We start from the raw sequence: 56,747 nt of genomic DNA on the forward strand, positions 1-56,747 counted from the left end.
TACGGAGGCCGCCCTGACGTGCTCTCCAGCCGCCTCCTCCTGGAAGCGGACTGCTGCTGCGTCCTGCTTGGCCTTCACCCCGGCGCTGATCTCCGCGAGCCGGTCGGCGAGCACACCGGCGAGGCCGTCGCGAAGCTCCTCGAGGTTGGTGTTCGCTATCTCCAACCGCCGATCCGAGATCGTCACTTCGACTGTCGGGTAGCCCGCCTTCGCGAGGCGATCACGCGTCTCGCTCCCCAGAATCGCCGTGATCTCGCCTCGTTCGGGTCGGCGGGTGAAGACTGCCTCTACGGTGTAGCGCTCCGGGGCTGCTTCGGTCATCAGCGCAGGAGGCAACGAACCCACCAGCACCGATCCCAGGCCCAGCGTGGGGACATCTGCGTCGCTCGTTCGTGTCTGCGTTTCCATATCACGACCGTACGCTTCTATTCTGAACGCCTCACAGGTTCGCGCAATTCATGCATGTCATCGAGGAATCCAGGCCCGTCGGCTGCTCCTGCGCTGTATTCTCGGTCGATCTCTCGAAGGACTGGACCCTGTGACTCGCAGAGCGGCGCTTCAGAGACAACGCACGCTCGAGCACATGCTCGTGAATTAGCCTGACTGTATGGCTGGGGTACCTGGACTCGAACCAAGAACAACTGAACCAGAATCAGCCGTGTTGCCAATTACACCATACCCCAAGGGCGAAACCGGAGCCTCGCACCGAGAGTCAAGCTTACCTGAGGCGCTCGCAGATGGCGAATCGACACGATCCACCCGGGCGTGGCGAGTCTCCGCCGTCAGACGGCGACCACCTGCCCGGACTGCGCCGGCCGGATCCACGGGTCCAGATCGAAGCCCTGGTCGCGCGCGGTGTCGAAAAACGACCGCTCCACGGCATCCTCGACCTGCGGTTCGCGGGAGAGCAGCCACAGATGCTTCCGGTCAGGCGTGCCGACAAGCGCGTGCCGGTACTCGTCGTCCACCCGCAGCACCCAGTAGTCCGCCTTGGTGAACGGGATCCATCGCAGCGCCTCGGGCAGGAACGTCACCTGCAGGCGGCCCGGATGCTCAGCATCGGGCACCGCCTGCCCCAGAGCCCGCGTGGGCTTGCCGTCCTCATCGCGGCAGCGGTTGTCCACGGTCACCGTCCCGTCTTCGGCCATCGTGTACTCCGCGGTCACATCGGTGGCGCGGTCGTCCTCGAAGCGCAGCGGCAGCCGGCCGACCTCGAACCACAGGCCCAGATACCGCCGCAGCTCAAGTGCGGGCACGGAACGCACGTCATCCGTCATGATGCTCCTCCTCTGCTCCCCCGTCACACTACGGATCGGATGCCGGCGACAGAACGGGGTTGCGCCCCTCGCTGCCGGTGACTAGAGGACGCTCAAAGCTCGCCCATCCGTGCGGGCTTCGCCCAGCGCAGGAACACCGTGGACCGCGTGATCCGCGCGAGATCCGCGAGCAGGGCGCCGACCTTGGTGCCGATGCACAGGCTCAGGAACATCATCGGCGCCGACACGAGCGCCTGTGCGTCGAAGCTGGCCAGCGAGACCAGGCCGACGGTGCCCGGGACGAGCAGCAGGAACGCCGGCTGGAAGGACACCGTGGCCGGGATCGCGATCGTCAGACGCTCCAGCACGCGCGCGGCCACGAACAGCACCGCCGCCGCGATGCCGGTCGCGACGACGCTGCCGACCACGGGACTGAACAGTGCCAGCACCGCATAGGTCCCCGCCATCACGACCACGCACACGACGGTGAGACGGAATCCCGATCCGAAGGCGAGCCCGATGCCGATCGCCAGCACGATCACCGCCAGCCACGCGGACCACAGCGGCGGCAGCGCCTCCCACCCCCCGCGATCGGTGGACAGCTGCACGGCCTCCCCCACCAGAGCGGCAGATGCCGAGTCAACGCGCAGACCGGTGAGCAACGCTCCCGAATAGACCCCCGCAGCCATGAACGCGAGCATGATCAGCCCGTACATCAGGCGGGACGCACCCGTGACTATGTCGGTGGAGGTCAGCTCCAGCAGGGCGTTCGTGATCAGTGCGCCGGGTACGAGGATCGCCACCGGCGCGCACACCGCGAACAGCGGCACCGGCCCGAGATCCAGCCAGCCCGCGACAGTGCCCACCAGGATCGTCGAGACGAACGCCGAGACGAAGGGGGCGACGGCCGCCGCGGCCCGAACACGCATCATCAGCATCGTGAGACCGCCGACCAGCAGCCCCACGAGCAGTGCCAGCACGATCGCCCACCAGGGGCAGCGGAACAGCCACGCCAGAGACAGCGACAGCAGCCCGCATCCGATCACGCTCTGCAGCGCGGGACGATGCCTCGGCGTCGCCCGGATGGCGGCCATCCGGGCCGGGGCCTCGGCCAGTGGCACAGCACCCGACTCGAGCCCGTGCACCAGCCTGCTGGCCTTCGCCGACTGACGGAACGTCAGCGCCTCGCCCTTGCCGATGACGGTGGTCGTCGCCGATGACGCGCCGGGACGGCTCACCATCACCATCTCCGGCAGGATCGCGAACTCGAGGGATGCCTGCGGAGTCGACGCCGCGCGCCGCCCGACCTGCTCGAGCGAGCCGCGCACATCCGTCACGGAGACGCCGCACTCCAGCAGCAAAACGCCGAGGTCGCCGAGGATGACATCCGTCTCGGCTGCCGGAGGCGCGGCGTCCGTCACCGGAGTCAGCCCAGGGTGTCGGCGAGTGCCCGCAGGCGACGCAGCGTCTCGTCCTTGCCGAGCAGCTCCATCGACTCGAACAGCGGCGGGGACACGCGACGACCGGTCAGGGCGACGCGCGGCGGGCCGTAGGCGACGCGAGGCTTCAGGCCGAGCTCGTCGACGAGCTTCGCCGAGAGCGCCGTCTGCACAGCATCCGGGGTGAACTCCTCCACCGGCTCGAGCGCGGCGACGCACGCGGCGAGGACCTCGGCGGCGTTCGCGGGCAGGCCCTTCATGGCGTCCGCCTCGTAGGTCACCTCGTCGGTGAACAGGAAGCCCAGCATGCCGGGCGCCTCGCCCAGCAGCTGCATGCGCTCCTGCACGAGCGGGGCGGCGCGGAAGGCCAGCACGATCTGCTCGTGCGTGGGCTCGGCCGCGCCGAACACGCCGGCATCCGCCAGGTAGGGCAGCATCCGCTCGGCGAAGTCCTTGCCGTCGAGCTGACGGATGTGGTCGCCGTTGATCGACTCGGCCTTCTTCTGGTCGAAGCGAGCCGGGTTCGGGTTGACGTCGACGATGTCGAACGCCTGGATGAACTCCTCCAGCGAGAACACGTCGCGGTCGGGACCGATCGACCAGCCCAGCAGCGCCAGGTAGTTCAGCAGGCCCTCGTGGATGAAGCCGCGCTCGCGGTGCAGGAACAGGTCGGCCTGCGGGTCGCGCTTGGACAGCTTCTTGTTGCCCGTCTCGCCGAGCACCAGCGGCATGTGCGCGAAGCGCGGCACGAAGTCGGTGACGCCCGCCTTGGTCAGCGCGTCGTACAGCACCAGCTGGCGGGCCGTGGAGGGCATGAGGTCCTCGCCGCGCAGCACGTGGGTGATGCCCATCAGCGCGTCGTCCACCGGGTTCACGAACGTGTACAGCGGCACGCCGTTCGGGCGCACGATCACGTAGTCCGGGAACGACCCAGCGGGGAAGGTGACCTCGCCGCGGATCAGGTCGACGTAGGTGAGGTCCTCATCCGGGACGCGCAGGCGCAGCGCGGGCTGGCGCCCCTCGGCACGGAAGGCCGCCTTCTGCTCCTCGGTGAGGTCGCGGTCGAAGTTGTCGTAGCCGAGCTGCTTGGCCCGGCCGCTGGCCTCGTTGCGCGCGTCGATCTCCTCGGCGGTGGAGAAGCTCTCGTACACAGCGCCGGACGCCTTCAGCTTCTCGATCACCTCACGGTAGATGTCGTGACGCTGCGACTGCCGGTACGGCGCGTGCGGGCCGCCCACCTCGACGCCCTCATCCCAGTCGATCTTCATCCAGGTGAGCGCGTCGACCAGCTGCCGGAAACTCTCCTCGCTGTCGCGGGCGGCGTCGGTGTCCTCGATGCGGAAGATGAGCTTGCCGCCGTTGTGCCGCGCGTACGCCCAGTTGAACAGGGCCGTGCGCACCATGCCGACGTGCGGCAGGCCGGTGGGCGACGGGCAGAAGCGCACGCGGATGTCGGATCCGGTGGCGGTGGTGGTGAGGGGGTGCACAGTAGCCATATCCCCTCGATTCTATCGGGGGCGGATGCGGCCGCCGAGACGGTTCAGGCGGTCGCGGCCGGGTCGGTCTCGACCGCCGTCTCGCGGATCCGTCCCAGCGGCGCGAGCGCCGTGATCGCGATCACGAACACCAGCGCCACGATCCCGAGCCCGGCGTAGTCGAAGGTCGTGAGGACCCAGCCTGCAGCAGCTGCGCTCGCAGCCGCCGTGAGGCTCATCAGCGAATCGCTGATGCCCTGGCGGCGGGGCCTCATCGTGACGGTCGACGACTCCGTGAGCAGTGCGGCCCCGGCGACGGTCGCGGCGCTCCAGCCGAGTCCGAGCAGGATCAGGGCGATCATGACCCCGGCGGGCGTGCGGCCGGCGAAGATCGCTGTCAGCAGCGATGCGGCCAGGACGGCCTGCCCGAGCAGGACCACGCGCACGCGGCCCCAGCGGTCCGAGAGGATGCCGAACAGAGGCGAGAGCCCGTACATGCCTGCCACGTGCAGCGCGATCGTGATGCCCACCAGCAGCGTGACATCCGTGCTCGACGGCATGCTGCCGTACGCCCCGTGCGCCATGTGCGACAGGTGGATGGGCGTCATCGCCATCACGGAGGCCATCACGGCGTGCGAACCGGCCACGGCGAAGATCGCGTACCGGGCGACGACCGGACGGTCGACGCCGGTTCCGAGCGGCGAGGCGGTCGTGGTCGTCCTCGCCAGGTGCAGCGCGGTCAGCAGCGGGTCCGGTCGCAGGGCGACCAGGTACAGGATCAGGGCGGCGATCTGCGCGACCAGCGAGAACAGGTACGAGCCCGTCAGCGGCGGCATCCCGATCGCATGGCCGAGAGCCTCGCCCGGCGTGAGCAGCAACGGACCGGTGACCCCGCCGACGGTCGTCGACCACACCACGACGGAGAGGTCCCGCGCGCGGTGGGCGGGCGCAGCCAGGTCGGTCGCGGCGAACCGCGACTGCAGGTTGCCCGCGTTGCCCATGCCGATCATGATGATGCCGATCAGCAGCAGCGGGAACAGCCGGGTCGCGGCCGCGGTGATCACCGTGGCCACCCCGATCAGGGCCAGCAGGTTGCCCGCGGTCAGCGAGAGCCGGCGTCCACGGCGGGCCGCGAACCGGGCCAGCGGGATCGCGAAGGCCGCGGCCCCGAGGGTGACGGATGCCGTCGCCAGTCCCGACAGCGCGTCGCTGCCGGAGAGATCCGCGGCCAGCAGGGCGCCGAGGGACACGGTGGCCCCGAAGGCGATGCCCCCGAGCACCTGGCCGAGAGAGAGGATGCGGACGGTGCGGCGCTGGATCGCCGCGAGTTCGTCGAGGGTGAGCGCGGCGCTCACGAGACGGGGACCGCGTCGCGCACCGGGTTGCGCAGGGTGCCGATGCCGGATACCTCGACCTCGATCGTGTCGCCCGCGACGACCGGTCCGACGCCCGCGGGGGTGCCCGTCATGATCACGTCACCCGGCAGCAGCGTGAACGCCGCCGAGGCATAGGCGATGATGTCGGCCACGGAGTGGATCATGTCGGTCAGCGGCGCCTGCTGGCGCACTTCGCCGTTGACGCGCGTCTCGATGCGCGCGGATGCCGCGTCGAACTCGGTCTCGATCACCGGGCCCAGCGGGCAGAACGTGTCGAAGCCCTTGCCCCGTGTCCACTGCCCGTCCTTGCGCTGGATGTCGCGCGCGGTGAAGTCGTTGCCCACGGTGTACCCGAACACGTAATCGAGCGCGTCCTCGGCCTTGACGTTCTTGGCGATGCGCCCGATCACCACGACCAGCTCGCCCTCGAACTCCGTGCGCTCCGAGATCGCCGGGCGCAGGATGGCGTCGCCCGGCCCGATCACCGATGTGTTCGGCTTCAGGAACAGCAGCGGCTCCTCGGGTGCGACGTTGCCGAACTCGGCGGCGTGCTCGTGGTAATTGCGTCCCACGCACACGACCTTGGAGCGCGGGATCACGGGCGCCAGCAGTGCGGCATCCGCGAGGGGCACGCGCTCCCCCGTCGTGTCGAATCCGGCGAACATGGGGTCGCCCGCGAGAACGACCAGGTCGCCCTCGTCGACGATGCCGAACCGGATGCCGTCACTGTGGCTGAAACGTGCGATCTTCACCCGGCCAGCCTAGCCGCCACCGGACCTCAGTCACCTCGCCCCCGTCCTCCCTCTCCCCCTCACCCTCTCTCCCGCACCGAGACCCCCACCTTCCGCCCAGACCCCTAGTTACAGCCGTCCGTACGTGGGGGTGTCGGCGACAACCAGGGGTGTCGACGACGGCGCCCGCGATTCATCCGGGAGGGCGGACGCCGAAGGCCGCCAATCGCGAACCGAGCGCAGCGGAGGTCCTGATGTGCTCATCGCCCCACCGGGCGAATCCCCAGCCCGTCACGCCCCGGACGTCGTCCTCCCGATGCTTCTCGGCCAGCACCGCCGCCTGCGCCGATTCCGCGGAACGCAGCATCGGGTCGGTGTACTTGCCTTCGCCGTCGAACTCTCCGAAGGTCTTCGCACCGAGGAACGCGAAATCCAGCCAGTACTGGTTCCCCGCGGCTCCGGTGACGGGCACTTGCAGGTCATACCTCGAGAAGCCGAGCTGCCGCAGACGCACACGGCTGACGCTCTCCCCCGGCAGCTGCGCCCGGCCATCGGCGAACTCGAACACGCTCCGTGCTCGCCGTACTCCGCGCCGTCCGGGGAGCGCCAGCCGGTTGGCATCCGACCGCCACGCGCGTTCCGCATCAGCATCAACTTCATGGCCGATGACAGACGCGCGGCGCAGCGCCGCGTCAGCGCATCCCACAGCCATCTCGAACGGCGACATGCGAGCGACATCGAACACGGTTCGTATGAGCGACGTCGCACGCAACCCGTCGACCTCGACGATGTCCGCGTCAGCCAGCTGCATGTCACGGCGCACCACACCGGCGATCACTCGGCTGTGCCGCTCTCCGTCGACGACGAGCTGCACGGGACGGATTCCCATGCGATACAGGGGAAGCCCCCAGATGACGGCCGCCGAGGTATGGCTGAAGATCGGTCCGCTCCCCTGACTCGCCGCCCGCACGGCCAGCACCGTCAGCAGATGCTGCCCTTCCCACCAGAGCTCAGACCAGTCCGACGCTCGCACATACGATCCGCGATGCAGTCGAAGCAGGCGTTTCGCAGCGACCTGCTCGCGCAGTCGGCGCTCTGTCATGCAGGCCAGCAGCTGCTCCCTGGACAGCAGCAGCTCTCGCGCTTGAGAGATGTCAATACGGCGACGCACAAGCCCATCGTGCTGCTCTCCCGGCGCGGAATCTCGTCATCCACAGCCCGATGCGAATCTCGCCGCCTGTGCAGGAGGAGTCCCCCTCCGCCGACACCCCTGGAAAGCGTCGAGACCCCTACCTGCAGCCGACTGCAGGTAGGGGTCTCGGCTGAAAGTGGGGGTGTCGGCGAAAGAGGCAGGTAGGAGGACCTCAGGCGTCGAGCCGGAGCAGCCAGCCGTGCTTGTCCTCGCGACGCCCGTACTGGATGTCGGTGAGCTCCTCGCGCAGCGACAGTGCCAGGTCGCCCAGAGGCTGTGCGTCCTCGAAGCCGTCGGCGACCAGCGCGCCGATCGGGGTGACCACGGCGGCCGTGCCGCACGCGAACACCTCGACGATGTCGCCGGATGCCACGCCCTGGCGCCACTCGTCCAGCGAGACCGGCCGGCGTTCGACGGTCAGACCGCGGTCCTCGGCGAGCTGCAGCAGCGAGTCGCGCGTGATGCCCTCGAGGATGGAGTCGGATTCCGGGGTGACGATGCGGCCGTCCTTGTACACGAAGACCACGTTCATGCCGCCGAGCTCCTCGACGTTGTTGTCCTGGTCGAGGAACACGACCTGGTCGCAGCCCTTCTCGTACGCCTCGGCCTGCGGGAGCAGGCTGGAGGCGTAGTTGCCGCCGGTCTTGGCAGCTCCCGTGCCGCCCTTGCCCGCGCGGGCGTAGTTCTCGCTCAGCCAGATGCGCACCGGCTTCACGCCGCCGGAGAAGTAGGCGCCGGCGGGCGAGGCGATCAGGTAGTAGGCCACCTTCTTCGCCGGGCGCACGCCGAGGAACGCCTCCTTGGCGAACATGAACGGCCGCAGGTACAGGCTCTGGTCGGCGCCGGAGGGCACCCAGGCTCCGTCGACCGCGACCAGCTCCCGGATCGACTGGATGAAATGCTCGGTGGGCAGCTCGGGCAGCGCCAGTCGGCGGGCACTGCGCTGCAGGCGGGCCGCGTTGCGGTCGGGCCGGAAGGTGTGCACCGAACCGTCGGCGTGGCGGTAGGCCTTGATGCCCTCGAAGATCTCCTGGCCGTAGTGCAGCACCGCGGCGGCCGGGTCGAGAGAGATCGGACCGTAGGGCTGCACGCGCGGACGGTGCCAGCCGCCGTTCTCGGACCAGCAGATGTCGACCATGTGGTCGGTGAAGTGCAGGCCGAATCCGGGGTTCTGCAGGATCTCCTCGCGCTGAGCCGGGCTCTTGGCGGCGAGGTTCTTCGTGACGGCGAAGGTCAGAGGTGCGGTGGTGGTGTCGGTCATGTCTGTCCTCGATCGAATGCGACGGCTGAGCGCTGCGTACTGTCAGATTACGCCTGCAGCAGGGCGATTACGGCGTCGCCGGTCTCGCTGGTGCTGCGGCTGCCCGAACGGGCTGCGATGTCCTGCTCGACGGCGCGCTGCACGCGCGCGGCCTCGTCGCGCAGCCCGAGGTGATCGAGCAGCAGGGCGACGGACAGGATGGCGGCCGTGGGGTCGGCCTTCTGCTGTCCCGCGATGTCGGGCGCCGAACCGTGCACGGGCTCGAACATCGAGGGGAAGGCGCCGTCCGGGTTGATGTTCCCGGAGGCCGCCAGGCCGATGCCGCCTGTGACGGCGCCGGCGAGGTCGGTGAGGATGTCGCCGAAGAGGTTGTCGGTGACGATCACGTCGAAGCGCGCGGGATCGGTCACCAGGAAGATCGTGGCGGCGTCGACGTGCAGGTAGTCGACGGTCACGTCGGGGTGCTCGGATGCCACCTGGTCGACGATCCGCTTCCAGATCGCCCCGGCGTGCACGAGCACGTTGGTCTTGTGCACGAGCGTGAGCTTCCTGCGGCGGCGCTCGGCGAGGTCGAAGGCGTAGCGGACGACGCGCTCCACACCGAACGCGGTGTTCACGCTGGTCTCGTTGGCCACCTCGTGCGGTGTTCCCTTGCGGATGCTGCCGCCGTTGCCGACGTACGGGCCCTCGGTTCCCTCTCGGACGACCACGAAGTCGATCTCGCCGGGATCCGCGAGCGGTCCGGGTGCGCCGGCGAACAGCTTCGAGGGGCGCAGGTTCACGTAGTGGTCGAGCTCGAAGCGCAGCTTCAGCAGCAGTCCGCGCTCGATGTTGGCATCCTTCAGTCGCGGGTCACCAGGAACTCCGCCGACGGCGCCCAGCAGGATGGCGTCGTGCGAGCGGATCGCGTCGAGGTCCGCATCCGTCAGCGTGTCTCCGGTCGCGAGGAACCGGTCGGCGCCGAGCGAGAACGGCGTCTTCTCGAACGTGACGTCGCTGCCCGCCGTGACGGCGTCGAGCACGCGCTCGGCCTGGGCGATGACCTCACGGCCGATCCCGTCTCCGGGGATGACGGCCAGCTTCACGACGCGCGACATGGGACTCCTCTGCACCACGGCCCGCCGCGCTGGTCGCCGCGGACACTGCCTCCCAGCGTAGCGGCGCACGCGCACCGCTCCCGACTGTGAGTCACCGTCGGGAGCGGGCGGATGCCGGTCAGCCGGCCGAGCCGTTCCGGGACGGCTTCAGCGTGGTGAGCGCGACGATGATCGCCCCGATCACCAGGAGCGCTCCGATGATGGAGGTCGTGACGACGCCCGAGCCGAAGGCAGCCGTCGCGGCGTCCCACAGCGCCGTACCGAGCCGGCCGGGCAGCTCCTGAGCGGCGGTGTAGGCGCCGGCGAGGGTCTCCCGGGCATGCGCGGCCAGCTCCGAGGGCACTCCGTCCGGGATCACGAGCGCACCGCGGTAGAACGCGGTGATGATGCCCCCGAGCACAGCCGTGCCGAGCACCGCGCCGAGCTCGTACGCCGTCTCGGAGACGGCACTCGCAGCCCCGGCCTTCTCAGCCGGTGCATGAGCGAGGATCAGCTCGTTCGAGATGGTCTCGGCCGCGCCGATGCCGATGCCGAGCACCATGAAGGCGACCAGCAGCCAGCCGACGCTGTTCAGGCCCGCGGTGGCGGCGACGATCACGTAGCCGAGCGCCGACAGCGACAGGCCGACGGGTACCACGATGTGCGGCGCGACCCGCCGCGAGATGGGCACGACACCCAGACCCGCGATGATCATCGCCACCATCCCGGGCACGAGAGCCAGGCCCGCGACCATGGGCGAGAGCCCGATCACCAGCTGCAGCTGCTGCGAGACGAAGTAGAGGAATCCGACCAGCGCGATCACGCTCAGCAGGTTCACGAGGATCGCACCGCTGAAGCCGCCCCGACGGAACAGCGTCATGTCGAGCATCGGGTTCTCCGCGCGACGCATCCGGCGGACGAAGAGGAATCCGGCGAACACGCCGACGAGCAGGAAGATCGCGGCGGCGAGGTTGGGGCCGTCCACGGCGAAGGACTTGATCGCGAAGACCACCGGGATCATCGCCGCCATCGACAGCACGATGCCGATCGGGTCGATCCGTCCCGGGTTCGGGTCGCTGCTCTCGGGCAGCAGCCACAGGCCGCCGATCAGCAGCGGGATGAGCACGGGCACGGCGATGAGGAACACTGAGCTCCAGCCGAAGTGCTCGAGCAGGAAGCCGCCGACGACCGGCCCGAGCGCGGAGCCCGCCGAGAACGCCGACGCCCACACCGCGATGGCGAGGCGCCGCTGATCGCGGTTGCGGAAGATGGAGCGCAGCAGCGACAGGGTCGAGGGCATGAGCATCGCGCCGAACACGCCGAGCGCGGCCCGCGCGGCGATGAGCAGCCCGGCCGAGGGGGCGAAGGCCGCGAGAGCGGAGACGGCAGCGAAGCCGGTGGCGCCGATCAGCAGCATCCGCCGGCGTCCGAACCGGTCGCCGAGCACGCCCATCGTGACGAGCAGGCCCGCGAGCACGAGCGAGTAGACGTCGATGATCCAGAGCTGCTCGGCGCCGCTGGGCTGCAGAGACACCGAGATCTCGGGCAGCGCGAACGCGAGCACCGTGTTGTCGACCGACACCAGCAGCACCGGGAGCATGAGCACCGCGAGCGCGGCCCAGCCGCGCAGACCGACGCGGGGTCCGTCGACTCCGGTGAGGTCGATGGGTGCAGTGGCGGGCATGATGTCCTCCGATAACTTAACCGTCCAGCTGGTACAGTAACAGATGTCGGCCTGATCGGATGCTGTGCAGCCGGCGCCCGCGACGAGCAAGGAGTCCCCGATGTCCCGCCCTCCCCTGGCGCGCGAACGCGTGCTCGACGCCTACGAGTCGATCCTGATCGCGGACGGCGAGCGGGCCGCGACGCTCGACGCCACAGCTCAGGCCGCGGGCGTCTCCAAGGGCGGTCTGCTCTATCACTTCGCCTCGAAGGACGATCTGGCCGCAGGACTCGCCGAACGCCTCGCCGTGCTCACGGATCAGGACCTGGAGCGCATGCGGGAAGCACCGGACGGGCCCGTCGCCTACTACATCCGCACCTCGGTGATGGAGGACGACGCCCTGGATCGGGCGCTCATCGCGACCACGCGGCTGGCTCAGGGCGGCTCCTCCGCCGCATCCGCCGCGCTGCGCGAGGTGCGCCGCCGATGGGCGGATGCGATCCGGCCGCATGTGCGCGACGAGACCGCCCTGGACCTGGTGATGCTGCTGAGCGATGGGCTGTACTTCAACAACTCGCTCTCCGAGCCCGTGGACGGACGCGTCTCGGCAGACGACGGGTTCGTGCCGACCGGCGCAGCGCTGGCGCGGCTCATCGAGCTCGTGCGCAGCTCGACGGCCTGAGCTCCCTATTCGCCGGCGGCGAGCAGCCGGCGCCCCAGATGGCGGCGCACCGCCGAGTCCTCGGTGAGGCCGATCGCCTCGCGCAGATCGCGTCGCGCTCCCGCCATGTCACCGCAGCGGATGCCGAGCTCGCCGCGCACGGCGAAGGCCTGCGCTGCCAGCGGCCCCCGGAACAGCACCTCGTCGGCGTCCAGCTCCAGCCGGACCCCCTCGGCTCCGATCCCCTCCGCGTAACCGCGGGCGACGATCCGCGCCAGCCGGGCCGACGGAGACGGCCACTGCTCGACCAGCCCGTCGTAGAACCGTGCGATCGACGGCCAGTCCGTCGCCTCCCACGTCGGCGCGATCGCGTGCAGCCCGGCGATGCCCGCCTGCAGCGCGAAGCGACCCGTCCCGTGCTGGAGTGCGTCCGTGGCCAGCCGCTCCCCCTCCGCGATCAGCCGGCGATCCCACAGCGCCCGGTCCGCCTCGGCGAGGGCCACGAGCTCACCCGAGGGATCCACCCGAGACGGTCGCCGCGCCTCGGTGAGCAGCACGAGGGCGAGCAGTCCCTGCGCCTCGGCGTCGTCGCCCGCGATGCGCAGCGCGTCCCTGGCGAGGTCGACGGCGTCACGGCAGAGCACGCGCCCCTCATCGCTCGTCGGCGCCGCATAGCCCGTCGTGTAGAGCAGGGCGATCACCGACAGGGCGTCGGGCATGCGCGTGCGCACCTGATCGTCATCCCGGACCGCGAATCGGATCTCGGAGTCGTGCAGGCGCTTCTTGGCGCGGGTCAGCCGCGCTGCCATGGTCGTCTCCGACACCAGCAGCATGGCCGCGACGTCCCGGGTCGGAACACCGCACGCGAAACGCAGTGCGAGTGCGAGCCTGGTCTCCTCGGGCAGATCGGGATGGCAGACCGTGAGGATGAGCTCCAGCCTCTCGTCCCCGGTGAAGGAGAACGCGTCCAGATCGGCGTCATCGACGATCCGGGCATCCGCCGCCAGGGTGGGCAGGGCGCGGGCGGCGGTGCGCTCCCGCCGGATCGCATCGACGGCGATGCGGCGCGCCGCGGTGGTGATCCAGGCCGACGGCGCGCGCAGCTCCACACCGGATCTCTCCTGCGCGATGGCCCGGAGGAAGGCGTCCTGCACGGCGTCCTCGGCCAGCTGCAGGTCGCCGGTGTACGCGGTGACCGCCCCGAGGATGCGTCCCGCATCTGCGCGGAACGCATCCTCGATGCGGCTCGTCATCGTCACGCCTCGGTCAGCCCCGCATCGCCGTCACGTCGAGCACCGGATGCACGTCGAGCCAGCCTCCGGTGGGGACGAGAGCGGCGAGCTCCTTCGCCTGCTCGACCGAGTCGGCGGTGAAGGTGTAGAACCCGGTGACGACCTCGCGCGTCTCACCGAACGGGCCGTCGGTGTAGACGGGCCCTTCGGCGGAGGGCCGGATGCGGAACGCCTCGGACTGCGCACGCAGGGGCACTCCGGCGGTGAGGCGCTGCCCCGCCGCGGCGACCGCCGCCTGGAACGCCTTGTGCCCCTCGAGGTCGGCGTCCAGCTGCGCCGGAGTGCGCGTGGAGTAGTCCCATTCGGGCTCGTGGATGATGATCATGTACTCGTCGGACATCGTGTCTCCTTCGTCGTGCGGGCGCGTGACCCGCTGAGGTGTCGAACACCGATATGACGTGCGGGCGCCCGGGGAATCGACAGCCCGGCTGGATTCTTTCAGAACTTCTTCCCGGGCGGAACGGCGAACGACCCGCCCTCGCAAGAGGACGGGTCGTTCGGGACCTCATACGGCGCGGATCAGACCTCGGTGATCTCGATCTGACGGAACAGATCGGCGTCGATCGCGGCGCTCACGTCGGCGAGCAGCTCGTCGGTGACCGGCGAGTCGAGCGTCAGGACGCTGAGCGCCTGGGCGCCTGCCGCCTCCCGGGCGATCTGCATGCCTGCGATGTTGATGCCCGCCTCGCCGAACTTCTGGCCGTAGACGGCCACGATGCCCGGGCGGTCGGTGTAGGTCATCACGACGTGGTGCTTCTCGATGGGGAGCTCGATCGCGTGCCCGTTGATGGACACCAGCTTCTCGATCTGCTTCGGGCCGGTCAGCGTGCCCGACACGGCGAGCTGGCTGCCGTCGGAGAGGGCACCGCGGAGCGTGATGACGTTGCGGTACTCCTCGCTGATGTCGTCCTGCAGCAGGCGCACGGCCACGCCGCGCTGCTCGGCCAGCAGCGGTGCGTTCACGTACGAGACGTTGTCGCTGACGATGTTGGTGAACACGCCCTTGAGCGCGGCGAGCTTGAGCACGCTCACGTCGTAGTCGTTCAGCTCACCGTGCACCTCGACGTCGAGGCTGGTCAGCGGCGACTGCGACAGGGCGGAGAAGATCTGACCGAGCTTCTCGACCAGAGCGATGCCGGGGCGCACGTACGGGTCGATCACGCCACCGGCGACGTTCACGGCATCCGGCACCAGGTCGCCGCCGAGCGCGAGACGCACGGAGCGGGCGACGGACACGCCGGCCTTCTCCTGAGCCTCCTCGGTGCTCGCACCCAGGTGCGGGGTGACGACCACGTTCGGCAGGCTCAGCAGAGCCTGCGCGGTGCTGCCCTCGACCGGCGGCTCGGAGGTGAAGACGTCGAGGCCGGCGCCGGCGATCTCACCGGAGACGAGGGCCTCGTGCAGATCGGCCTCGTCGATCAGGCCACCGCGGGCGACGTTGACGACGAACGCCGTCGGCTTCATGGCGGCGAACTGCTCCGCGGCGATCATGCCCGTGGTCTCGGGGGTCTTCGGCATGTGGATGGTGAGGAAGTCGGCCTCGGCGACCAGCTCGTCGAGCGACACCAGCTGCACGCCCAGCTGCTGCGCACGCGCGCTCGTGACGTAGGGGTCGTACGCGATCACGCGCATGTCGAAGGCGTTCAGGCGGGCGGCGACGAGAGCGCCGATGCGGCCGAGCCCCACGATTCCGACGGTCTTCTCGAAGAGCTCCGCACCCGTGAACGAGCTGCGCTTCCATGCACCGCCGGAGAGCGAGGCGTGCGCGGCCGGGATGCGGCGCGCGAGGCTCAGGATGTGGCCGATCGTCAGCTCTGCGGCCGAGACGATGTTCGAGGTAGGTGCGTTCACCACCATGACGCCGGCGGTCGTGGCCGCCTTGATGTCGACGTTGTCGAGGCCGACGCCCGCGCGTGCGATGACCTTCAGCTTGGGCGCGTGCGAGAGCGCCTCGGCGTCGACCTTCGTCGCAGAGCGGACCAGCACGGCATCCGCGTCGGCGAGGGCGGCGAACAGCGCCTCGCGGTCGGTGCCGTCGACGTTGCGCACCTCGAAGTCCGGCCCGAGCGCCTCGATCGTGGCGGGCGAGAGGACTTCGGCGATGAGAACGACGGGCTTGGATGCGGACTGGTTCGACACAGGTATCCTTCGGGGCAGCACACGGTGGAGGGGCAGTCGATGCGCCGCACGCCGGCGGGGGCGCGATCGGGACACACTTTACCCGAGCGGCATCCCCGCTCCCGACCGTGTGACGCCGGGCGTCCCCGCGGTCAGGAGCCGGTGAGCGCCGCCAGGTTGCGGATCACGTAGCTGAAGGTGTTCAGCAGGAAGACCGCGCTGAGCCCCAGGCCCGCGAGCAGCACCAGGACGAGCGCCCCGGTCGAACGCCGCCGTGTGAGGACGAGGACGACGGCGAAGACGGCCGCCGTGACCACTGAGGGCAGCAGCAGGACCACCCACCCGTAGCCCGACATCCCTCCGACGGAGAGCTGGACCGCATAGAAGACCGCCGTCCAGATGACGAAGGCGTAGGCGAGGCCGCCGAGTCCGATGAGGAACCCGCGCAGGGCGCTGCGGACGCGGCCGCCGTGCCGCGTGGTGTCGACCGATGCGTTCCCGCTCACAGCGCAGCACCTCCCCCGGAGACGACGAACGGCCAGGGCACGAGCAAGGCCGCGCCGGCGATCAGCCAGACGATCCGCACCCAGTCCTTCGCGCCGCGCGTGACGACGAGGACGGCGATGAACCACAGTGCCGGCGCCAGCACAGCGAGCCACAGCGCGGCCTGGTACAGGAACGCGGGGAGCGTGAACATCACCGGCGCCTGCATCCCCACTCCCCCGATGACCCACCCGACGGTGTACAGGAGGTAGACGCCGCCGAGGATGCCGAGCGTGACCAGGGTCACGGTGCTGAGGCCCTGCGGTTCGTCATCGGCTCCGGCATCCGTCGCCTGCATCGTGGACGGATCGGATGCCGTCGACGGCGCGCCGTCGTGCTTCGACTCGGACGCGGGCCGCGGCGACTCCTGCGGCCGCGACCTGCGGGGTCGCATCTCCGGGCGGCGCGCTTCCAGCGCATCGTCCCCGTCCCAGCTGAGGGCGTCGTCGTCGCCGTCGGATCTCATCGTTCCAGCGTACCGACGCGCGGGCCCCGCTCCCCACTATGCTCAGGGCGACACCACTTCCGGGGAGGAAACCGTGGCAGAGAGCAAGAACAAGGACGTCCGGCCCGATGCCGAGGCGCCCGCCGAGCGCACCTGGGTGCCCACGGCCGAGGCGAAGAAGAAGGCGACCACGTTCCGGTGGATCGCGGCGGCGCTGTGGCTGGTCGCCATCGTCGGCGAGGCGGTCAGCATCTTCTGGCTGCTGAAGCAGCGCGTGGTCACGGGCGCCGACGGCACCCTGGTGCGCGACGACGACACCGGGCTGCTGCGCGAGGAGGGCGTCACCACGACCTTCCCGCAGTGGGCGTTCATCACCCTGCTCGTGCTGCTGGTCGTCATCGCGACCCTCTCGATCACCGGCTCGATCCTGTGGAAGAAGGCCAATCACCTCGACCCCGCGAAGAAGTCCGACGCCGTGCGTTTCTTCGTGCAGAACCAGCTGGGCGCGATCATCGCGATCATCGCCTTCGTCCCGCTGATCATCATGGTCTTCCTGAACAAGGACATGAGCAAGGGACAGAAGACCACGGCCGGCATCGTCGGCATCGTGCTCGCCCTGCTCGCCACCTACATCGGCGTGGACTTCAAGCCCGCTTCGGTCGAGCAGTACACCGCCGACCAGTCCACCGTCATCCAACTGCTGGGCAAGGACCAGGTCACCTGGGTCGCCGGCGGCTCGGTGTACCACGTGTGCGACCAGGTCTCCGACATCCAGACCGGCAGCGAGATCCAGACCGGCACCACCGCCGAGGCCGTCGCCGCCCACAAGGAGCGCCTCACGCTGAAGTTCGCCTCAGAGCTGGAGAAGTGCGGCCTGCCGGTCCCCGAGAACGCCTCCGAGATCGCTGATGCGCTGCGTCAGATCCAGGGCGGCACGACCGTCACGCTTCCCGCGCCCGTGTGGGGCGAGGGCGTCGAGCCCCCTGTCGAGGTGAAGGAGGCCGCACCCGCGGCGAACTGACCCGATCGCACGAAGAAGAGGCCGTGCCCGGAGCTCCGGGCACGGCCTCTTCTTCGTCTCCTGCTAGGCGGCGGAGCGCACGGCCCGGTCGAGCGCAGCACGGGCCGCGGCCACGATCGAGGAGTCCGTCGCATCGAAACCGATGATCCCGCCGCCGGGTCCGCTCGGCGCGGTGTCCCCCGAGTCCACCCGGGCGGACAGATGCACGGCATCGACGCCGACCGCGATCAGTCGCGCGATGTCCTCGACGTGCACGCCGCCGCCGGGCATGACCTGCACACGGCCGGCCGAGCGTGCGACCAGGTCGCCGATCACGCCGATGCCGTGCACGCTGCGCGTGGCACCGCCGCTGGTGAGCACGCGATGCACGCCGAGCTCGATGAGCTCGTCCATGATCGCCAGGGGGTCGGGGGCGACATCGATCGCACGGTGGAACGACACCTCAGCGCCCTCCGCGGCGTCGATCCAGCGACGCATGGCGTCGCGGTCCACCCGGCCCTCCCGTGTCATCGCCCCGACGACCACGCCACCCGCGCCGCGTCGGACGATCTCACGGACGTCGGCCGCGACCAGGGCGACCTCGTCCGCGTCGTAGACGAATCCTCCCGGCCGCGGGCGCACCAGGGGTGCCACCCTGATGCCCGCGCCGGCGACGGCGAGGACGGCATCGACGGTTCCGGCCGACGGCGTCAGCCCGCCGGTCGCCGAGAGCGCCTGGCAGAGTTCGACACGGTCGGCGCCGGCGGCGAACGCGACGCGCGCTCCGGCGGCGTCCTGCACCGCGATCTCCAGCTGCGCGGCCCCGCTCATGAGACCGTCACAACCGCGACGGGTGCAGCGCGCAGGGCGTCGGGGATGCGCACGACGACGGCTCCGCCCGGTTCGGTCGCTGTGTCGGCGACCGAACTATCGGCCCAGCGCGCGGTGCCGCCGGACAGCTCCGGAGGCAGCGCGATCTCGCCGGCCGCGGGGTCGAGGGCGTGGACGTGCACGCCGGCGGCCGAGCGCGTGTAGCGCACGGGAGCTCCCGTCTCCTCGCCGAAGCGGATCCACGGCCGCGTGCCGTACACGGCGTCGCCGTTCTCGCGCAGCCAGCTGCCCAGCTCTCGCATCGCCGCCCGCTGCAGCTCGGGGATGGAGCCGTCGGCGGCGGGGCCGACGTTGATCAGCAGGTTCCCGTTCTTGGAGACGATGTCGACCAGCATCCGGATCAGCTCGACGCCGGAGAGCGATTGGCGCTCGTCCTCCGCCTGGTTGAAGCCGAACGAGTATCCCAGGCCGCGCGTGGACTCCCAGGGCTGCTCGAGGATGTCGGGGATGTGCGTGTACTCGCGCGTGAGGAACCCGTGGTACGGGACGCCCCACCGGTCGTTGACGACGCCATCCGGCACGGCGCCGAAGTAGCGCTCCAGCAGCGCGGCGACGGCGTACTCGTCGCGCCCCTTGCCGCCGTCGGGCCACTCGATGTCGTTCCAGAGCACATCGGGCGAGAACCGCTCGATCAGCTCGTCCAGCTGGGCCGCCGCGTACCGCGAGAACGCCTCGTCGTGCCGGCGGAACCGGAACAGGTCGGTGTCGGACTCGATGGGCGGGAAGTCGCTCACGTGCCAGTCGAGCGCGCCCGAGAAGTACACGCCGAACCGGGCACCGGCGCGGCGGGCGGCGTCGTGGAACTCGGCGATGAGGTCTCGGCGCGGTCCGCGCGCCGCGGCGTTGAAGCCGGTCGTCGCCGTGTCCCACAGGCAGAAGCCCTCATGGTGCTTGGTGGTGGGCACGATGTACCTCGCCCCGGCATCGACGAGCTCTCCGACGAAGGCGTCCGCATCGAACGCCGCCGCGTCCCACCGGTCGGCGAGATCCTCGTAGGAGGTGCCGGGTCCGTACAGCTCCTGATGCCGTCTCCACGTCGGGCTGCCCGCGATGCGGACCGTGTTCCCGTACCACTCCGCGTACTGGTGCCACGCGTACGCGTCCTCGGTGGGGATGTTCACGCCGGCGCCGTGCTGCACGGCCCAGGCCGGCACCGAGTAGAGCCCCCAGTGCACGAAGAAGCCCAGCTTGGCGTCGCGATACCACTCGGGCACGCCGTTGCCGGGGTAGCTCGGTGCGTCGGCACCGAAATCGGGTCCGGTGCGCGTCTCGAAGTTCATCATGCGGAGGTCTCCTGACGTCGGCTCACGTGCGCGGTGAGAGGCGGATTTCCGGTGGTGTCGAACGGGAACACGCCCGGAGCGAGGTGACGATGCCCCAGTCGCAGCAAGTTCTGGTCGACGCCGCCGGGGGTGAGTGCGAGCGTCCAGTCGGCCGCGAGCTCGTACAGCTCCGGCTCGAGGTAGCCGATCTTGACCACGACGATGTCCGCGCTCTCGGGGTCGAGCCCGAGCATGCGGAAGTCGTCCAGGTGGTGGAACGGCTTCCGCCGCTCGGTGATGATCGCGTGGAGGCCACCGACCGCGATGACCACCTGCGTGCCCGCGGCCGGATCGCCGTCCGTGATCGAGAAGACCTCTCCGGTGATCGCCACCGGACCGCTGGGACCGTGATCGACGCCGGCTCCCGCGCGCAGCGAGACCGTCGCGCCGACGCCCGCCGCGCGTGCGGTCGCGACCGCCTCCGCGTCGAAGATCGACGCGACCAGGGTCGTGCGGCTGCCGTCCGTGAGCTCCGGACGTGCGAGCAGCTCGGTCAGCGTCCAGGTGACGTCGCCCGCACCGCCGGCGGTCGGGTTGTCCCCGGAGTCGGAGATCAGATACGGATGCTGCGCCCCCGGCGCCGTCGCGCGCTCGAGCGCTCCGTCGAGGGTCGCGGTGGGCGCGACGAACACGAAGTCCTCGCGCGCGTCCCAGAAGTCCCGCGCCACGCGCTCGGCTTCGCGCGCGATGAGCTGCTCGTCATCGCCGAGTACGACGACGTAAGCCTGGCAGCGCGGTTCGTCCGCCCAGGCGTATCCGATCCAGATGGAGGCGTCGACGACACCCTCCATGCCCTCGATGCCCGGCAGCATCGCGTAGAGGCCGGCTGCGGGCTCCAGGCGGGTGCTCGTCTTCTCGCCCGGGAGGAGCACGGGGACGGGAACCCAGGCCTTGAAGGGACGACGTCGCAACGGATCGGCGCCCTCCGCGCTGCGGAGCCGCGCAAGCAGATTCCACACCGCCCGCTCCTTGGTGTTCATCCAGTCCTCGTGCGGCGCCATGCGATAGCAGGTGAGCAGATCGACGGCGTCGCGCAGAGTCTCGGAGACGTTGCCGTGCAGGTCCATCGACGTGGAGACGAGCGTGTCCGGCCCCAGCGCCTCGCGCACGGCGATCGCGAGGTCGCCCTCGGCGTCGGTCATGCCGATCACGCTCATCGCGCCGTGGATGTCGAAGAAGAAGCCGTCGAAGGGTCCGGACTCGCGGATGCTCTCGCGGATGCCGTCGACGATGGCGCTCTTCATCCGCTGATAGGTCTCCGGCGCGACAGCCCCGCCGGGAAGCGAACGGCCGTGGTGGATGGGGACCCACTCGGCGGCCTCGGCCAGGTCGCGTCCTGCTTCGAGGAACGGGTAGTACCCGATGAGCTCCGCACCGGTCCGGATCGTGAACGCCTCGTCTCCTGAGACATGCGGCGAGAACGTGCTCGACTCGATGGAGATTCCGCCGATGCCGATGCGCGGTCGCTCCAGCCCGCCGGGCGACACGGGCGCCAGCGCGGGCATCCAGATCTCGTGGGCTTCCAGACGGTCCGTCATGCGACGGCTCCTTCCTCGTGGTGGGGGCTCGATGAGTGGTGGGGGTTCTGTGGATCTCGGGGGATCGGTGCGGCGCCCGAGAGCAGGATGGCCTTCGCCGCGGCGGCGGCTCCGAGCGCCACCGCGTCCGTGTGCAGGGTCGCGGGGACGATGCGCAGGGCGACGCCGGAGATCGGCGAATCCGTCGCGAGCGTGCGCTCGATGGCGGGCGCGAGGAGATCCCACGCGCGGGCCACGCCTCCCCCGACGACGGCCGTGGACAGGTCGAGCAGTCCGGCTGCGCTGGCGCAGGCGAGCGCGACCGCTCGCCCCGCCGCCTCGAACACCGCGATCGCACTCGCGTCACCGGCGCGCGCCCTGTCCGCGACCTGCGCGGAACTGAGACCGGCGACTCCGGTCATCTCGCCGTACCGCAGCCCGATCGAGGTGCCCGAGGCGAGCGTCTCCAGGTGGCCCGTCTGCCCGCAGGTGCATACCAGCGTGCTGTACCCGGGCGTGTGCCCGATCTCGCCCGCCGCTCCGTGCGGTCCGTGGCGCAGGCGTCCGTCCAGCATGACCGCGCCGCCCACGCCCGTGCCCAGCATCACGCCGAGCACGTCGTCTCCCGTGGTCTCGCCGTGGCTGACCTCGCCGAGCAGGAACGCGTTCACGTCGTTCTCCACCGCGATGGGCACGCCGAGACGCGCGCGCAGCTCATCCGCGAGCGCGAAGCCCGCCCAGCCGCCGAAGGTGGCCGAGGCGGCGCGCACGGTTCCCGTGGCGTGGTCGATCACGCCTGCAGCGCCGACCCCTGCGGCGAGCAGGGGCCGCCCGCTCGCCTGGAGCAGGCGGCGGGTGAGCTCCGCGGCCGCGTCCGCCATGGCCGCTCCCCCGTCCAGCGCGGGAGCGGCCACCTGTCCGCGGCCGAGGATCTCCCCGTCCGCAGCCACGAGCAGCGCTGCGATCTTGGTCCCGCCGATGTCGATGCCGGCGATCACGCCGTCAGGCGCGTTCGCCCCGCGGAAGGGCATGGCTGTGCCGAGTGACCTGGCCATCGATCCGTTCAACGCCCCCCGAGGCCGGCCATGGCGATGCCCTTGACCAGGTGCTTCTGCAGCGCGATGACCAGGATCGTGGTCGGGATCATCGAGATGATCGAAGCGGCCATCTGCAGGTCCCAGCGTGTGCCGGTCAGCCCGGAGAAGCTCGCGAGTCCGACGGGCAGGGTTCCGAGGGAGCCGTAGTCCACCGTGACGATCAGGGGCCACAGGTAGCTGTTCCAGAACGACAGGAACGTGAACACCGACAGGACGGCGATCGACGACTTGGACAGCGGCAGGATGATCTGCGCGAAGGTGCGCACCGGGCCCGCGCCGTCGACACGAGCCGCCTCCTCCAGCTCGTACGGGATGCCGCGGAAGAACTGCCGCATGAGGAACGTGCCGAACGCGCCGAACGCGAACGGGAAGATCAGCGCCTGGTACGTGTCCACCCACCCGAACCACTGCATCACCTGGAACATCGGGATGACCAGCACCTCGGCGGGGACCATGAGAGTGGCGAGGAAGAGCACGAAGACGGCGTCGCGTCCCTTCCACCGCAGTCTGCCGAACGCGTAGCCGGCGGTGGTGGAGACGAACAGCACCACCAGGGTTCCCGCGATCGACGTGAACAGCGAGTTGCCGATGTACGTCCAGAACGGCCCGAACTGGAACACCTCGGCGAAGTTCGACCACCTGACCTCGGATCCGAACAGGCTCGGCGGCATCGCGAACATCTCGCCGTTCGGCTTGAGGGCCGAGAAGAACGCGTAGACCAGCGGCAGCATGAACAGGGCGGCAGCGATGTAGACCGCGACATGCGCGAGGATGAGGCGCACGCGCGCGGCCGGCGTCATCGGCGCGCCGCCGGAGCGGCGCTCGGTGTCGACGTGATCGTCGCCGTCCACCGCGACCATCGCCTTCGTGCTGGGGACTGCGATGTCAGTGCTCATAGTGCACCCACCTCTTCTGCGCCGTGAACTGGATGGCGGTGATCGTGATGATGAGGGCGAACAGGATCCAGGCGCCTGCGGCGGCGAGGCCGAGGTCCTGGAACTTGAAGCCCTGGTTGTAGATCCACATCACGAGGGGCAGCGTGCTGTTGCCCGGGCCTCCGCCTGTCAGCATCTGCGGCTGCACGAACACCTGCAACGACGTGATCATCGTCATGATGGTGGCGAAGAAGATCGCCGGGGAGATCATCGGGATCATGATGCTCCAGGTCATCCTGAAGCCGGTGGCGCCGTCGATGCTGGCCGCCTCCAGCACGCTCTCCGGCAGCTGCTCGAGAGCCGCGGAGAAGATCAGCATGTTGTAGCCGATGCCCTGCCAGACGCTCATGACGACGACCATGATCATCGCCCAGTTCCGGTCGGCGAGGAAGTTGGGCAGCTCCACGCCGAACCAGGTCTGCGCGAGGCCGTTGAACAGACCCTGCGGCTGCAGCAGCATCTTCCAGACGAGGACGTTGGCGACCATGGGCGTCACCACCGGGATGAAGAAGAGCACCCGCAGCGCACCGCGCCCGCGGATGCGGGGGCCCAGACCGACCGCCAGCAGAAGCGAGAAGATCACGCTCAGCGGCACGTACAGGACGGTGAACACCATCGAGTTCCGCAGCGCGGGGAGGAAGTTCGGGTCCTCGAACAGCCGGAGGTAGTTCGCTCCCCCGTTGAAGGTGCGCTCGCCGAAGGTCGGCCAGTCGAAGAAGCTCATCACGATGGACAAGCCGACCGGAACGATCGTGAACAGGGCGAGGCCCACCAGGGCCGGGCTTGCGAAGCCCAGCGCCTGGCGCGCCTCGACCTTGGCGAGCGACCCGCGACGACGCTTGGCAGCGGTCGTGATGGTCATCTCCTGGTATCCCTTTCCGTCAGTTCCGGGTCACTTGCCGAACTGCTGCTGCGCGGACTCCAGAACCGACTTCATCGACTCCTGCCCGTTGTAGACGCTCACCAGCTCGGGCTGCACGAAGGTGCCGACCTTGGCCCAGTTGTCGGAGACGTGCTGACCCTCGACGTTCTTGAACGCCGCTTCGAAGACGGCCTTGACCTGGTCGCGGTACGCCGGGTCGAGCGACTCGAAGTAGAGCGGCTGGCTCTCCGCGCGAGCCGGGTAGCTGCGACCCGAGGACGCGATGTAGTCCTGCGAGTCCTTGCTCAGCAGCGAACCGAGCACCTTCAGCGCGGCGTCCTTGTTCTTGCAGGTCTTCGCGATGCCGAAGCCGGAGCCGAGCACCAGGCTCAGGTCTCCCTTGTCGCCGGTCGGCAGAGGAGCGAGCCCTGCCTTGAAGCCCGCGTCGTTCTTCAGGTAGCCGACCGCGTTCCACGTGCCGTCGACCGCCATCGCGGCGTTCTCGCCGGTGAACTGGTTCTCGCCCCATCCGCCGTCAGAGGCGGATGCGACGGGAGCGGCCACCTTCTGCTTCGTGACCAGATCCGCGTACCAGCCGGCAGCGGCGGCGAATCCGGGGTCGGTGAGCTGGAGCTTGCCGTCGGCGCTGACCGGCTGCGTGCCCGACTTGGCGATGGGCAGCGCCTGCCACTGGAAGTCGCCCATGCCGATGCCGAAACCGAACTTGCCGCCGGTGGTCGCCTTCTTGGCCGTCGCCTCGAAGTCGTCGAAGGTCCAGCCGACCTTCGGCAGCTCGGCTCCGGCTGCGTTCAGCTGATCCTCGTTGTAGTACGTGACCATCGTGGACACGTCGAACGGCAGGCCGTAGAGGTCGCCCTTGTTCTTGAGGATGTCGGTCGCACCCGCGGCGAAGTCACTCTCGGCGAGTCCGGCGGCCTTCAGATCGGCATCCGTCAGCTTGACGAAGCCGTCGGTGTAGCTGGCGAGCATGCCGGAGTTCATGCCGGTGACGCACGCCATGTTGCCCGACGCCATGTTCGTGGTCAGCTTCGTGAAGAAGTCGCCCCAGGGAGCCGTGCGCAGCTCCACCTTCAGGTCGGGGTTCTGCTTCTTGACGACGTCGATCTGCGCCTTGAGGGCAGCGGTGTCATCCGCGCTTCCCGCCCACATGTCGACGACGATCGCGTCCCCGTCGCCGGAGCCGCCCGTGCTCGGGCCATTGGAGCAGCCCGCCATGGCGACGGCGACGCCCGCGACCACGATCACCGCACCCACGCGCTTGATCTTCATTGATTGCCTCCTCATCAAAGGTTGTTTCGACCGTCGAAATAACCTGGTAACGTCTTGAACGAAGTTACGCTTTCATACTTCGAGCACACACGCAACACGAACATCCGATGTTTAGTCCGCGCATCACGCAGCGGAGAGCCCCCGGGAGACAGGCATGCCGAGCGCAGACGACGCACCCACTCGCCGTATCGTCGAACTGATCGCGACCGGAGCCGCGCGTTCCCGCACCGAGATCGCCACCGCGCTCGGCGTGGCGCCGTCCACGGTGGGGATCCGCGTCCAGTCCCTGCTCGACGCCGGCATCCTGCGGGAGGCGGGCGAAGGGACGTCGCGCGGAGGCCGCAGGCCCCGCGTCCTCCAGCTCGCCGAGGCCGGGACCATCCTGACCGCCGACCTCGGCGGCGGTCACGCACGGATCGGCAGGCACACTCTCGGCGGCGCGCTGGACCGCATCGAGACCATCGCGATCGATCTCTCCGAGGGACCGGAACGCACACTCGAGCGCGTCAGCGAGGTCTTCGACCGATTCGCGGAGAACGCGTCCGTGCGGGCGATCGGCGTGGGCCTGCCCGGTCCCGTCGTCGTGGAGACCGGTTCCGTCGAGCAGCCGTCACGGATGCCGGGATGGCCCGGATTCCGCGTGGGCGAGCACCTGACCGCCCGCCACGATGTGCCCGTGATCGTCGACAACGACGCGAATCTGGCGGCACTCGGCGAGCACACCTCCCAGCTCGGCGGCGACGGCCACAGCATCACGGTCAAGGCCGGCACCGCGATCGGCAGCGGGATCATCGTGGACGGCCGAGTGCACCGCGGCGCGACCGGGGCAGCAGGCGACATCACGCACACGCGCATCGACGGCAGCGGAGACATCCCGTGCTCCTGCGGGAACACGGGATGTCTGGAGACCGTCGCGAGCGGTGCCAGCCTGGTGCGTCAGATGCGCGAACGAGGACACCAGGCCGTGCACACCACGGAGGACGTCCTCGCCCTCGCTCGGGACGCGGATCCGGAGGCCACGACCCTGGTGCGCACTGCGGGCACGCACCTCGGGCAGGCACTGTCGGGCGTGGTCAACTTCTTCAACCCGCACGCCGTCTTCCTCACCGGCAGCATGAGCGGTTCGGAGCCGTTCCTCGCCGCGGTGCGCAGCCGCGTCTACGAGGCGTGCCACCCGCTCGTCACGCAGACGCTCCGCATCGAGGCCGCCCGCACGGGCGCAGACGCGATCCTGCTGGGCGCGGCGAGGCTGGCGATGGATCGCCTGGAGATGCCCGTGGCCTGACGGCCACAGGGCCCTTCTCAGTCCGCGAGCGTCAGCTCGATCACCGGCATCAGCACGTCCGGCCGCTGCACCGGGAGGTGCACGGTCAGCGTCCCCTCGTCCTGCAGGGTCGGCGTCATATGGGTGTCGTGCTGATCGGGGTCCGGCACGGAGGTCTTCAGCCAGGAGCCGTCGTTCAGCAGGCGGGCGAAGGACACCCGACCGGCCAGATCCGGCAGGTGCACGAAGCCGAGAGGCCAGCTGAACAGGTGCAGGTACAGCCGGTCGCCACGGCGGGTGTAGACGCCTTCCCGAGGCGGCGTGAACTCCGCGTGCCCGGCGCCGACGATCGCGGCACGGTGCAGCAGCATCCACCGTCCGATCTCCTCCAGCGTGCGCGCGTCGCGCGGGGCGATCGCACCGCGCCCGTCCGGGCCGATGTTCAGCAGCATGTTGCCGTCCATCGACACCGAGTCGGCGAGCATCTGCACCAGCAGCGTCGGCGACTTCTGATCCGTGTTGTCGCGGTGATAGCCCCACGACCCGTTCAGCGTCTGGCAGGCCTCCCACACCCGCGGCGCCCCGTGCTCGTCGACGAGCGGTGCGGTGGGCTGGTACTGCTCCGGGGTGACGAAGTCGGCGGGGATGCCGAGTCGGTCGTTCACGAGTATGTCGGGCTGCAGCTCGCGGCACATGCCCAGCAGCGCCTCGGCATCCCACGCATCCGGACCCTTGCCCGCCCAGCCGTCACGGCTCTCGGGATAGGTGAAGTCGAAGAACAGATAGTCGATCCGGCCGTACTGCGTCAGCAGCTCCTGCACCTGTCCATGCAGGTACTCGCGGTACCGACCCATGTCCCGGCCCTCGTTGAGGGCGGCCGCGTTCTCGTCGTCGCGGCGCGGGTGGTTCCAGTCCACGGTGAAGTCCGGGTGGTGCCAGTCGATGAGCGAGTGGTACAGGCCCACCTTCAGCCCCTCCGCCCGCACGGCGTCGACGAACTCGCGTACGAGGTCGCGACCCGACGTCTGCTGCGAGCTGAAGTCGGTCAGAGCCGAGTCGAACAGGCAGAAGCCGTCGTGATGCTTGGTCGTGAGCACGACGTACCCCATACCCGCCTCCCTGGCCTGGCGGGCGATGGCGCGCGCATCGAAGCGATCGGGATCGAAGTGCTCGAAGTACTGGCGGTAGTCGTCATCCGTGATTCGCTCGTAGCTCTGCACCCACTCGTGCCTCGCGGCAACGCTGTAGATGCCGAAGTGCACGAACATCCCGAACCGGGCCTCGTCGAACCATTCCTGTCGCATGGGTCCATCCTGGCACAGACATCGGATGTCTTTCGGCGCTCAGGCCGGAAGAACCTCCGCGCGTTGCAGCATTAGGGTTGCCTTACCTATATTTGTAGGTGCGCATTCGCGCCGCTCCCCTCATCGAAGGACCACTGTGAACCGTCGTCTTCGCCTGCTCTCGGCCACCGCGGCCGCCGCCGTCGCCGCCCTGACTCTCGCCGCGTGCAGCGGACCTGCCGCCACCGACGGCGGGTCGTCCACCACCAAGCCGTCGGACGAGACGATCACCGTCTACAACGCGCAGCACGAGTCACTCACCAAGGAGTGGATCGACGCGTTCACGAAGGAGACCGGCATCGAGGTGCAGGTCCGCAACGGCGACGACACCGAGATGTCGAACCAGATCATCCAGGAAGGCGACCGCTCCCCCGCGGACGTCTTCCTGACCGAGAACTCCCCGTCGATGACCGCGGTCGAGAAGGCGGGCCTGTTCACCTCCCCCGGTGACGAGGCGCTGAAGAACGTCCCCGAGCAGTACCGCCCGTCGTCCGAGAAGTGGGTCGGCATCGCCGCCCGCTCCACCGTGTTCGCCTACAACACCACCAAGCTCACCGAGGCGCAGCTGCCGAAGTCCATGATGGACCTCGCCGACCCGGCGTGGAAGGGCCGCTGGGCGGCATCGCCCTCCGGCGCCGACTTCCAGGCCATCGTCTCCGCCCTCGTCCAGCTCAAGGGCGAGAAGGCAGCCGAGAGCTGGCTGCAGGCGATGAAGACCAACTCGGTCGCCTACAAGGGCAATTCCACCGCGATGAAGGCGGTCAACGCCGGCGAGATCGACGGCGCGATCATCTACCACTACTACTGGTTCGGCGACCAGGCGCAGACCGGCGAGAACTCCAAGAACGTCGCCCTGCACTACTTCAAGAACCAGGACCCGGGCGCGTTCGTCTCGATCTCCGGCGGTGGCGTGCTCAAGTCCACCAAGCACAAGGCCGCGGCGCAGAAGTTCCTGGCCTTCATCACCGGCAAGAAGGGCCAGGAGGTGCTGCAGAACGGAACCTCCTTCGAGTACCCGGTCGGCTCCGACGTGCCCGCGAACTCCGAGCTCGTTCCGCTGGCCGACCTGGACGCCCCGAAGATCGATCCCGCGACCCTGAACTCCAAGAAGGTCACCGACCTGATGACGCAGGCCGGCCTGCTCTAAAGTCGGGAACATCACGACAACCACCGCTCCTGTCAGGGCGGGCGGGGCCCGAGTGTTCCGCCCGCCCTTCGGCGTCGTCCTCGCCGGCGTCGTCGTCGCCGCACTGTCGCTGCTTCCCCTGATCTTCGTGATCACCACGGCGGTGCAGATCGGCTGGGATCAGTCGATCGCCCTGATCCTCCGACCCCGGGTCGGCGAGCTTCTCGGCAACACCGTGCTGCTGGTCGCCCTGGCCGTTCCGCTGTCCGCCGTGCTGGGCGTGGGCGGAGCCTGGCTGGTGGAGCGCACCTCACTCGCCGGCGCCGGCTTCTGGGGCGCGGTCCTCGCGATGCCGCTCGCGATCCCGGCCTTCGTCAACTCCTACGCATGGGTGTCGGCGATCCCCTCGCTCGCCGGTCTCGGTTCAGGGGTCCTGCTGTCCACGCTGTCGTACTTCCCCCTGGTGTACCTGCCGGTGCGCGCCGCGCTGGCGGGCCTGGACCCCGCGCTCGAGCAGAGCGCCGCGAGCCTGGGCCGTGGGCCGGTGCGGGTGTTCTTCGGCACGGTGCTCCCCCAGTTGCGGCTGGCTCTGCTCGGCGGATCGCTGCTCGTGGCCCTGCACCTGCTCAGCGAGTACGGCGCGTTCGCGCTGATCCGCTTCGACACGTTCACCACGGCGATCATGGACCAGTACCGGTCCACGTTCAACGGCTCCGCCGGAAGCATGCTCGCCGGAGTCCTCACGCTGCTGTGCCTGCTGATGCTGGTGCTGGAGAGTCGTGCGCGCGGTCGCGCGCGGTATGCGCGGATCGGTTCCGGAACCGCCGCACCGCCGAGCCGCGTGCGTCTGCGCGGCTGGCAGTTGCCGGCCCAGCTCGGACTCGGCGCACTCGCTGCCCTGGCCCTCGGCGTCCCGGCGGCCGTCATCGGCGGCTGGCTGGTGTTCGGCGGCGCCGGCGTGTGGCAGGCCCCCGAGCTGGTCCCGTCACTCCTGCAGACGCTGGGGCTCGCACTCGGCGGCGGCGTGCTCACCGTCGTCGCCGCCTTCCCGCTGTCGTGGCTGGCGGTCCGGCATCCGGGCCGGCTCAGCCGGCTGCTGGAGCGCACCAACTACTTCACGAGCTCGATGCCGGGGATCGTGCTGGCCCTGGCCCTCGTCTCCGTGTCGCTGACGTTCGTGCCTGCCGTCTACCAGACCACCCTGCTGCTGCTCATCGCCTACGCCCTGCTGTTCCTGCCCCGGGCGCTGGTGCCGCTGCAGGCCGGCATCGCGCAGGCTCCGCCGCTGCTCGAGGAGGCGGCCCAGGCGCTGGGGCGCCCGCCGCTGCGCGCGTTCCTGGGCGTGACGCTTCGTCTGGTCGCGCCGGCGACGGCCGCCGGGATGGCTCTGGTGTTCCTCGCGATCGCCGGCGAGCTGACGGCGACCCTGCTGCTCTCCCCGATCGGCGTGCAGACCCTCGCCACCCGCTTCTGGAGCCTCTCCAGCGAGATCGACTTCGCGGGCGCGGCCCCCTACGCGCTGCTGCTGATCCTGCTGTCCGCCCCCATGTCCTATCTGCTGTTCCGGCAGTCGACCACCGCTCGGAGCACCAGGCGCACGACCACGAAGGCGGCGACCGAATGACCGCATCCAATCTCGGCTCCACGGGCGCCGTCACCACCATCGGCACCGGCCCCGTACCGGACGCGCACCTGCTGCTGTCCGGTGTGACCGCCTCATACAGCGGGCACGAGGTCCTGCACGGCATCGACCTCGCGGTGCGTCGCGGCGGGATCACCGCCATCGTCGGGGCGTCCGGCTCGGGCAAGACGACGCTGCTGCGCGTGATCGCCGGCTTCGCCCGTCCCGACGGCGGGGAGATCAGCCTGGGCGACGTCCAGGTCGCCGGTCCCGGCACCTGGGTCCCCGCGCACCGTCGCGGCATCGGCTACGTCACGCAGGACGGCGGCCTGTTCCCGCACCTGACCGTGGCCCGCAACATCGCTTTCGGCCTCGAGCACCTGCCGCGCGGCGAGCGGCGCGACCGCGTCGCGGCGCTGCTCGATCTCGTGGCGCTGCCGCGCGAGTTCGCCGACCGCCGCCCCGATCAGCTCTCCGGAGGGCAGCAGCAGCGCGTCGCGATCGCCCGCGCCCTGGCCCGCGAGCCGCAACTGATGCTCCTGGATGAGCCGTTCTCCGCGCTCGACACGGGCCTGCGGTCCGCCACCAGGCAGGCGGTCTCCGCCATCCTGGCCGAGGCGGGGACGACCGCGATCCTGGTGACGCACGACCAGTCCGAGGCCCTGAGCTTCGCGGACCAGGTCGCGGTCATGCGCGACGGCGATCTGGTGCAGACCGGGCATCCGTTCGTGGTCTACACCCGCCCGGTCGACCGCGGCGTCGCCGAGTTCCTCGGCGAGGCGATCGTGCTGGACGCGTGGCTGGACGGTTCTCTCGCGTCCTGCGCACTCGGGTACATCCCGGTGCGGAACCCGCCGGTGCAGGGGCATGTGAAGCTCATGCTGCGCCCCGAGCAGGTGCAGATCGTCGCCGACGCGCCCGTGCGGGGCACCGTCGAGGAAGGCGTGTACTTCGGCGCGGAGAGCTCCGTGCGCATCCGGCTGGAGTCGCGGGCGGACGCCGACCCGCGCCTGTCCGCGGAGCCGCCGACCATCACCATCCGGCACTGGAACGCCGCGCTCGCGAAGCCAGGGCGGCGCATCGCGCTGCGCGTGGTCGGCGAGGGCGTCGTCCTGCAGTGATCTGAACAAAGAAAGGGCATCCCCGAAGGGATGCCCTTTCTCACTCGGACGGTGGGTCAGCGCGCAGCGCTGCCCTCGACATAGTCCTCGTCGGACTGCTTCCAGGCGAACAGAGCGCGCAGCTCCTTGCCCGTGGTCTCGATCGGGTGACCCTGCTCCTTCTCGCGAAGCGCGAGGAACTCGGCAGCGCCGTTGTCCTGGTCGTCGATGAAGCGCTTGGCGAAGGCACCGGACTGGATGTCGCCCAGGACCTCCTTCATGCGCTCCTTCACGCCGGCGTCGATGATGCGCGGGCCGGAGACGTAGTCGCCGAACTCGGCGGTGTCGGAGATCGACCAGCGCTGCTTGGCGATGCCGCCCTCCCACATCAGGTCGACGATCAGCTTGAGCTCGTGGAGCACCTCGAAGTAGGCGATCTGCGGCTGGTAGCCCGCCTCGGTGAGGGTCTCGAAGCCCGCCTGCACGAGGTGGCTGACGCCACCGCAGAGCACGGCCTGCTCGCCGAACAGGTCGGTCTCGGTCTCCTCGGTGAAGGTCGTCTTGATGACGCCGGCACGGGTGCCGCCGATGGCCTTCGCGTACGACAGGGCGAGCGCCCAGGCACCGCCGGTCGCGTCGCGCTCGACGCCGATGATGTCCGGGATGCCGCGACCCGCGACGAACTCGCGACGCACGGTGTGGCCCGGCGCCTTCGGAGCGATGAGGATGACGTCCACGCCCTCGGGCGCGTCGATGTAGCCGAAGCGGATGTTGAAGCCGTGCGCGAAGGCGAGGGCCTTGCCCGCGGTCAGGTTGTCCTTGATCGACTCGGTGTAGATGCCGCGCTGGTGCTGGTCCGGCGCGAGGATCATGATGACGTCGGCCCAGGCGGTGGCGTCGGCGACCGTCTTGACGGGGAAGCCCGCCTCCTCGGCCTTGGCGATCGACTTGGAGCCCTCCTTGAGAGCGATGGCGACCTCGACACCCGAGTCGCGCAGGTTCATCGCGTGGGCGTGGCCCTGCGAGCCGTAGCCGACGATGGCGACCTTCTTGCCCTGGATGATCGAGAGGTCAGCGTCGTCGTCGTAGAAGATCTCGGTGCTCACGGTGTTGTTTCTCCTTGGTTGTGGTTCGTGAAGTTGTGGGGGTCAGCCGCGCAGAACGCGCTCGGTGATGCTCTTGCCGCCGCGGCCGATGGCGAGCAGGCCCGACTGGGCGAGCTCCTTGATGCCGAAGGGCTCGAGAGCCCTCAGCAGCGCCTGCACCTTGCCCTGATCGCCGGTGACCTCGACCACCAGCGCGTCGGGCGCGTAGTCCACGACGGAGGCACGGAACAGGTTCACGACCTCGAGCACGTTCGAGCGGGTGTTGTTGTCGGTGCGCACCTTGATGAGCATGTGCTCGCGCTGCACGGACGACGACTGCTCGAGCTCGACGATCTTGATCACGTTGATCAGCTTGTTCAGCTGCTTCGTGACCTGTTCGAGCGGCAGGTCCTCGACGTCGACGACGACCGTGATCCGGGAGATCCCGGTCACCTCGGTCACGCCCACGGCGAGGGATTCGATGTTGAAGCCGCGGCGGGCGAAGAGCCCGGCGACGCGGGTCAGGATGCCGGGGGTGTCCTCCACCAGCAGGCTCAGCACGTGAGATGCCATGGTCAGTCCTCCTGCTCGAAGGCCGGCGCGTGGTCGCGCGCGTACTGGACGTAGCTGTTGCTGACGCCCTGGGGGACCATCGGCCACACCATGGCATCCGCGCTCACGACGAAGTCGATCAGCACAGGCCGGTCGTTGGTCTCCAGCGCCAGCTGGATCGCGGCGTCCACCTCGTCCTCCTTCTCGACCCGGATCGCGAGGCAGCCGTACGCCTCGCCGAGCTTGACGAAGTCGGGGATGCGGACCGTTCCGGCCCCCGTGTTCAGGTCGGTGTTCGAGTGGCGGCCGTCGTAGAAAAGCGTCTGCCACTGCCGCACCATCCCGAGCGACGAGTTGTTGATGATGGCGACCTTGATCGGGATGTTGTTGATGACGCAGGTCGCGAGCTCCTGGTTGGTCATCTGGAAGCATCCGTCGCCGTCGATCGACCACACGACACGGTCGGGCTCGGCGACCTTCGCGCCCATCGCGGCCGGGACCGAGTAGCCCATCGTTCCGGCGCCACCGGAGTTCAGCCAGGAGTTGGGACGCTCGTACTTGATGAACTGCGCCGCCCACATCTGGTGCTGTCCCACGCCCGCCGCGTACACGGCCTCCGGCCCGGTCAGCTCGCCGATGCGCTGGATCACGTGCTGCGGCGAGAGCAGTCCGTCGCTGGTGGGCGCGAAGCCGAGCGGGAACTCCGACTTCAGGCCGTCGAGGTACGACCACCACTCGTCGGTGTCCGGTCCGTCGCTGCTCACCGTGCTGCGGAAGGCGGTGTCGAGGTCGACGAGCACGTCGCGCACGTCGCCCACGATCGGCACGTCCGCCGTGCGGATCTTGGAGATCTCGGCGGGGTCGATGTCGACGTGCACGATCTTCGCGTTCGGGGCGAACAGCGCGACCTTGCCGGTCACGCGGTCGTCGAAGCGCGCGCCGAGCGAGACGATCAGGTCGGCCTCCTGCAGTGCGAGCACGGCCGGGACCGTGCCGTGCATGCCCGGCATGCCGAGGTGCTGCGGGTGCGAGTCGGGGAAGGCGCCGCGGGCCATCAGCGTCGTCACGACCGGCGCGCCGGTCGATTCGGCGAGGATGCGGAGCTCGTCGGACGCGCGACCGCGGATCACGCCGCCGCCGACGTACAGCACGGGCTTCTTGGCCTCGGCGAGCAGGGTCGCCGCGGCCTGGATCTGCTTGCCGTGCGCCTTGGTCACCGGACGGTAGCCGGGAAGCTCCACCTTGGGCGGCCAGATGAACGGCACGACGTCCTGCTGCGCGTCCTTTGTGATGTCCACGAGCACGGGGCCGGGACGACCTGTCGAGGCGATCTCGAACGCCGCTGCGATCGCGCCCGGGATGTCAGCCGCGTCCTTCACCAGGAAGGAGTGCTTGGTCACCGGCATCGTGATGCCCACGATGTCCGCCTCCTGGAACGCGTCCGTGCCCATCAGCGTGGAGAACACCTGGCCGGTGATCGCGACCAGCGGCACGGAGTCCATGTACGCGTCGGCGATGGCGGTGACCAGGTTGGTCGCGCCGGGGCCGGAGGTGGCGATGCAGACGCCGACGCGGCCAGACGCCGAGGCGTACCCCTCCGCCGCGTGCCCGGCACCCTGCTCGTGGCGGACCAGGATATGCCGGAGCTCGGATGCGTCCATCAGCGGGTCGTACACCGGGAGGATCGCACCGCCCGGGATGCCGAAGACGTCGGTGACGCCCAGCTTCTCGAGTGAGCGGACGACCGCCTCGGCACCCGAGATCTCGGGAGCGGATGCGGTGCGCGCCGGTGGCCGCGGCACGGCCGGTGCGGAATCGGGAGGTGTCATTTCATTCCTCTGATGATCGTGATGAGCAGGTACCCGGACGGGAGCGGAGGGCGTGCCTGTCTCAGGCTCAGCCGGTCACCGCTCCCTGTGCGGCGGAGCGCACGAGACGGGAGTACTTGGCGAGGACGCCACGGGTATAGCGCGGGGGTAGGGGCTCCCAGCCCTCACGGCGGGAGCTCAGCTCAGCCTCCTCGACGAGTAGCTCGAGGGAGCGAGCCGCGATATCGACCCGTATCAGATCACCATCGCGCACGAAGGCGATAGGACCTGCGTCCACCGCTTCGGGTGCTATGTGGCCGATGCACAGGCCGGTTGTGCCGCCTGAGAATCGTCCGTCCGTCAAGAGTAGTACATCTTTTCCGAGCCCCGCGCCCTTGATGGCTCCGGTGATCGCGAGCATCTCGCGCATGCCGGGTCCGCCCTTCGGGCCCTCGTAGCGGATGACCACCACGTCGCCGGCATTGATCTCGCCCGCGGCGAGGGCGTCCATCGCGGCGCGCTCGCGCTCGAACACGCGGGCCGGGCCCTCGAAGACGTCGGCGTCGAAGCCGGCCGACTTCACGACGGCGCCCTCGGGTGCCATCGAGCCGTGCAGGATCGTGATGCCGCCGGAGGTGTGGATCGGGTTGTCGAAGGTGCGGATGACCTCGCCGTCGATCGGGTCCGGGTTCAGCTCGCGCAGGTTCTCCGCGACGGTCTTGCCGGTGACGGTGAGGGCATCGCCGTGCAGCAGGCCCTCGTCGAGCATGGCCTTCATGATCACGGGGATGCCGCCGTGACGGTCGACGTCGTTCATGACGTACTTCCCGAACGGCTTGAGGTCGCCGACGTGCGGGGTCCGGTCGCCGATGCGGTTGAAGTCGTGCAGGCTCAGCTCGACGCCGGCCTCGTTGGCGATGGCCAGCAGGTGCAGCACCACGTTCGTCGAACCGCCGAGGGCCATGGCGAGCGCGACGGCGTTCTCGAAGGACTCCTTCGTCAGGATGTCCTTTGTCGTGATTCCCTGGCGCAGCAGGTTGACGACGGCCTCGCCGGAGCGATGCGCGAAGTAGTCGCGGCGGCGGTCGGCGGAGGGCGGCGCGGCCGAGCCGGGAAGGCTCAGGCCGAGAGCCTCGGCGACGGACGCCATGGTGTTGGCGGTGTACATGCCGCCGCACGCGCCCTCACCGGGAGCGAACGCGCACTCGATGCGCTTGAGGTCCTCCTCGGTCATCCGGCCGGCGCGACACGCGCCCACGCCCTCGAACGAGTCGATGATCGTGATGTCCTTCTCGGTGCCGTCCGAGAGCTTCACCCAGCCCGGTGCGATGGAACCGGCGTACAGGAACACGCTCGACAGGCCCAGACGGGCACTCGCCATCAGCATGCCGGGGATGGACTTGTCGCAGCCGGCCAGCAGCACGGTGCCGTCCAGGCGCTCGGCCATGATGACCGTCTCGACGGAGTCGGCGATGACCTCGCGGCTCACCAGCGAGAAGTGCATGCCCTCGTGGCCCATCGAGATGCCGTCGGAGACGGAGATGGTGCCGAACTGCAGCGGGTATCCCCCGCCGGAGTGCACGCCCTCCTTGGCGCCCTGCGCCAGCCGGTCGAGGCTCAGGTTGCACGGGGTGATCTCGTTCCAGCTGGACGCGATGCCGATCTGGGGCTTGTCCCAGTCCGCGTCGCCCATGCCCACGGCACGGAGCATGCCTCGGGACGTGGTCGCCTCGATGCCGTCGGTGACGACCCGGCTGCGCGGCTTGATGTCGATTTCAGCGGGCGCGCCGGGCGCGCCGGAGGGGGCTTCATGGGAGGACATGACGGAAGTCTATTCCCGACCGGCGGCGCGCTCTGTCGCGATGACGCCGAGGAGTTCGCCGATCTGCTGTGGGGATCCCACACGCAGGGTCGCCGCGGTCTCTCCCGGACCGACCCGCACGCCGAGATCGTGTTCGGTGAGCACCCGCAGCGCATCCTCGTCGGTGACGTCATCGCCGGCGAACAGGATGCCGGTGGCCCCGGTGCGGGCGCGCAGCGCGGTGATCGCCGCGTCCTTGCCCTCGTGCCGGGAGGAGAACTCGAGGATGCGATCGCCCGTGCGCCGGCGCCAGCGGGCCGCCCGGCGCGCCATCACCTCGTCCACCGCGGCGAACGCGGCGCGCTCCACGGCCGGATCCGCGGGACGGCCGTGGATGCCGACGCCGAAGGTCTTCCGCTCCAGCTCCACGCCCGGGTACTCCGTGAGCAGCGGCTCGAGCTCGTCGAACAGCGACTCGCGCAGGTCGCGCTCCTGCGCGCTCTCGGCGGCATCCGCCTCACCCTCGCCCGGGAACCAGTACTGCGCGCCGTGGGAGCCCGCGAGGATCACCGGTGAGTCGTCGGAGTGCTCGGCGATCTCGCGCAGGTGCACGAGGCTCCGCCCGGAGACGTAGGCCACCTCGGTGTCGGGCAGCACCGCCAGTCGCGCCACGGCGTCCGCGATCTCGGGCAGGGCGCGCGCGCTCATCGGGTCGGCGACCAGGGGGGACGCCGTGCCGTCGAAGTCGAGCGCGACCAGCAGCACGGGGGTGCGGGCGATCGCGGTGACGGCCTCATCGTGACTGCCCGGTGTCCAGGTGCGGGTCATGCGGGGTCCTCCGGGTGGTGACGGTGGTGGGAGGCGTGCTCGAGCGCCTTCAGGAACGCCTGGGACCAGGCCGTGACGTCGTGCTCGAGCACACGCTTGCGCAGCGATCGCATCCGGCGGCTCTGCTCGGTGCGCGGCATCTCGATGGCCGAGACGATGGCATCCTTCACACCCTCGATGTCGTGCGGGTTCACCCGCACCGCCTGCCGCAGCTCGTCGGCCGCACCGGTGAACTCGCTGAGCACGAGCACGCCGCGATTGTCGGCGCGGGTGGCGACGTACTCCTTCGCGACGAGGTTCATGCCGTCGCGCAGCGCCGTCACGAGCATCACGTCGGCGGCCAGGTACATCGCGACCATCTCCTCCCGTGGGAATCCCTGGTGCAGATACCGGATCGCGGTGTGCCCGAGCGTGTCGTGGTCGCCGTTGATGCGGCCGATGGCGAGCTCCACCTCGTCGCGCAGGTGCACGTAGGCGTCGACCCGCTCGCGGCTGGGGCTCGCCACCTGGATGAAGGTGACGTCCTCCACGGAGATCCTGCCCTGGTCGAGCAGTTCCCCGTAGGCCTTGATGCGGTGCCGGATGCCCTTCGTGTAGTCCAGCCGGTCCACGCCCAGCAGGATGTGCTTCGGATTGCCGAGCCCCTCACGGATCTCCACTGCGCGGGCACGGATGTCGGGGCGCTGCGCGAGCTCGCGGTACGGCGTCGTGTCGATGGAGATCGGGTACGCCCTCGCGTGGCTGCGGCGGCCGTCGGGCAGGGTGATGGCGCTGGCCTTCGTCTCGAACCCCAGGCGTCGCTTGACCGCGGCGAGGAAGTTCGCGGCGTCCTGTGAACGCTGGAATCCGATCACGTCGGCGCCGAGCAGGCCGCGCAGCACCTGGTCCCGCCACGGCAGCTGCGCATAGAGCCCGTGGGCGGGGAACGGGATGTGGTGGAAGTAGCCGATGGTCACGTCCGGACGCAGGTTGCGCACCATCTCGGGCACCAGCTGCAGCTGGTAGTCGTGCACCCAGACCGTGCCGCCCTTCGCGACCGCTGCGGACGCGGCCTCGGCGAAGCGCAGATTCACCGAGACGTAGGCTTCCCACCACTCCCGGTGGTACTGCGGCGGGGCTATCACGTCGTGGTACAGCGGCCAGATCGTGTCGTTGCTGAAGCCCTCGTAGTACTCCTGGATGTCGGCCTCGCTGAGCGCGACGGGGATCAGGCGGATGCCGTCGGCGTCGAACGGAGCGAGCTCGACGTCCGGCATCCCCGCCCAGCCCACCCAGGCGCCGTCCACGCTGCGCATCATGGGCTCGAGTGCTGCCACGAGCCCGCCGGGCGACGTGCGCCAGATCTCCTCGCCATCGGCTGTCTCGATCCGGTCGACCGGCAGTCGGTTGGCGACGACGACGAACTCTGCGGCTGCCATGGGGACTCCTCTGCTCGGTTCCTCCAGGCTACCGATCGCGGCGCGGCTCAGCGCCGGGCTGGCGTCATGAGCCGATTTGCGATACCGGTCGCGACGACGATGGCCGCGGCGATCAGGGGCATGATGAGCGCCGCTCCGGTGCCCGAGCCCTCGGCCAGTTCTCCGGTGATCGCCGCTGCGGCCGCCTGGCCGACGACGACCCCTGCGCCCAGCATGGTCATCACGGTGGCCGAGCGTCCCAGCGGGCTGCGTGCGGCCCCCAGGCTGTAGAGCGTGACGAGCGTCGGTCCGACGCCGATGCCGAGGATCGCGAGGGCGACGGCCATGGTCGTGACATCGGATGCCGTGATCACCAGTACCGATCCCGCCAGCAGGATGCCGCCGAACACCAGCCAGCGCATGTGCAGCGTGAACCGCGGCGGCAGCCATGCCACGCCGAGCGCGAGGATCGCCGAGCCGATCCCCATCACGCCGTACAGCAGTCCGGCCTGCTCGGCGACGCCGCGATCGGCCATGAACGACGTGAGCGCGGTGAGCATCGCCCCGAAGAACAGGCCCACGCCGAGGATCCCGAGCACCACCACGAGCAGCGTGGGGCGGAAGAGCTCGGACACGGCGGACGGCGCGGTGCCGTCCGCCGCGCGGGACGCGGAGACGTGCCGCGCGGTGGGGTGCAGGGCGAACGCGCCGACGAACAACAGGGTCAGCGCGGATGCCATCACCATCGGCGCCCAGGGGGCGATCAGCGAGGCGAGCGCGCCGACCAGGAACGGACCGAACACGAACACGGTCTCGTCGGCCGCGGACTCGTAGGACATGGTCGCCGAGGTGGTGCGGGCGCGCCTCGGCTGCGGCATCCGCTCGTCGATGATGGTGACCAGCCGCGATCGCGACATGGGCGAGACCTGCGGCGCAGTGGCGCCGATCGCGAAGGCGGCGAGCAGCACGAAGCCCTGGTCGAGCGGGCTGTACACGACGGCGGCGAAGGCCGCGAGCATGGCCGCGTTGAGCACCGCCGCGGCGACCAGCACCGGGCGCTGACCGTAGCGGTCGGCGGCAGCGCCCAGGAACGGGCCGATCAGCGCCGTGCCGATCCCGACGGCGGCGGAGGTGAGGCCGCCCAGGGACAGGGAGTCGCGGGCGCTGACCACGATGGTCAGCACGCCGACGACCATCATGGCGAACGGCAGTCGCGCGATGAACGCGATGAGGAAGTACGGAAGGCCGGCGAGGCGCAGCAGGCTCGGCGAGGAATCGATCTGTGTCATGGCTCTCGGGCGCCGCATCGCGACGCCGGGTCGGGTGCCGCCGCTGTCCGCCGGGGAGCCGGCGGCCGGTAGATACACAGCTGTAACTGCTGTCAAGCCTAGCCGAGGAGCGATGCTCGTCGGCTAACGTGATGCCATGCGGTATCTCTTCAGCACTGGACTCATCGGCGCCATCACGGCCGGAATGTCACTGCTGCGCGGCACCCGCGAGGCGCCGATCACGTGGCGCGCCGTGCTCGCCTGGATCAGCTGGGGCATCACGCTCGCCCTCGCGATCGGCGCCGCCGTCGACATGCGCCGCGACGAGCGCGGGCTCTCGGTCGCCTACGACTCGCCGTTGGCTCCGAAGCAGACCAAGCGGGCGAAGAAGCAGCTCAAGGCGATCGAGAAGGCCGCCAAGGGCACCAAGCACTGAGCGCCGACACCCCGTCTTCTCGTCGACACCCCGGGCTGTGGACGTCCATAGCTCGGGGTGTCGACGATTTCACGGGGTGTCGGCGGAGATGCATCCGCTGAGCGTCAGCGCGTGAGGACCAGCGCCTCGCCCTGACCGCCGCCGCCGCAGAGGGCTGCCACGGCCGTGCCGGACCCGCGCTTGGCGAGCTCGTGCACGAGGTGCACGACAAGTCGCGTCCCGCTGGCGCCGATCGGATGCCCGATGGCGATGCCGCCGCCGTGCACGTTCACGATGTCGCTGGACAGTCCCAGCTCCTGCTGGGACCGCGCGACCACGGCGCCGAACGCCTCATTGATCTCGACCAGGTCGAGATCATCCGTCGTGATGCCCTGCTTGCCCAGAGCCTTCTCGATCGCTCGGGCCGGCTGCGCCTGCAGCGAGTTGTCCGGGCCCGCGGTCTGGCCACTGGCGCCCACGACGGCCAGCACGGGCCAGCCCTTGGCCTGCGCATTCTCGCGGGTGGTGACGATGACGGCCGCCGCACCGTCGGAGATCTGCGACGAGTTGCCGGCCGTGATGGTGCCGCCCTCAGCGAACGCCGGGCGGAGCCCCGCGAGGGTCTCGACCGTCGTCTCGGGGCGGATGCCCTCGTCCTGGGTGAGCACGAGCGGATCGCCCTTGCGCTGCGGCACCGTGACAGGCACGATCTCGGCGTCGAACGCTCCGTCGGCCTGGCCCGCGGCGGCACGCTGGTGGGACAGTGCCGCGACCGCATCCTGCAGCTCGCGGGTCATCTCGTAGCGCGGGTTCTGACGCTCGGTGGATGCTCCCATGCTCTCCTTGTCGTACGCGTCGGTCAGGCCGTCGTACGCCATGTGGTCGAGCACCTCGACCGTGCCGTAGGTCCAGCCGTCGCGGGAGCCCATCAGCAGGTGCGGCGCGCGGGTCATGGATTCCATGCCTCCGGCCACCACCGTGGTGGCGTCGCCGGTGCGGATCATGCGGGCGGCGTCGATGATCGCGGTGAGCCCGGAGAGGCAGACCTTGTTGACCGAGCTGGCCGGCACGTCCCAGCCGATGCCTGCGCCGATCGCGGCCTGGCGTGCCGCGTTCTGCCCGGAGCCCGCCGCGAGCACCTGGCCCATGACCACGGCGTCGATGTCCGTCGGCGAGATGGCGGCCTGCTCGAGGGCGCCGCGGATCGCGAACGAGCCGAGCTGCGGCGCGGTGAACGGTGCGAGCTGCCCCTTCAGGCGTCCCTGCGGCGTGCGGGCAGCGGCGACGATGACGATGTCGCTCATGAGTTCTCCTTCAGGTTCTCCGAGACCGTCAGCGGCGGCTCGGTGGCGTCGATGACCTCCTGCGCGGTCACGCCGGGTGCCGTCTCCACGAGCACGAGCCCGTCGGGCGTGACGTCGATGACCGCGAGGTCGGTGATGATGCGGTGCACGACTCCCCTGCCGGTCAGCGGGAGCGTGCAGTCGTTCACGATCTTGGCGGAGCCGTCCTTGGCGACGTGCTCCATCAGGATGATCACGCGGCCGGCGCCGTGCACCAGGTCCATCGCTCCGCCGGGGCCCTTGACCATCTTGCCCGGGATCATCCAGTTGGCCAGGTCTCCCGTGGCGGAGACCTGCATGGCGCCGAGGATGGCGGCGTCGATCTTGCCGCCGCGGATCATGCCGAAACTCGTCGCCGAGTCGAAGAACGCCGCACCGGGCAGCAGCGTGACGGTCTCCTTGCCCGCATTGATCAGGTCAGGATCGACGTTCTCCTCGGTCGGGTACGGGCCGACGCCGAGGATGCCGTTCTCGGACTGCAGCACGACGGTCACGCCCTCGGGCACGTAGTTCGGAACCAGCGTGGGCAGGCCGATGCCGAGGTTCACGTACGAACCGTCGGTGAGCTCCTGCGCGGCGCGGGCCGCCATCTCGTTACGCGTGAGCGCCATGTCAGTCGCCTCCCTGTCCGGCGGCGACGGTGCGCCGTTCGATGCGCTTCTCGATGTCGGTCCCCACTTCGACGATCCGGTGCACGAAGACGCCCGGCAGATGGATGCCGTCGGGGTCGAGCTCGCCGGGCTCGACGAGTTCCTCCACCTGAGCGACGCAGATCCGGCCGGCCATGGCGGCGAGCGGGTTGAAGTTGCGGGCGGCCTTATTGAAGACGAGGTTCCCGTGCCGGTCGCCCTTCAGCGCGTGCACGAGCGCGAAGTCGGTGGTGATGGACTCCTCCAGCACGAACTCGCGCTCGGCGCCGTGGAAGTCGAACGAGCGGGTCTCCTTGACGGGAGAGGCGACGGCGATCGTCCCGTCGGCGTTGTAGCGGCGCGGCAGCCCACCCTCGGCGACCTGCGTGCCGACGCCCGTCTGCGTGAAGAACGCGGCGACGCCCGAGCCGCCGGCGCGGAGCTTCTCGGCCAGCGTGCCCTGCGGGGTGAGCTCCAGTTCCAGATCGCCCTCGAGGAACTGCCTCTCGAACTCCTTGTTCTCGCCGACGTAGGACGAGGTCATCTTGCGGATGCGCCGTGCGCCGAGCAGCACGCCCAGGCCCCAGTCGTCCACGCCGCAGTTGTTGCTGACCACGCTGAGGTCCTTCGTGCCCTGCGCGAGCAGCGCCTCGATGAGCAGCATCGGGTTCCCCGAGAGACCGAATCCGCCGACGGCGAGCGACGCTCCGTCGGGGATGTCGGCGACGGCCTCGGCCGCCGATGCGAACTGTTTGTCGATCACTGACCACTCCTTCGTGAATGTCCTCCTCCAGCATCCGCCCGGCGCGACGGCGGCGGCAAGCCGATGCTTGCGATGTGGTCACGGATCCGGGTAGCGTCCACATTGTGGAATCAACGGCACCGGGGAGACGCTCCGTCCCGGGAGCCCAGGCGATCGCCCGGGCCTCCGCCCTGCTGCGGCTGGTGTCGGCGTCCGCCGACGGCGCACCACTGCAGCAGCTGGCGACGGATGCCTCGCTCAGCCGCTCGACCGCCCACCGGCTGCTCACCGCGCTGAAGGTCGAGGGGCTGGTCGATCAGGATCCGACCACCTCACGCTGGACGGCCGGTCCTGAGCTGTACCTGATGGGCACGGCCGCCGCGTCGCGCTATGACATCACGGAGATCTCGCGCGACATCGTGCGCTCGCTGGCGGTGAGGACCGAGGAGAGCGCGTTCCTGTCCACGCGACGCGCGGATGAGACGGTGTGCCTGATCCGCGAGGAGGGGTCGTTCCCGATCCGCTCCTTCGTGCTCAGCGAAGGCATCCGCTTTCCGCTCGGCGTCGCCTCCGCCGGCATCGCGATCCTGTCGTTCCTGCCTGACCACGATGTGGATGCGTATCTTGAGCGCCACCCGGAGTTGGAGGGCCGCTGGGGTGCGGCGCACGGCCCCGAGCCGCTGCGAAGGCGGCTCGCGGAAACGAAGGCGCGCGGGTACGCCGTGAACCCCGGGCTGATCGTGGAGGGCTCATGGGGCATCGGCGCCGCGGTGTTCGATCGCGAGGGACGCGCCGAGTGGGCGCTGAGTCTCACCGGCGCCGAGTTCCGCTTCGGCCCCGACCGGCTCCCCCAGCTCGGCAGGACGCTGCTGGCGCACGCGCACCAGCTCTCCTCGCGGATCGCGGGTGCCCGGCGGTGATCAGCTCCCCAGTTCGGCGAGCACCAGCGGCGCCAGCGCGTCCGCCCCGCGCTCGGACATCACGACCGTGTAGTGGTTGAGGTCGTCGAGATGCACGTGCCGCACCTGCGGGAACTGAGCGAGCACGTTCTCCAGGTACGCCGGCGGGTAGAGCCCCGGCGTCTCGTTCTGCAGACCGCGCGGCACGGTGATGAACAGCGCCGGCTTCGACAGCGCTGCCAGCGCCTCCGGGAGCAGCGTGCCGACGTTCATGTCACGGGTGTCGTCGGCCATCGACCGATAGGTGGTCGCAGCGCGGAACGCGTCGCCGTCCGGGACGAGGTCGTAGGCGATGTACCGTTCCAGCTCGTCGCTCCAGTCCTCGGCCAGCGCGGGATGATTCCGCCAGAATCGGTCGGTGTACTCCTGCACGCCCGACCAGCGCATCGAGAGGCGCTCGGCGACAGGCCCCAGCACGACCTGCACCGCCTGCTCGGGGTCGACCCCCGCAGGCAGGTCCAGCGGGAAGCCACCGTCGACGAGCACGAGGCGACGCACGCGATCCGGATGCCTGTGCGCGAACGCCACCGCGACGAATGCGCCCATCGAGTGCCCCACGACGGTCGTGGACGCCACCGCCACGGCATCCAGCACCGCGGCCATGTCGTCGGCGTGCGCGGCCATGCCCGCCGGCCCCTCGACGGAGCTGCTCATCCCCCGGCCGCGCAGGTCGGGTGCGATGATCCGGACGCCGGGCATCCGCTCGACGACGAACGGCCAGGCCAGGTGGGAGGACGTGACCCCGTGGATCAGCAGCGCCGTCGCGACGGTCTCCCCCACCGGTTCCCAGATCGCGACGCGCAGTGCGCCGCCCGCGACGGGGACGTCGATGGTGCGGTAGGTGTGCGGCATCAGCGAGCGCTCCATCCGCCGTCCATGGTGTACGACGCACCGGTCACCATGCCGGCCGCGTCGGATGCCAGCCATCCGGCGAGGGAGGCGACCTCGGCGGCCTCCACGAGGCGCTTGATCGCACTCTCGGTGAGCATGATCCGCTCCACGACCTCGCCCTCGGGGATGCCGTGCAGCCGCGCCTGGTCGGCGATCTGCTTCTCGACGAGCGGGGTGCGCACGTAGCCGGGGTTGATGCAGTTGCTGGTCACACCGTGCGGGCCGCCCTCCAGTGCCGTCACCTTCGACAGGCCTTCCAGCCCGTGCTTGGCGGCGACGTACGCCGACTTGAACGCGCTGGCGCGCAGACCGTGCACGCTGGAGACGTTGATGATCCGCCCCCAGCCGCGCTCGTACATACCCGGCAGCACGGCACGGATGAGCAGGAACGGCGCCTCGAGCATGATCCGCTGGATGAGCCGGAAGGCGTCGGGGTCGAACTCGGCGATCGGGCTCACCCGCTGGATGCCGGCGTTGTTCACCAGGATGTCGGCCTGCAGCTCGAGGTCATCGAGCGCTGTGGTGTCGGAGAGATCGACCACCCACGCCTCCCCGCCGACCTCGTCGGCGGCAGCCGCCGCGGCCCCGGCGTTCAGATCGGCGATGATCACGTGCGCTCCACGGCCGGCGAACTCCTTGGCGCAGGCCAGGCCGATCCCGCTCGCTCCGCCGGTGACGACGGCCCGCCTGCCGGCGAGGTCCTGTTCGGTCATCCTGCTGCCCCCTTCGTGGTCGGTGAGGCCTTCGTTGTCTGTGAGGCCGTGGTGTCCGGGCGCAGCGCCCGGGTGATGAATGCGGTCATACCGTCGAGGACGGCCGGGTCGATCTCGGCGGGCGGGCGACCCTCGGCATCCGTCTCCCAGAGCAGGTAGCGCATGCCGATCAGCTCGCCGGCGCCCATCAGCGCCCACGCGACCACCTCGGTGTCCAACTCGGCCGCGACCTCGCCGTCGCGCTGCGCGGCGGCGAGCCCGGCTCGGTAGCCGTCCACGATGCGCTCGTAATGGAGCTTGAGCATGGCGGGCGAGACGAACTCCGCTTCGCGGACGACGCGGTACAGCGCCGGATGCTGCGCGGTGAACCGGAAGAAGCCCTCGAAGCCCCTCCGCTCAGCCTCGATGCGGTCCGCGGCACCCGCCATCGCCTCGGACATGGAGTGCCGAACACGACTGTTCAGGTCCACGACCAGGGCCTCGAAGATCGACTGCTTGCTGTCGAAATACAGGTAGAAGGTGCCCAGCGCGACCCCGGCGTGCTCGGTGATCTTCACGATCGACGCCTCGTGGTAGCCGAGATCGGCGAACACCTGCTCGGCCGCCTCCAGCAGGCGGCGGCGTGTCAACTGACCGCGCTTGGTCAGCGGCCGTCCCGTCGCCGGGGAGACCGGCGGATCCTCAACGGGCGTGATCATGTTCCTCCTTCAGAGGCGGGTCGGCGAGCAGGTCCTGCGCCATCCGGCGCAACCGGCCTCTGGCGACCTTGTCGATGGTCGAACGGGGCAGCTCGTCGAGCAGCACGATGTGCGCGGGCAGCTTGAATGCGGCGAGCCGCTCCGCGGCGAACGCGCGCAGCTCGTCCACCGACACGGGGCCGTCGGTCACCACGAACGCGCAGCCGCGCTCGCCCCACACCGGGTCGGGCACGCCGACGACTGCGGAGGCGGCGACCAGCGGATGCCGGTTCAGCACGCCCTCGATCTCGGCCGGGGCGATGTTCTCCCCGCCTGAGACGTAGATCTCCTTGAGCCGGTCCACCACCCGATGGATTCCGTCGGCGTCGCGGTGAAGCAGGTCACCGGTGCGGAGCCACTCCCCGCTCCTGGCCCGCGCGGTCGCATCGGCGTCGTCGAGGTAGCCGGGGAAGACGCTCGCTCCGCGCACCCACAGCTCCCCGGTCGCCACGCCCCGCAGCTCGAGGCCCGTCGCAGGGTCGACCAGGCGCGCGTCGACGCCCGGGTAGGGCCGGCCGACCGCACCGGGGTGATCGGCGACGAGTTCGGGAGCCAGGTACAGCACGTTGGGTCCTGCCTCGGTGAGTCCGTAGCCCTGGGTGAACGTCAGGCCGCGGGCGGCCCAGCTCCTGACGAGGTCGTCGGGAATGGTCGCCCCGCCGACCACCACGCGGCGCAGCGATGCGAGGTCGGCGGACGCCCAGTGCGGATGCTGCAGCAGCATCCGGTACTGGGTCGGCACGCCCATCATGGTGGTGACGCCGCGTTCGGGGATCAGCTGCAGGACGCGACCAGGGTCGAAGGAGCGCTCCAGCACGACGGTCGCGCCGCGCCACCACGCCTGCAGCGGCTGCACGTTCCAGGCGGCCACATGGTACTGCGGCAGCATGGCGAGCACGACGTCGTCGGCGCCGAGGGGCATGGCCCGGTCCAGCGCCAGGTTGTTCCAGAAGCAGTTCTCGTGCGTGAGGACGACGCCCTTGGGAGCCGCCTCGCTGCCGGAGGTGTAGATCACGAGCAGCGGGTCGTCGTCGCGGGCCGGTCGCGCCGACACGGCCTCCTCGGCGGGCGGCGCGTCGCGCTCCACCCCGGCGACGCCGAGCGCGGCTCGGGCGACGTGCACCTCGACGAGCTCGAGCGCCGCCGTCGCGAGAGCGGCGTGCTCGTCGTCGATCAGCAGCAGGGCCGGCGCCGTGCGGGTGACGAGATCCGCGAGCTCCCCCGGGGTCAGCCGCCAGGACAGCGGCACGAACGCGATCCCCCGCTCGGCGCAGGCGAAGAACGCGACGATGTGGTCGGTCGAATTGCCCGAGACCGTGGCGATCCGCTGGCCCGCGCCGTAGCCGGCATCCGTCAGCCGTGCTGCCAGCGCGTCGACCCGTGCGGCGAGCGCGCGGTAGTCGGTGCGCACGCCGCGATCGTCCACGGCGATGCGCGTGGGCGCTGCGACGGCGCTGTCGCGCAGCCACCGCCCGATCGTGTGCGCGCCCGCCATGACATCCATCATCGCGCCACCACACCCGCCATGTCGCTCTGCTCGAGCGCGGTGATGCCCGTGTCGGACACCGCCCTGCCCCGGCGGCGGCGCAGCCAGCCGTCGACGGTCCCGGCGATGCCACCGGGGAGGAACATGACCACGAGGATGAACAGCACGCCGAGGATGAACAGCGGCTCCGACAAGGGCACACGCAGGATGTCGGGGAGCTGGTGGATGGCGTCGGACCTGGCGAGCACCGTGAGACGCTGATCGAGGATCGTGTAGACGACGCCGCCCACGATCGCGCCCCAGCGGAATCCGACGCCGCCGAGCACCACCATGACCAGCACAGTGATCGTGAGGTCGGCTCCGACGGCGCTGGGCTGTGTGCCCGACTGCAGCAGCAGGTACGCGATGCCCGCGAGGGAGGCGCACAGGCCGGCTATCACGAAGACGATCAGCTTCGCCCGATTCGGCTGCAGTCCCAGCACCCGCACGCGCAGGTCGTTCTCACGTGCGGCGGCGGCCAGGTGCCCCAGCCGCGAGCGGTCCACCCACAGCACGATCAGGTAGACGATCACCACGACCGCCAGAGACACCCAGTACAGGTTGCGGGTGTTGATGACGCCCACCAGCCAGTCCGGAACCCCTGCGGTGTTCAGGCTCAGGCCCTCCTCACCGCCGGTGACCGCCTGGTTTCGGCGGACGAGCACGGAGCCCGCCTGTGCGAAGGCGAGTGTCACCATCGCGAACGGGATGCCGCCCACGCGCATGGCCACGGCTCCCGTGACCACGGCGATCGCGACGCCGCCGAGCAGCGCCGCGAACACCGCCGGCACGAGCGGCAGCTGAGCGGCCTGGAGCACCATGCCCAGTCCATAGGCACCCGCGCCGAAGTACAGGGCGTGCCCGAAGGACAGCATTCCGGCCGTGCCGAGCATGAGGTTGTACGACAGCGCAAGGGCCGCGAACACCATGCAGAGCGACATCAGGGCGAGCGAACCCGGCGTGTAGGTCGCCCCGGGCAGGATGCCGGGGATCGAGAGGTTCAGCAGCGGGAGGACCGCGAGCACGACGACGATCACGGCGCCGACGATGAGCGGTAAGAGGCTACGGATGCTGCGCATGGTCACGCCCTCTTCCCCATCAGGCCGGCCGGTCGCACCAGCAGCACGACAGCCAGCAGGATCACGACGATGAAGTCGCCCGTGCCGCCGAGGTAGGTGTTGGCCACCTGCTGGAGCACGGCCACGAGCACCGAGGCGACAGCGGCGCCGGTCAGGGACCCGAGGCCGCCCACGACGGTGACGATGAACGCGAAGATCAGCAGCGTGGAGCCGAGGTGCGCCGAGACGTAGGTCATGGCGTGCATGGCGAGCACCCCGCCGATGCCGGCGGCCGCGCCGCCGATCGCGAAGACCAGGGTGAACGAGCGGCGCACGTCGATGCCGAGGGCCGTGACCATGGCCCGGTTCTCGACGCCGGCGCGGATGATCATGCCGTAGCGGGTCTTCTTCAGGAACAGCACGAGCCCGGCGAGCACGATTCCCGCGGCGATGATGAGCACCCAGTACTTGTTCGGGATGCTGGCGCCGAGCACCGAGGTGGTCTGCCCGAGCCACGCCGGCCCTGTGACCGTGACGGGATCTGTGCCCCAGATGCCCTCGAACAGCGCGATCGCGGCGAACGAGAGCCCGACCGTGACCAGCACCTGCTCGATGTGCCGTTCGTACAGCGGCCGGATGAGGATCAGCTCCGTCAGGGCTGCGAACACCGCACCCACGAGAGCGCCGGTGAGGACCGACAGCAGGAAGCCGCCCCAGCTGGAGACGCCGATGGCCTGGGCGACCGCCCAGCCGACGAAGGCGCTGAGGGTGAGGAAGGCGCCGTGCGCGAAGTTCAGCACGTGCATCAGGCCGTAGATGAGGCTCAGCCCGCTCGCGACCAGGAAGTACAGCGCCCCGAGTCCCAGGCCGATGATCAGGGTGAGGACGAGCGTGCTCACTTCGTCTCCCTTCGGTCGCTCTGTGCGGCGCATGTGCGCTCCGTATCCTTCGGATCCGTCGCGGAGGAACTGACGCCCAGCAGGCGTCGGGTCAGGTCCGCGTCGTCGAGGATCTCTGATGCCGTTCCGGTGTGCACCACGCGGCCGTCCGCTATCACGATGGCCTGGTCGGCCAGGCGGCGCACGACCTCGAGGTTCTGCTCCACGAGCAGCATGGGAACTGTCGTGGCGGCCTCGGCGAGGGCATCCGCCACCTCGGTGACGATCTTGGGTGCCAGCCCCTTGGTGGGCTCGTCGACGAGCAGCAGCCTGTTGTCGTTCAGCAGGGCGCGGGCGACCGACACCATCTGCTGCTGTCCTCCGGAGAGCGTCCCGGCGCGCTGCTCGCGGCGCGCGACCAGATCGGGGAACAGCTGAGCGACGAACGCCCGGCGCGGCTCGCGCTGACGCTCGGCGAGCGCGAGGTTCTCGGCGACGGTGAGCCCGGCGAACACCTCGCGGTCCTCGGGGACGTAGCCGACGCCGCGCTGCACGATGCGGTGCGTGCTGAGCGCATCGATCCGATCTCCGTCGAGGAGCACCTCGCCCCTGCGGGAGATGAGTCCGAGGATGCCGCGCAGCGTCGAGGTCTTGCCCGCGCCGTTGCGTCCGAGCACGGCGGTGATGCCGGTGGCGGGCACATCGAAGGACACGTCCTCGACCACCTGCTGGCCTGCGATGGACGCGCGCAGGTTCCGCACCTGCAGGATCGGGCCGCTCACGATCCGGTCCCCAGGTAGGCGCTCTGCACGGTCGCGTTCTCCATGATCCGCTGCGGCGTGTCCACCGCGATGATGCTGCCGAAGTACATCACCGCGACCAGATCGACCAGGCCCATCAGCACCTCGATGTGATGCTCGACCATGAGCACGGTGCATCCTGTCTCGGCCTGGAGCCCGCGGATGCTGTCGACGAGGCCCGCGACGTCGCCGGAGGCGACGCCGGCCATGGGCTCGTCGAGCAGCACCAGACGAGAGCGGGTGGCCAGCAGCACGGCGATCTCGAGCTTGCGCTTGTCCCCGTGGCTGATGTCCCCCGCGCGCGCGTCCAGCCGGTGCCCCAGACCCACGGAGCGGAGCAGTTCCTCGGCACGGGTGCTGGCGGCATCCGAGCGCCGCGGGAAGTGGAACAGCGAGTAGCTGCCGCCCTCCGTGGCCTGGACCGCGATGCGCACGTTCTCGCGCACGCTCAGCTGCGGGAACAGGCTCGAGGTCTGGAACGTCCTCCCCAGTCCCGCCCGGGCGCGCTGCGGCACGCTCGTACGGGTGATGTCGGCGCCGTCCAGCAGTATGCGGCCCGCCGTGGGCCGGATGACTCCCGAGATGGCGTTGAACAGCGTCGTCTTGCCGGCGCCGTTCGGGCCGATCACTCCGACGAGGGCGCCGGGCTCGACGGCGAGATCGACGTCCTTGAGGATCGTCGCTCCCCCGATCTCGAGTCCGAGACCTTCGACGCGGAGTGACGCGCCGGACGCGGGCGGGACTGGGGTGGTCACGTCCTACTTCTCCGCGGGCGCGACGTCGGCGGCCGGAACCGTGTCGACCAGTTCGGGCGTGAACGTGCCTCCGGAGGCCACGAGCTTCGCCTGGTACATGTCCTGGATCAGTGCGTGATCCTTCGCTCGGACCGTGTTCCCGCCCTTCGGACCCTGGAAGGTGAAGCCCTCGAGCGCCTTGATCATGGCGTTCACGTCGCCCTTGCCCTCCTTGACGGCGTGCACGAGCATGATGGCCGCGTTGAACCCGTCGGGGCTGAAGAGGTCGGGCTCGGCGCCCTTCTTCTTCAGTGCCTCGACCATGGCGGTGTCGACCTTGTTGTCGGCCGCGCCCCCGAAGTAGTGGTTCAGGAAGTTGATCTTCTCGGATGCCTCGCCGTAGGCGCCGAACGTGGCGCGGTCGCCGAGTCCGGTCACGACGGGGATCGCATCCAGGACGCCCTGCTGGCTCATCGCCTGCCACATCGCACCGGAGGTGGCGCCGGCCCACGCGACGAACACGAGGTCGGGCTTGGACGCGAGCACCTGCTGCGCGAACGGGGTGAACTCGGTCACATCCTCCGCGACGAGCACCGGCTCGACCGTCGCGCCCTTGGCGCCGAGGATGGCCTGGACCGCCGCGACGTTGCCCTGCCCGAAGGCGTTGTTCTGCGCGAACACGGAGATCTTCTTGCCCTTGATGTCCTTGAGGAACGTTCCTGCGGTCGCGACGTCCTGCGCGGACTGACGTCCGGAGCGGAAGGTGTACTCGTTGACGCCGGTGATGGCGTCGGCGGCCGCAGGGCCCGAGATGAAGAGCACCTTGTTCTGCGCGGCCTGCTCAGCCATCGCAAGCGCGACACCGGAGGACGCGCTGCCCATCAGGATGTTCACGCCATCGCCGATCAGCTCCTTGGCCGCCGTGACCGCCGTGTCGGGGTCGCCGGCGTCGTCGCGGTTCTCGATGACGATCTTGGTTCCAACCACGGATCCCTTGCCGTCGGTGGCGTAGTCCAGGCCCGCGGCGAAGGCGTCGAGATACTGCTTGCCGTAGCCGGCGAGCGGCCCGGTCTCGCTGGTGATCACGCCCACGCGGACCTCTGCGGGACCCTTGTCGCCGCCGTCGCCGGGTGCGGCGCCCGGCTGCGGCGCGCACGCCGTGAACACGAGGGCCGCGGTGGCGAGCACCGAGCCGAGGAGCAACTTCTTCGTAACCCGCATCTGGATGCCTTTCAACAGTGGAAGGTCGGGAACATGAAACCCGATTCAGGTATTGGAATCGTAAGCCCTGCAGCACCCGTCGTCAAACGCCCCGCATACATACCAAGTGATATATACTCATTGGTATGGAAAAAGCGGACGTGATCCCGTCGATCGTGCTCTCCGCGCACGCCCTCGCGCGGTTCGCCGCGCAGGATGCCGGGAACGAGGCGCCTTCGGCGCAGTGGCGCGCGCTCAGCATCCTCGAGCAGAAGGGCGGCATGCGCATCGGCGAGCTCGCGCTCGCCGCCCGCACCACGCAGCCCGGGATGACACGGCTGATCGGAGCTCTCGAGCAGGCCGGCCTCGTCACCCGCACCACCGACCCCGCCGACACGCGGGCGACGCTGGTGCATGCGACGGATGCCGGGCTCACCCACCTCGCCGAGTGGCGGGCGGAGATGCGCGACACGCTCGCGCCCCGCTTCGCGGGACTCGCCGACGAGGAGTGGATCGTGCTGCAGCGCGCAGCAGAGATCCTCGCCGCACACGCACAGGAAACCACCACGACAGGAGAAGCCGAATGAGCGGAACACCACAGGGATCGGTCTGGCGCCAGCCTGCGCAGGTATGGGCGGTCGCCTTCGCCTGCGTGGTCGCCTTCATGGGCATCGGCCTGGTCGACCCGATCCTCCCCGCCATCGCCGATTCGCTGAAGGCCTCCCCCGTCGAGACCGAGCTGCTGTTCACCAGCTATCTGCTCGTGACGGGGCTCGCGATGCTCATCACCAGCTGGGTCTCCAGCCGCATCGGCGCCAAGGCGACGCTGCTGACCGGCCTCGCCCTCATCGTCGTGTTCGCACTGCTGTGCGCCATGAGCGGCGGCGTCGACTGGGTGATCGGCTTCCGCGCCGGCTGGGGTCTGGGCAACGCCCTGTTCATCTCCACAGCCCTGGCGACCATCGTCGGTGCGGCCTCCGGTGGCAGCGGCGCGGCGATCGTGCTCTACGAGGCGGCACTCGGCCTCGGGATCGCCATCGGCCCGCTGCTCGGCGGCCTGCTGGGCGAGGTCAGCTGGCGCGGACCGTTCTTCGGCGTGGTCGCACTGATGGCCATCGGATTCATCGCCGTGCTGGCGCTCGTGCGCGACGGCGGCGAGAAGCGCGAGCCCATGCCGCTGTCCGCCCCGTTCCGCGCGCTCGGCCGTCCGGCGCTGGCGATCCTCGCCGTGGCGGCGCTGTTCTACAACATCGGCTTCTTCGTGCTGCTGGCCTTCTCACCGTTCCCCCTCGGCTTCGGTGCCATGGGCATCGGCCTCACGTTCTTCGGCTGGGGTGTCGCCCTCGCCGTCACGAGCGTGTGGGTGGCCCCCGCCCTGATGCGGCGCATCTCCCGCACGACCGTCATCCTCATCACGCTTCCCCTGCTCGCGATCGATCTGATCGTGGCCGGACTGCTCGTGGCGAACCCGACCGCGCTCGTGATCTGCATCATCGTCGGCGGCCTGATGCTCGGCATCATGAACACGGTCCTGACCGAGGCCGTGATGGAGGCGACCGACCTGCCGCGCTCGGTCGCGTCATCCGCATACTCGGCGGTGAGGTTCCTCGGCGGGGCGATGGCGCCGCCGGTCGCCGCAGCGCTCGCGCACGCCTACAACGACACCGTGCCCTACCTGTTCGCCGCCGTGTCCGTGCTGATCGCCGCACTCACCATCCTGCTCGGGCGGCGCGCTCTGTCCCACATCGACGACGCCGGTGAGGGCCCGGGCGAGGACGCCGAGGCTATCCTCATGGGTGACGCCGCCTGAGCGGCATCCGACCGAAGGAGCCGCTCGTGAACGCACCTGACGATCTGCCCGCACGCAGCCGGGTGGTGCACGAGCACCTGGCGGCCGCCGGAGTCGACAGCGCGATCGTCGTGCTGCCCGACTCCGCGCGGACCGCCGCACTGGCGGCAGCCGCGATCGGCTGCGAGGTCGGGGCGATCGGCAACAGCCTGGTGCTGGTCGCGGACGGCGAGCCTGTCCTCGTGATGACCAGCGGCGCGCACCGCGTCGACTTCGGCGTCCTCGCGCGGAGCATCGGAGCGGATGTCGTGGCCATGGCCCCGGCGGATGTGGTGCGCGAGGCGACAGGTCAGGCGATCGGCGGGGTCGCGCCCGTCGGGCATCCGACTCGGCTGCGGACCTACCTCGATGAGGACCTGCGCGGCTTCGCGCAGGTGTGGACCGCCGGCGGCACCCCGCACACCGTCATGCCGCTGACGTTCGCCCAGCTCGAATCGCTCACGGGCGGCGAGACGATCCGCGTCGCCTGACTACTCGACCATCAGGTCATCGATCTCGAGGTCCTCGTCCAGCAGGCAGTAGATGATGAGGTCGGGGTACTCCTCCGGCGCGACGTACAGCAGGGTTATGCCGCCGTCGCCGAACACGACGACGCCGTCGAGAGCGATGTCGTCCTTGAGGGACTGCAGCGCCTCCGCGAGATCAGTGCCGTCATCATCGTCCTCGTAGGCGGCCTCGGTGAGCTCCTCGGCGACCTCCCGCTCCCGCTCGTCCAGGATCTCCTGGGTCAGCCGGGCCAGGGCGTGCTGCACGGTCTCCTGCATGGTGTCCATGTCGGGAAGATCCTCGGGCTCCACGTCGACGACATCGTCATCGTCGTCGTCCTCGGAATCCTCGTCCTCATCGTCCCGATCGAAGTCCTCGTCGAACTCGTACTCCACGGTGACGCGGCGTCCGCCGGGCAGTTCCACGGTGGCGGTCAGTGCACCGTCTTCGTCGGTGTCGATGTCATCGAGTTCGATCATGTCAGCCTCCTGCTCGCCATGATGTCACCGCGTCGCGGCGGACGGAAGAGCCCCGTCGCCTAATCTCGTGGACATGAGGAGATCGCGCGGCGGGGTCATCAACGTCGACTCCCTGGAGGACTTCGACCATCGCGTCGCGTCCGGGGCGCGCTCGATGTCCGGCTGGCGGCTGCGCTCGCTGGACCTGACCGATCGCGGCCGCGACCTGCGCTCGGTCGACGTCGCGGGCGCCCTGTTCCTGGGGTGCGCGCTGCGCCCCGACGACGAGGAGTCCGTGCGGGCGCGCGGCGCCGTGGTGTTCCCCACCGTTCCGGATTCGCCGGTGGACGAGTACCGGACCGCGCTGTACACAGCGCAGGAGCTGTACGACACCGCCGACTACGCGCAGAGCCTGGATGCGCGGGTTTACGCCTGGTCGCAGCGCACCGGCTCCCGCGACAGCGCGCTGGCTCAGTCCCTGCACGACCACAGCATCGGACTCGCACTGGAGCAGTGGATTCGCGGGCGCCGTCTGGTGGGCGTGATGGGTGGACACGACGCGGCGCGCGGCGACGCCGGCTACGCCGACGGCGCACGCCTCGGGCGGATGCTGGCGCAGAACCACACCGTGGCCTCGGGCGGTGGTCCGGGAGCGATGGAGGCGGTCAACCTCGGCGGCTATCTCGCCGGTCACG

General features: G+C 69.7%; 55 protein-coding genes and 1 tRNA gene (2 of these 56 cut by a window edge). 12 read left to right on the top strand and 44 right to left on the bottom strand.

Translation table 11 applies throughout. The features are described from left to right. The 11 genes from MIAR_RS06075 to MIAR_RS06125 all read right to left on the bottom strand — a co-directional run. Positions 1–408, bottom strand: the 5' portion of a protein-coding gene (locus tag MIAR_RS06075) for a hypothetical protein (protein ID WP_285632831.1). 144 nt of this gene lie to the left of the window's left edge; only the first 408 of its 552 coding nucleotides appear in the window; the start codon lies at positions 406–408; the stop codon falls past the left edge of the window. A 200-nt stretch (positions 409–608) separates the two neighbouring features. After that, positions 609–683: transfer RNA gene (locus MIAR_RS06080), tRNA-Gln, on the bottom strand. Positions 684–782: 99 nt separating this feature from the next. Then, on the bottom strand, positions 783–1,277 hold the full coding sequence (locus tag MIAR_RS06085; protein WP_285632834.1) for a lipocalin family protein: 495 nt from the start codon (positions 1,275–1,277) through the stop codon (positions 783–785). Positions 1,278–1,369: 92 nt separating this feature from the next. Then, on the bottom strand, positions 1,370–2,677 hold the full coding sequence (locus MIAR_RS06090; protein ID WP_285632837.1) for a threonine/serine exporter family protein: 1,308 nt from the start codon (positions 2,675–2,677) through the stop codon (positions 1,370–1,372). 5 nt (positions 2,678–2,682) lie between these two features. Beyond that, positions 2,683–4,191, bottom strand: coding sequence for a glutamate--tRNA ligase (gene gltX, locus MIAR_RS06095; protein WP_285632840.1), 1,509 nt, complete (start codon positions 4,189–4,191; stop codon positions 2,683–2,685). A gap of 44 nt (positions 4,192–4,235) precedes the next feature. Further along, a complete protein-coding gene (locus tag MIAR_RS06100) occupies positions 4,236–5,525 on the bottom strand; it encodes an MFS transporter (RefSeq protein WP_285632843.1) in 1,290 nt (429 codons plus the stop codon). Beyond that, complete coding sequence (locus MIAR_RS06105; RefSeq protein WP_285632845.1) at positions 5,522–6,298, bottom strand: fumarylacetoacetate hydrolase family protein; 777 nt, start codon at positions 6,296–6,298, stop codon at positions 5,522–5,524. The genes MIAR_RS06100 and MIAR_RS06105 overlap by 4 nt, the downstream gene beginning before the upstream one ends. Positions 6,299–6,470: 172 nt before the next feature. Continuing rightward, positions 6,471–7,166 (bottom strand): hypothetical protein, encoded by a 696-nt coding sequence (locus MIAR_RS06110; RefSeq protein ID WP_285632847.1) that lies wholly within the window; start codon positions 7,164–7,166, stop codon positions 6,471–6,473. Between the two features lie 475 nt (positions 7,167–7,641). Then, positions 7,642–8,730: a branched-chain amino acid aminotransferase gene (locus tag MIAR_RS06115; protein ID WP_285632849.1), complete on the bottom strand. Its 1,089-nt coding sequence runs from the start codon at positions 8,728–8,730 to the stop codon at positions 7,642–7,644. Between the two features lie 47 nt (positions 8,731–8,777). Then, entirely contained in the window at positions 8,778–9,827 is a 1,050-nt protein-coding gene (locus MIAR_RS06120; RefSeq protein WP_285632852.1) for a 3-isopropylmalate dehydrogenase, read from the bottom strand. 118 nt (positions 9,828–9,945) lie between these two features. After that, the gene (locus MIAR_RS06125) at positions 9,946–11,490 is read right to left on the bottom strand and encodes an MFS transporter (protein ID WP_285632855.1); all 1,545 of its coding nucleotides are present in this window, start codon (positions 11,488–11,490) and stop codon (positions 9,946–9,948) included. 100 nt (positions 11,491–11,590) lie between these two features. Between MIAR_RS06125 and MIAR_RS06130 the strand changes: the two genes are divergently transcribed. After that, entirely contained in the window at positions 11,591–12,151 is a 561-nt protein-coding gene (locus MIAR_RS06130; RefSeq protein ID WP_285632858.1) for a TetR/AcrR family transcriptional regulator, read from the top strand. A 5-nt stretch (positions 12,152–12,156) separates the two neighbouring features. On the opposite strand, the gene MIAR_RS06135 is transcribed toward MIAR_RS06130, so the two are convergent. The 5 genes from MIAR_RS06135 to MIAR_RS06155 form a co-directional block, all read right to left on the bottom strand. Further along, entirely contained in the window at positions 12,157–13,383 is a 1,227-nt protein-coding gene (locus MIAR_RS06135) for an RNA polymerase sigma factor (RefSeq protein ID WP_285632861.1), read from the bottom strand. A gap of 13 nt (positions 13,384–13,396) precedes the next feature. Further along, positions 13,397–13,762, bottom strand: coding sequence for a YciI family protein (locus MIAR_RS06140; protein WP_285632864.1), 366 nt, complete (start codon positions 13,760–13,762; stop codon positions 13,397–13,399). Between the two features lie 179 nt (positions 13,763–13,941). Next, positions 13,942–15,561, bottom strand: coding sequence for a phosphoglycerate dehydrogenase (gene serA, locus MIAR_RS06145; protein ID WP_285632867.1), 1,620 nt, complete (start codon positions 15,559–15,561; stop codon positions 13,942–13,944). A gap of 131 nt (positions 15,562–15,692) precedes the next feature. Then, positions 15,693–16,046 carry a hypothetical protein gene (locus MIAR_RS06150; RefSeq protein WP_285632869.1) on the bottom strand — a complete coding sequence of 118 codons (354 nt, stop codon included), beginning with the start codon at positions 16,044–16,046 and terminating at the stop codon, positions 15,693–15,695. Then, positions 16,043–16,549, bottom strand: coding sequence for a DNA polymerase III subunit gamma/tau (locus tag MIAR_RS06155; RefSeq protein WP_285632871.1), 507 nt, complete (start codon positions 16,547–16,549; stop codon positions 16,043–16,045). The genes MIAR_RS06150 and MIAR_RS06155 overlap by 4 nt, the downstream gene beginning before the upstream one ends. Before the next feature lie 73 nt (positions 16,550–16,622). Between MIAR_RS06155 and MIAR_RS06160 the strand changes: the two genes are divergently transcribed. Next, positions 16,623–17,549 (top strand): hypothetical protein, encoded by a 927-nt coding sequence (locus MIAR_RS06160; protein WP_285632873.1) that lies wholly within the window; start codon positions 16,623–16,625, stop codon positions 17,547–17,549. 63 nt (positions 17,550–17,612) lie between these two features. On the opposite strand, the gene MIAR_RS06165 is transcribed toward MIAR_RS06160, so the two are convergent. Genes MIAR_RS06165 through MIAR_RS06195 form a run of 7 tightly spaced genes read right to left on the bottom strand, consistent with a single transcriptional unit; the run spans position 17,613 to position 25,442 of the window. Further along, complete coding sequence (locus MIAR_RS06165) at positions 17,613–18,359, bottom strand: copper homeostasis protein CutC (protein ID WP_285632875.1); 747 nt, start codon at positions 18,357–18,359, stop codon at positions 17,613–17,615. Continuing rightward, the gene (locus tag MIAR_RS06170; protein ID WP_285632877.1) at positions 18,356–19,702 is read right to left on the bottom strand and encodes an alpha-L-fucosidase; all 1,347 of its coding nucleotides are present in this window, start codon (positions 19,700–19,702) and stop codon (positions 18,356–18,358) included. Before MIAR_RS06170 ends, MIAR_RS06165 begins: the two co-directional genes overlap by 4 nt. Continuing rightward, positions 19,699–21,279, bottom strand: coding sequence for a M81 family metallopeptidase (locus MIAR_RS06175; RefSeq protein ID WP_285632878.1), 1,581 nt, complete (start codon positions 21,277–21,279; stop codon positions 19,699–19,701). The genes MIAR_RS06170 and MIAR_RS06175 overlap by 4 nt, the downstream gene beginning before the upstream one ends. Further along, positions 21,276–22,313 carry an ROK family protein gene (locus MIAR_RS06180; RefSeq protein ID WP_285632881.1) on the bottom strand — a complete coding sequence of 346 codons (1,038 nt, stop codon included), beginning with the start codon at positions 22,311–22,313 and terminating at the stop codon, positions 21,276–21,278. The genes MIAR_RS06175 and MIAR_RS06180 overlap by 4 nt, the downstream gene beginning before the upstream one ends. An 8-nt stretch (positions 22,314–22,321) precedes the next feature. Continuing rightward, positions 22,322–23,251 (bottom strand): carbohydrate ABC transporter permease, encoded by a 930-nt coding sequence (locus MIAR_RS06185; RefSeq protein ID WP_285632883.1) that lies wholly within the window; start codon positions 23,249–23,251, stop codon positions 22,322–22,324. Beyond that, on the bottom strand, positions 23,241–24,152 hold the full coding sequence (locus MIAR_RS06190; protein WP_285632884.1) for a carbohydrate ABC transporter permease: 912 nt from the start codon (positions 24,150–24,152) through the stop codon (positions 23,241–23,243). The genes MIAR_RS06185 and MIAR_RS06190 overlap by 11 nt, the downstream gene beginning before the upstream one ends. A 30-nt stretch (positions 24,153–24,182) precedes the next feature. Beyond that, on the bottom strand, positions 24,183–25,442 hold the full coding sequence (locus MIAR_RS06195; protein ID WP_285632886.1) for an ABC transporter substrate-binding protein: 1,260 nt from the start codon (positions 25,440–25,442) through the stop codon (positions 24,183–24,185). A gap of 154 nt (positions 25,443–25,596) precedes the next feature. On the opposite strand from MIAR_RS06195, the gene MIAR_RS06200 reads away from it, so the two are divergent. After that, positions 25,597–26,727, top strand: a complete 1,131-nt coding sequence (locus tag MIAR_RS06200; protein ID WP_285632888.1) for an ROK family transcriptional regulator — start codon at positions 25,597–25,599, stop codon at positions 26,725–26,727. A 17-nt stretch (positions 26,728–26,744) separates the two neighbouring features. Here MIAR_RS06200 and MIAR_RS06205 read toward each other — a convergent pair whose 3' ends face one another. Then, positions 26,745–28,010: an alpha-L-fucosidase gene (locus MIAR_RS06205; RefSeq protein ID WP_285632891.1), complete on the bottom strand. Its 1,266-nt coding sequence runs from the start codon at positions 28,008–28,010 to the stop codon at positions 26,745–26,747. Positions 28,011–28,146: 136 nt separating this feature from the next. Between MIAR_RS06205 and MIAR_RS06210 the strand changes: the two genes are divergently transcribed. From MIAR_RS06210 to MIAR_RS06220, 3 genes are read left to right on the top strand one after another with little or no spacing between them, the layout of a single operon-like run. After that, positions 28,147–29,196: an iron ABC transporter substrate-binding protein gene (locus MIAR_RS06210; protein ID WP_285632894.1), complete on the top strand. Its 1,050-nt coding sequence runs from the start codon at positions 28,147–28,149 to the stop codon at positions 29,194–29,196. Positions 29,197–29,248: 52 nt separating this feature from the next. Further along, positions 29,249–30,799 carry an ABC transporter permease gene (locus tag MIAR_RS06215; protein WP_285632896.1) on the top strand — a complete coding sequence of 517 codons (1,551 nt, stop codon included), beginning with the start codon at positions 29,249–29,251 and terminating at the stop codon, positions 30,797–30,799. After that, entirely contained in the window at positions 30,796–31,917 is a 1,122-nt protein-coding gene (locus tag MIAR_RS06220; RefSeq protein ID WP_285632900.1) for an ABC transporter ATP-binding protein, read from the top strand. The genes MIAR_RS06215 and MIAR_RS06220 overlap by 4 nt, the downstream gene beginning before the upstream one ends. Before the next feature lie 56 nt (positions 31,918–31,973). Here MIAR_RS06220 and ilvC read toward each other — a convergent pair whose 3' ends face one another. The 7 genes from ilvC to MIAR_RS06255 form a co-directional block, all read right to left on the bottom strand. Beyond that, complete coding sequence (gene ilvC, locus MIAR_RS06225) at positions 31,974–33,002, bottom strand: ketol-acid reductoisomerase (RefSeq protein ID WP_285632903.1); 1,029 nt, start codon at positions 33,000–33,002, stop codon at positions 31,974–31,976. A gap of 42 nt (positions 33,003–33,044) precedes the next feature. After that, positions 33,045–33,554, bottom strand: a complete 510-nt coding sequence (gene ilvN / locus MIAR_RS06230; RefSeq protein WP_285632905.1) for an acetolactate synthase small subunit — start codon at positions 33,552–33,554, stop codon at positions 33,045–33,047. A gap of 2 nt (positions 33,555–33,556) precedes the next feature. Beyond that, entirely contained in the window at positions 33,557–35,362 is a 1,806-nt protein-coding gene (locus tag MIAR_RS06235; RefSeq protein ID WP_285632908.1) for an acetolactate synthase large subunit, read from the bottom strand. A 67-nt stretch (positions 35,363–35,429) separates the two neighbouring features. Next, the gene (gene ilvD, locus MIAR_RS06240; protein ID WP_285632911.1) at positions 35,430–37,163 is read right to left on the bottom strand and encodes a dihydroxy-acid dehydratase; all 1,734 of its coding nucleotides are present in this window, start codon (positions 37,161–37,163) and stop codon (positions 35,430–35,432) included. Positions 37,164–37,172: 9 nt separating this feature from the next. After that, positions 37,173–37,970, bottom strand: coding sequence for a trehalose-phosphatase (otsB, locus tag MIAR_RS06245; protein ID WP_285632913.1), 798 nt, complete (start codon positions 37,968–37,970; stop codon positions 37,173–37,175). Continuing rightward, positions 37,967–39,388, bottom strand: coding sequence for an alpha,alpha-trehalose-phosphate synthase (UDP-forming) (locus MIAR_RS06250; RefSeq protein ID WP_285632916.1), 1,422 nt, complete (start codon positions 39,386–39,388; stop codon positions 37,967–37,969). The genes otsB and MIAR_RS06250 overlap by 4 nt, the downstream gene beginning before the upstream one ends. A gap of 47 nt (positions 39,389–39,435) precedes the next feature. Beyond that, entirely contained in the window at positions 39,436–40,656 is a 1,221-nt protein-coding gene (locus MIAR_RS06255; protein ID WP_285632919.1) for an MFS transporter, read from the bottom strand. Between the two features lie 136 nt (positions 40,657–40,792). On the opposite strand from MIAR_RS06255, the gene MIAR_RS06260 reads away from it, so the two are divergent. Next, on the top strand, positions 40,793–41,071 hold the full coding sequence (locus MIAR_RS06260; RefSeq protein WP_285632922.1) for a hypothetical protein: 279 nt from the start codon (positions 40,793–40,795) through the stop codon (positions 41,069–41,071). Positions 41,072–41,175: 104 nt separating this feature from the next. Here the strand turns inward: MIAR_RS06260 and MIAR_RS06265 are convergent, their stop codons facing one another. From MIAR_RS06265 to MIAR_RS06275, 3 genes are read right to left on the bottom strand one after another with little or no spacing between them, the layout of a single operon-like run. Then, positions 41,176–42,354, bottom strand: coding sequence for an acetyl-CoA C-acetyltransferase (locus MIAR_RS06265; protein WP_285632925.1), 1,179 nt, complete (start codon positions 42,352–42,354; stop codon positions 41,176–41,178). Beyond that, on the bottom strand, positions 42,351–43,004 hold the full coding sequence (locus MIAR_RS06270) for a CoA transferase subunit B (protein ID WP_285632929.1): 654 nt from the start codon (positions 43,002–43,004) through the stop codon (positions 42,351–42,353). Before MIAR_RS06270 ends, MIAR_RS06265 begins: the two co-directional genes overlap by 4 nt. A gap of 1 nt (position 43,005) precedes the next feature. Beyond that, complete coding sequence (locus tag MIAR_RS06275; protein WP_285632932.1) at positions 43,006–43,785, bottom strand: CoA transferase subunit A; 780 nt, start codon at positions 43,783–43,785, stop codon at positions 43,006–43,008. Between the two features lie 104 nt (positions 43,786–43,889). Here MIAR_RS06275 and MIAR_RS06280 point away from each other — a divergent pair, with 104 nt between their 5' ends. Next, positions 43,890–44,684, top strand: coding sequence for an IclR family transcriptional regulator (locus tag MIAR_RS06280; RefSeq protein ID WP_285632935.1), 795 nt, complete (start codon positions 43,890–43,892; stop codon positions 44,682–44,684). Here MIAR_RS06280 and MIAR_RS06285 read toward each other — a convergent pair whose 3' ends face one another. Genes MIAR_RS06285 through MIAR_RS06325 form a run of 9 tightly spaced genes read right to left on the bottom strand, consistent with a single transcriptional unit; the run spans position 44,685 to position 53,280 of the window. After that, positions 44,685–45,590, bottom strand: coding sequence for an alpha/beta fold hydrolase (locus MIAR_RS06285; RefSeq protein ID WP_285632938.1), 906 nt, complete (start codon positions 45,588–45,590; stop codon positions 44,685–44,687). It abuts the gene before it with no gap. Beyond that, positions 45,575–46,327: a 3-hydroxybutyrate dehydrogenase gene (locus MIAR_RS06290; protein ID WP_285632940.1), complete on the bottom strand. Its 753-nt coding sequence runs from the start codon at positions 46,325–46,327 to the stop codon at positions 45,575–45,577. Before MIAR_RS06290 ends, MIAR_RS06285 begins: the two co-directional genes overlap by 16 nt. Continuing rightward, positions 46,324–47,025, bottom strand: a complete 702-nt coding sequence (locus MIAR_RS06295) for a TetR/AcrR family transcriptional regulator (protein ID WP_285632942.1) — start codon at positions 47,023–47,025, stop codon at positions 46,324–46,326. Before MIAR_RS06295 ends, MIAR_RS06290 begins: the two co-directional genes overlap by 4 nt. Continuing rightward, complete coding sequence (locus MIAR_RS06300) at positions 47,009–48,559, bottom strand: class I adenylate-forming enzyme family protein (protein WP_285632944.1); 1,551 nt, start codon at positions 48,557–48,559, stop codon at positions 47,009–47,011. The genes MIAR_RS06295 and MIAR_RS06300 overlap by 17 nt, the downstream gene beginning before the upstream one ends. Before the next feature lie 8 nt (positions 48,560–48,567). Continuing rightward, positions 48,568–49,668 (bottom strand): branched-chain amino acid ABC transporter permease, encoded by a 1,101-nt coding sequence (locus tag MIAR_RS06305; protein ID WP_285632945.1) that lies wholly within the window; start codon positions 49,666–49,668, stop codon positions 48,568–48,570. A gap of 2 nt (positions 49,669–49,670) precedes the next feature. Continuing rightward, positions 49,671–50,546 (bottom strand): branched-chain amino acid ABC transporter permease, encoded by an 876-nt coding sequence (locus MIAR_RS06310; protein ID WP_285632947.1) that lies wholly within the window; start codon positions 50,544–50,546, stop codon positions 49,671–49,673. After that, positions 50,543–51,307 carry an ABC transporter ATP-binding protein gene (locus tag MIAR_RS06315; protein WP_285632949.1) on the bottom strand — a complete coding sequence of 255 codons (765 nt, stop codon included), beginning with the start codon at positions 51,305–51,307 and terminating at the stop codon, positions 50,543–50,545. Before MIAR_RS06315 ends, MIAR_RS06310 begins: the two co-directional genes overlap by 4 nt. After that, a complete protein-coding gene (locus MIAR_RS06320; protein WP_285632952.1) occupies positions 51,304–52,080 on the bottom strand; it encodes an ABC transporter ATP-binding protein in 777 nt (258 codons plus the stop codon). The genes MIAR_RS06315 and MIAR_RS06320 overlap by 4 nt, the downstream gene beginning before the upstream one ends. 3 nt (positions 52,081–52,083) lie before the next feature. Beyond that, a complete protein-coding gene (locus MIAR_RS06325; protein ID WP_285635656.1) occupies positions 52,084–53,280 on the bottom strand; it encodes a substrate-binding domain-containing protein in 1,197 nt (398 codons plus the stop codon). Positions 53,281–53,405: 125 nt separating this feature from the next. Between MIAR_RS06325 and MIAR_RS06330 the strand changes: the two genes are divergently transcribed. From MIAR_RS06330 to MIAR_RS06340, 3 genes are read left to right on the top strand one after another with little or no spacing between them, the layout of a single operon-like run. After that, the gene (locus MIAR_RS06330; RefSeq protein WP_285632955.1) at positions 53,406–53,846 is read left to right on the top strand and encodes a MarR family winged helix-turn-helix transcriptional regulator; all 441 of its coding nucleotides are present in this window, start codon (positions 53,406–53,408) and stop codon (positions 53,844–53,846) included. Then, positions 53,843–55,069 carry an MFS transporter gene (locus tag MIAR_RS06335; RefSeq protein WP_285632958.1) on the top strand — a complete coding sequence of 409 codons (1,227 nt, stop codon included), beginning with the start codon at positions 53,843–53,845 and terminating at the stop codon, positions 55,067–55,069. Before MIAR_RS06330 ends, MIAR_RS06335 begins: the two co-directional genes overlap by 4 nt. A 26-nt stretch (positions 55,070–55,095) precedes the next feature. Beyond that, complete coding sequence (locus tag MIAR_RS06340; protein WP_285632961.1) at positions 55,096–55,578, top strand: YbaK/EbsC family protein; 483 nt, start codon at positions 55,096–55,098, stop codon at positions 55,576–55,578. Here the strand turns inward: MIAR_RS06340 and MIAR_RS06345 are convergent, their stop codons facing one another. Then, complete coding sequence (locus tag MIAR_RS06345; protein WP_285632963.1) at positions 55,579–56,073, bottom strand: hypothetical protein; 495 nt, start codon at positions 56,071–56,073, stop codon at positions 55,579–55,581. A gap of 73 nt (positions 56,074–56,146) precedes the next feature. Here MIAR_RS06345 and MIAR_RS06350 point away from each other — a divergent pair, with 73 nt between their 5' ends. Then, positions 56,147–56,747, top strand: partial view of an LOG family protein gene (locus MIAR_RS06350; protein ID WP_285632966.1) — the 5' portion only. 494 nt of this gene lie beyond the right edge of the window; the window shows 601 of its 1,095 coding nt (coding positions 1–601); it begins with the start codon at positions 56,147–56,149; its stop codon lies off the right edge, out of view.

The sequence above is a fragment of the Microbacterium arabinogalactanolyticum genome, assembly GCF_030268005.1.
Lineage (GTDB): Bacteria > Actinomycetota > Actinomycetes > Actinomycetales > Microbacteriaceae > Microbacterium > Microbacterium arabinogalactanolyticum.

Coding starts and splice junctions, on each gene's coding strand:
- MIAR_RS06085 (WP_285632834.1), bottom strand. CDS start 1,277: ATGACGGATGACGTGCGTTCCGTGCCCGCACTTGAGCTGCGGCGGTAT.
- gltX (WP_285632840.1), bottom strand. CDS start 4,191: ATGGCTACTGTGCACCCCCTCACCACCACCGCCACCGGATCCGACATC.
- MIAR_RS06110 (WP_285632847.1), bottom strand. CDS start 7,166: ATGGGAATCCGTCCCGTGCAGCTCGTCGTCGACGGAGAGCGGCACAGC.
- MIAR_RS06115 (WP_285632849.1), bottom strand. CDS start 8,730: ATGACCGACACCACCACCGCACCTCTGACCTTCGCCGTCACGAAGAAC.
- MIAR_RS06120 (WP_285632852.1), bottom strand. CDS start 9,827: ATGTCGCGCGTCGTGAAGCTGGCCGTCATCCCCGGAGACGGGATCGGC.
- MIAR_RS06125 (WP_285632855.1), bottom strand. CDS start 11,490: ATGCCCGCCACTGCACCCATCGACCTCACCGGAGTCGACGGACCCCGC.
- MIAR_RS06130 (WP_285632858.1), top strand. CDS start 11,591: ATGTCCCGCCCTCCCCTGGCGCGCGAACGCGTGCTCGACGCCTACGAG.
- MIAR_RS06135 (WP_285632861.1), bottom strand. CDS start 13,383: ATGACGAGCCGCATCGAGGATGCGTTCCGCGCAGATGCGGGACGCATC.
- MIAR_RS06140 (WP_285632864.1), bottom strand. CDS start 13,762: ATGTCCGACGAGTACATGATCATCATCCACGAGCCCGAATGGGACTAC.
- MIAR_RS06155 (WP_285632871.1), bottom strand. CDS start 16,549: ATGAGATCCGACGGCGACGACGACGCCCTCAGCTGGGACGGGGACGAT.
- MIAR_RS06165 (WP_285632875.1), bottom strand. CDS start 18,359: ATGAGCGGGGCCGCGCAGCTGGAGATCGCGGTGCAGGACGCCGCCGGA.
- MIAR_RS06170 (WP_285632877.1), bottom strand. CDS start 19,702: ATGATGAACTTCGAGACGCGCACCGGACCCGATTTCGGTGCCGACGCA.
- MIAR_RS06175 (WP_285632878.1), bottom strand. CDS start 21,279: ATGACGGACCGTCTGGAAGCCCACGAGATCTGGATGCCCGCGCTGGCG.
- MIAR_RS06180 (WP_285632881.1), bottom strand. CDS start 22,313: ATGGCCAGGTCACTCGGCACAGCCATGCCCTTCCGCGGGGCGAACGCG.
- MIAR_RS06185 (WP_285632883.1), bottom strand. CDS start 23,251: ATGAGCACTGACATCGCAGTCCCCAGCACGAAGGCGATGGTCGCGGTG.
- MIAR_RS06190 (WP_285632884.1), bottom strand. CDS start 24,152: ATGACCATCACGACCGCTGCCAAGCGTCGTCGCGGGTCGCTCGCCAAG.
- MIAR_RS06195 (WP_285632886.1), bottom strand. CDS start 25,442: ATGAAGATCAAGCGCGTGGGTGCGGTGATCGTGGTCGCGGGCGTCGCC.
- MIAR_RS06200 (WP_285632888.1), top strand. CDS start 25,597: ATGCCGAGCGCAGACGACGCACCCACTCGCCGTATCGTCGAACTGATC.
- MIAR_RS06205 (WP_285632891.1), bottom strand. CDS start 28,010: ATGCGACAGGAATGGTTCGACGAGGCCCGGTTCGGGATGTTCGTGCAC.
- MIAR_RS06220 (WP_285632900.1), top strand. CDS start 30,796: ATGACCGCATCCAATCTCGGCTCCACGGGCGCCGTCACCACCATCGGC.
- ilvN (WP_285632905.1), bottom strand. CDS start 33,554: ATGGCATCTCACGTGCTGAGCCTGCTGGTGGAGGACACCCCCGGCATC.
- MIAR_RS06235 (WP_285632908.1), bottom strand. CDS start 35,362: ATGACACCTCCCGATTCCGCACCGGCCGTGCCGCGGCCACCGGCGCGC.
- ilvD (WP_285632911.1), bottom strand. CDS start 37,163: ATGTCCTCCCATGAAGCCCCCTCCGGCGCGCCCGGCGCGCCCGCTGAA.
- otsB (WP_285632913.1), bottom strand. CDS start 37,970: ATGACCCGCACCTGGACACCGGGCAGTCACGATGAGGCCGTCACCGCG.
- MIAR_RS06250 (WP_285632916.1), bottom strand. CDS start 39,388: ATGGCAGCCGCAGAGTTCGTCGTCGTCGCCAACCGACTGCCGGTCGAC.
- MIAR_RS06255 (WP_285632919.1), bottom strand. CDS start 40,656: ATGACACAGATCGATTCCTCGCCGAGCCTGCTGCGCCTCGCCGGCCTT.
- MIAR_RS06260 (WP_285632922.1), top strand. CDS start 40,793: ATGCGGTATCTCTTCAGCACTGGACTCATCGGCGCCATCACGGCCGGA.
- MIAR_RS06265 (WP_285632925.1), bottom strand. CDS start 42,354: ATGAGCGACATCGTCATCGTCGCCGCTGCCCGCACGCCGCAGGGACGC.
- MIAR_RS06270 (WP_285632929.1), bottom strand. CDS start 43,004: ATGGCGCTCACGCGTAACGAGATGGCGGCCCGCGCCGCGCAGGAGCTC.
- MIAR_RS06285 (WP_285632938.1), bottom strand. CDS start 45,590: ATGGAGCGCTCGCTGATGCCGCACACCTACCGCACCATCGACGTCCCC.
- MIAR_RS06290 (WP_285632940.1), bottom strand. CDS start 46,327: ATGACCGAACAGGACCTCGCCGGCAGGCGGGCCGTCGTCACCGGCGGA.
- MIAR_RS06295 (WP_285632942.1), bottom strand. CDS start 47,025: ATGATCACGCCCGTTGAGGATCCGCCGGTCTCCCCGGCGACGGGACGG.
- MIAR_RS06300 (WP_285632944.1), bottom strand. CDS start 48,559: ATGGCGGGCGCGCACACGATCGGGCGGTGGCTGCGCGACAGCGCCGTC.
- MIAR_RS06305 (WP_285632945.1), bottom strand. CDS start 49,668: ATGCGCAGCATCCGTAGCCTCTTACCGCTCATCGTCGGCGCCGTGATC.
- MIAR_RS06325 (WP_285635656.1), bottom strand. CDS start 53,280: ATGCGGGTTACGAAGAAGTTGCTCCTCGGCTCGGTGCTCGCCACCGCG.
- MIAR_RS06330 (WP_285632955.1), top strand. CDS start 53,406: ATGGAAAAAGCGGACGTGATCCCGTCGATCGTGCTCTCCGCGCACGCC.
- MIAR_RS06335 (WP_285632958.1), top strand. CDS start 53,843: ATGAGCGGAACACCACAGGGATCGGTCTGGCGCCAGCCTGCGCAGGTA.
- MIAR_RS06345 (WP_285632963.1), bottom strand. CDS start 56,073: ATGATCGAACTCGATGACATCGACACCGACGAAGACGGTGCACTGACC.